The 42094-nt window shown below is 62.0% G+C and carries 33 protein-coding genes, 3 tRNA genes and 1 riboswitch (1 of these 37 cut by a window edge); of the genes, 8 read left to right on the top strand and 28 right to left on the bottom strand.

What is annotated here, in order from left to right:
• From GCM43_RS20870 to GCM43_RS20835, 8 genes are all read right to left on the bottom strand, one after another.
• Positions 1-271, bottom strand: a 271-nt coding sequence (locus tag GCM43_RS20870; protein WP_264372665.1) for a GTP-binding protein, incomplete at its 3' end; no start/stop codon positions are given.
• Between the two features lie 85 nt (positions 272-356).
• Positions 357-431 (bottom strand) — tRNA-Thr (locus GCM43_RS20865).
• A gap of 42 nt (positions 432-473) precedes the next feature.
• A tRNA-Gly gene (locus GCM43_RS20860) sits at positions 474-547 on the bottom strand.
• Positions 548-603: 56 nt separating this feature from the next.
• Positions 604-687 (bottom strand) — tRNA-Tyr (locus GCM43_RS20855).
• Positions 688-920: 233 nt separating this feature from the next.
• Complete coding sequence (locus GCM43_RS20850; RefSeq protein ID WP_152247819.1) at positions 921-2567, bottom strand: tetratricopeptide repeat-containing response regulator; 1647 nt, start codon at positions 2565-2567, stop codon at positions 921-923.
• Between the two features lie 27 nt (positions 2568-2594).
• Positions 2595-4187 carry a DUF3369 domain-containing protein gene (locus GCM43_RS20845; RefSeq protein ID WP_152247804.1) on the bottom strand — a complete coding sequence of 531 codons (1593 nt, stop codon included), beginning with the start codon at positions 4185-4187 and terminating at the stop codon, positions 2595-2597.
• A gap of 60 nt (positions 4188-4247) precedes the next feature.
• Positions 4248-5309: a J domain-containing protein gene (locus tag GCM43_RS20840; protein WP_152247803.1), complete on the bottom strand. Its 1062-nt coding sequence runs from the start codon at positions 5307-5309 to the stop codon at positions 4248-4250.
• A 135-nt stretch (positions 5310-5444) separates the two neighbouring features.
• A complete protein-coding gene (locus GCM43_RS20835) occupies positions 5445-6596 on the bottom strand; it encodes a class I SAM-dependent methyltransferase (protein ID WP_152247802.1) in 1152 nt (383 codons plus the stop codon).
• A 120-nt stretch (positions 6597-6716) separates the two neighbouring features.
• On the opposite strand from GCM43_RS20835, the gene GCM43_RS20830 reads away from it, so the two are divergent.
• Genes GCM43_RS20830 through ttcA form a run of 3 tightly spaced genes read left to right on the top strand, consistent with a single transcriptional unit; the run spans position 6717 to position 8919 of the window.
• On the top strand, positions 6717-7505 hold the full coding sequence (locus tag GCM43_RS20830) for an SDR family oxidoreductase (protein ID WP_152247801.1): 789 nt from the start codon (positions 6717-6719) through the stop codon (positions 7503-7505).
• Between the two features lie 56 nt (positions 7506-7561).
• Positions 7562-7960 (top strand): dihydroneopterin aldolase, encoded by a 399-nt coding sequence (locus GCM43_RS20825; protein ID WP_152247800.1) that lies wholly within the window; start codon positions 7562-7564, stop codon positions 7958-7960.
• Complete coding sequence (gene ttcA / locus GCM43_RS20820; RefSeq protein WP_152247799.1) at positions 7957-8919, top strand: tRNA 2-thiocytidine(32) synthetase TtcA; 963 nt, start codon at positions 7957-7959, stop codon at positions 8917-8919. The genes GCM43_RS20825 and ttcA overlap by 4 nt, the downstream gene beginning before the upstream one ends.
• A gap of 47 nt (positions 8920-8966) precedes the next feature.
• Here the strand turns inward: ttcA and GCM43_RS20815 are convergent, their stop codons facing one another.
• The gene (locus tag GCM43_RS20815) at positions 8967-10664 is read right to left on the bottom strand and encodes a methyl-accepting chemotaxis protein (protein ID WP_152247798.1); all 1698 of its coding nucleotides are present in this window, start codon (positions 10662-10664) and stop codon (positions 8967-8969) included.
• A gap of 179 nt (positions 10665-10843) precedes the next feature.
• Here GCM43_RS20815 and GCM43_RS20810 point away from each other — a divergent pair, with 179 nt between their 5' ends.
• Positions 10844-12184 carry an amidohydrolase gene (locus GCM43_RS20810; protein WP_152247797.1) on the top strand — a complete coding sequence of 447 codons (1341 nt, stop codon included), beginning with the start codon at positions 10844-10846 and terminating at the stop codon, positions 12182-12184.
• 137 nt (positions 12185-12321) lie between these two features.
• Positions 12322-14199, top strand: a complete 1878-nt coding sequence (gene pepF, locus GCM43_RS20805) for an oligoendopeptidase F (RefSeq protein ID WP_152247796.1) — start codon at positions 12322-12324, stop codon at positions 14197-14199.
• Between the two features lie 66 nt (positions 14200-14265).
• Here the strand turns inward: pepF and kefC are convergent, their stop codons facing one another.
• The 10 genes from kefC to hppD all read right to left on the bottom strand — a co-directional run bounded on the left by kefC (position 14266) and on the right by hppD (position 30487).
• Positions 14266-16080 (bottom strand): glutathione-regulated potassium-efflux system protein KefC, encoded by a 1815-nt coding sequence (gene kefC, locus GCM43_RS20800; protein WP_152247795.1) that lies wholly within the window; start codon positions 16078-16080, stop codon positions 14266-14268.
• A 97-nt stretch (positions 16081-16177) separates the two neighbouring features.
• A complete protein-coding gene (locus tag GCM43_RS20795) occupies positions 16178-16759 on the bottom strand; it encodes an SRPBCC family protein (protein ID WP_152247794.1) in 582 nt (193 codons plus the stop codon).
• The gene (locus GCM43_RS20790; RefSeq protein ID WP_152247793.1) at positions 16756-17337 is read right to left on the bottom strand and encodes a dual specificity protein phosphatase family protein; all 582 of its coding nucleotides are present in this window, start codon (positions 17335-17337) and stop codon (positions 16756-16758) included. The genes GCM43_RS20795 and GCM43_RS20790 overlap by 4 nt, the downstream gene beginning before the upstream one ends.
• Positions 17334-17816, bottom strand: a complete 483-nt coding sequence (locus GCM43_RS20785) for a hypothetical protein (protein WP_152247792.1) — start codon at positions 17814-17816, stop codon at positions 17334-17336. The genes GCM43_RS20790 and GCM43_RS20785 overlap by 4 nt, the downstream gene beginning before the upstream one ends.
• Positions 17813-18973, bottom strand: a complete 1161-nt coding sequence (locus GCM43_RS20780; protein WP_226929588.1) for an MGDG synthase family glycosyltransferase — start codon at positions 18971-18973, stop codon at positions 17813-17815. The genes GCM43_RS20785 and GCM43_RS20780 overlap by 4 nt, the downstream gene beginning before the upstream one ends.
• Positions 18974-19065: 92 nt before the next feature.
• Positions 19066-20841 (bottom strand): M14 family metallopeptidase, encoded by a 1776-nt coding sequence (locus GCM43_RS20775; protein ID WP_152247791.1) that lies wholly within the window; start codon positions 20839-20841, stop codon positions 19066-19068.
• A gap of 120 nt (positions 20842-20961) precedes the next feature.
• Positions 20962-23682, bottom strand: coding sequence for a TonB-dependent receptor plug domain-containing protein (locus tag GCM43_RS20770; RefSeq protein ID WP_152247790.1), 2721 nt, complete (start codon positions 23680-23682; stop codon positions 20962-20964).
• Between the two features lie 106 nt (positions 23683-23788).
• A complete protein-coding gene (locus GCM43_RS20765) occupies positions 23789-25297 on the bottom strand; it encodes a S41 family peptidase (protein WP_152247789.1) in 1509 nt (502 codons plus the stop codon).
• A gap of 135 nt (positions 25298-25432) precedes the next feature.
• On the bottom strand, positions 25433-29023 hold the full coding sequence (locus tag GCM43_RS20760) for an indolepyruvate ferredoxin oxidoreductase family protein (protein WP_152247788.1): 3591 nt from the start codon (positions 29021-29023) through the stop codon (positions 25433-25435).
• A gap of 345 nt (positions 29024-29368) precedes the next feature.
• Positions 29369-30487 (bottom strand): 4-hydroxyphenylpyruvate dioxygenase, encoded by a 1119-nt coding sequence (hppD, locus tag GCM43_RS20755; RefSeq protein WP_152247787.1) that lies wholly within the window; start codon positions 30485-30487, stop codon positions 29369-29371.
• 125 nt (positions 30488-30612) lie between these two features.
• Between hppD and GCM43_RS20750 the strand changes: the two genes are divergently transcribed.
• The gene (locus GCM43_RS20750) at positions 30613-31143 is read left to right on the top strand and encodes an Lrp/AsnC family transcriptional regulator (RefSeq protein WP_152247786.1); all 531 of its coding nucleotides are present in this window, start codon (positions 30613-30615) and stop codon (positions 31141-31143) included.
• On the opposite strand, the gene GCM43_RS20745 is transcribed toward GCM43_RS20750, so the two are convergent.
• From GCM43_RS20745 to GCM43_RS20730, 4 genes are all read right to left on the bottom strand, one after another.
• Positions 31129-31845, bottom strand: coding sequence for a GNAT family N-acetyltransferase (locus GCM43_RS20745; protein ID WP_413770973.1), 717 nt, complete (start codon positions 31843-31845; stop codon positions 31129-31131). The two genes, GCM43_RS20750 and GCM43_RS20745, sit on opposite strands and share 15 nt — an antisense overlap.
• Before the next feature lie 70 nt (positions 31846-31915).
• Positions 31916-33007: a multifunctional CCA tRNA nucleotidyl transferase/2'3'-cyclic phosphodiesterase/2'nucleotidase/phosphatase gene (locus GCM43_RS20740; RefSeq protein WP_152247785.1), complete on the bottom strand. Its 1092-nt coding sequence runs from the start codon at positions 33005-33007 to the stop codon at positions 31916-31918.
• A 12-nt stretch (positions 33008-33019) separates the two neighbouring features.
• Entirely contained in the window at positions 33020-33736 is a 717-nt protein-coding gene (locus GCM43_RS20735) for a glutathione S-transferase family protein (protein ID WP_152247784.1), read from the bottom strand.
• 18 nt (positions 33737-33754) lie between these two features.
• On the bottom strand, positions 33755-35734 hold the full coding sequence (locus GCM43_RS20730; protein ID WP_152247783.1) for a lytic transglycosylase domain-containing protein: 1980 nt from the start codon (positions 35732-35734) through the stop codon (positions 33755-33757).
• A gap of 70 nt (positions 35735-35804) precedes the next feature.
• Here GCM43_RS20730 and GCM43_RS20725 point away from each other — a divergent pair, with 70 nt between their 5' ends.
• Positions 35805-36365 (top strand): 5-formyltetrahydrofolate cyclo-ligase, encoded by a 561-nt coding sequence (locus GCM43_RS20725; protein ID WP_319636967.1) that lies wholly within the window; start codon positions 35805-35807, stop codon positions 36363-36365.
• A gap of 13 nt (positions 36366-36378) precedes the next feature.
• Here GCM43_RS20725 and metF read toward each other — a convergent pair whose 3' ends face one another.
• The 5 genes from metF to metK all read right to left on the bottom strand — a co-directional run bounded on the left by metF (position 36379) and on the right by metK (position 41698).
• Complete coding sequence (gene metF / locus GCM43_RS20720; protein ID WP_152247782.1) at positions 36379-37209, bottom strand: methylenetetrahydrofolate reductase [NAD(P)H]; 831 nt, start codon at positions 37207-37209, stop codon at positions 36379-36381.
• Positions 37196-37552: a phage holin family protein gene (locus tag GCM43_RS20715; RefSeq protein WP_152247781.1), complete on the bottom strand. Its 357-nt coding sequence runs from the start codon at positions 37550-37552 to the stop codon at positions 37196-37198. The genes metF and GCM43_RS20715 overlap by 14 nt, the downstream gene beginning before the upstream one ends.
• A gap of 190 nt (positions 37553-37742) precedes the next feature.
• A complete protein-coding gene (gene ahcY, locus GCM43_RS20710; protein ID WP_152247780.1) occupies positions 37743-39167 on the bottom strand; it encodes an adenosylhomocysteinase in 1425 nt (474 codons plus the stop codon).
• 26 nt (positions 39168-39193) lie between these two features.
• Positions 39194-39262: riboswitch (S-adenosyl-L-homocysteine riboswitch) on the bottom strand.
• Positions 39263-39299: 37 nt separating this feature from the next.
• On the bottom strand, positions 39300-40400 hold the full coding sequence (locus GCM43_RS20705) for a PDDEXK nuclease domain-containing protein (protein ID WP_152247779.1): 1101 nt from the start codon (positions 40398-40400) through the stop codon (positions 39300-39302).
• A gap of 131 nt (positions 40401-40531) precedes the next feature.
• Positions 40532-41698 (bottom strand): methionine adenosyltransferase, encoded by a 1167-nt coding sequence (gene metK, locus GCM43_RS20700; protein ID WP_152247778.1) that lies wholly within the window; start codon positions 41696-41698, stop codon positions 40532-40534.
• Between the two features lie 187 nt (positions 41699-41885).
• Here metK and GCM43_RS20695 point away from each other — a divergent pair, with 187 nt between their 5' ends.
• Positions 41886-42094, top strand: partial view of a lysophospholipid acyltransferase family protein gene (locus tag GCM43_RS20695; RefSeq protein ID WP_152247777.1) — the 5' end (the start) only. The gene runs 667 nt beyond the window's last position; 209 of the gene's 876 nt are visible here — the first part of the coding sequence; its start codon is at positions 41886-41888; the stop codon falls past the right edge of the window.

The following is a 42094-nucleotide window of genomic DNA, read 5'->3' as shown; positions in this document are numbered from 1 at the left end:
TTTTGATGTAGTCGGCGTGGCCTGGGCAGTCAACGTGAGCGTAGTGGCGCGAAGCCGTTTCGTACTCAACGTGAGCGGTGTTAATGGTAATACCGCGTGCTTTTTCTTCTGGAGCAGCATCGATCTGGTCGTATGCTTTGGCTTCGCCGCCGAATTTCTTCGACAGTACCGTTGCGATTGCAGCGGTCAGCGTGGTTTTACCGTGGTCGACGTGGCCGATGGTGCCGACGTTGACGTGCGGCTTGGTCCGTTCGAATTTACCTTTTGCCATTTTGAACTCCTAATGATTTGATTAGATTGCTCAGGCACGCGCCCGACGGTCTGTTTGAATTACTGATGTTGCTTGCTACGAATTCTGGTGCCCTTGACGTGGATTGAACACGTGGCCTCTCCCTTACCAAGGGAGTGCTCTACCACTGAGCTACAAGGGCTTTAATTTGATGCATGCGATGCGACTGCATCTGAACGGAAACTGGAGCGGGTGAAGGGAATCGAACCCTCGTCGTAAGCTTGGAAGGCTTCTGCTCTACCATTGAGCTACACCCGCGAGGTATCGTTCACTTTTATCTTCACTTGCCGCGACCCAGTCTTCTTGCAAAAACTTGGTGGAGGGGGCTGGATTCGAACCAGCGTACTCGAAAGAACAGATTTACAGTCTGTCGCCTTTAACCACTCGGCCACCCCTCCGCGGGAAACGCAGATTATGAAGCATTTATTCACAACCGTCAACCTTATTTATACCTGCCTTACTGCTGCATTTACTTATAAAGAAGAAGTTGGCTGCTTCGGGGCGTGATTATAAGCCCCCGTTTTAAGAAAGTGCAAGCGATGGTGAACAATTTTCGTATTTTTTTGCATTCGCTGCTCAAGCACCCCTTGCAAGGCGCATGGCTGTGTCGCGCCAGGCTGCAAACCGGCTGCTAAACGGCTGCTGGTGGATTGAGCCAGGCCACGGCGTCAGGCTTGTATTTACGCAATAACTGCTGGTGCAGTCCGGACAGCACCGGCAATTTCGGGTTGCCCGGATCGAGCCTGCGCACGCCAGCGATATGCTGCAGCACCTGCTGGCTGAGGCGCTCGTCCCAGCCTTCGTGCTCCAGGCATTTCAAGACCGCCACGGCGGCATTGAATACCACCTGCGGATTGTCGGGCAGGCGCCCGACCGCTTCGCTCATCAGTTCTACCGCACCGCGATAGTCGCCATCGCGCGCACGCGTGGCGCCGGCAGCGACCATCTCGGCCACTTCCTGGCGGCTTTGCCGCGCCAGCGCCTTGGCCAGCTCGTCGCGCCCGGCCTGCTCGAACACGGCCATCGCGCGCGTCATGGCGGCGCTGTCGGGCGCATTGCGCATGACTTCGCGCATGACTTCGGCGGCGCCCTCCTCGCGCCCGTGCGCCAGGCACTGGCGCGCCAGCTCCGTCTTCAGGGCGTTCGAGCCGCCCACGCTGTGGCGGTTGGCCATCAGCGCCGCATCGAGCGACTCCTGCAGCCGTACCTGGTTGCCGGTATGGCCATGCAGCATCACGCCGCACAAGGCGCTGCACAGTTCGGTGTTTTTCTGGCCGCCCATGGTGCGGTCGAGCTCACGGATCACGGCGCCGGCCTGCAGCGGGTCACCCTTGCGCACCAGCGTCTGCACCAGCCGCACATGGTCTTCCGGATCACGGAACTCGGAATACCTGGCCTTGCCCACCACCAGCTTCATGGCTTTTTCCGCCATCTCGATATCGTCGGCGGCCAGCGCCGCTTCGCCCAGCCGGCGCAGGCGCCGTACCGCATGCGGCGACAGGGCCACCGCTTCGCTCAGCGCAGCCTGGGCCGCCTTGGTGCCGCCCTGCGCCTGATGCGTGCGCGCCAGCCAGTCATAGGCGTCGAGAAAGCGCTTGTTTTCTTCCAGCAGGCCTTCCAGCATCTGCTGGGCGGCAGGATAGTCGCCGCGCTGGAACAACGCCTTGGCCAGTCCCAGGCGGGCCCAGCCCAGCGCTTTGGACTCGTACAGCGAGGCATAGATCGGTTCGGCCTCGGCCGCCTCGCCCAGCAGCAGGTGCAGTTCGGCGCGCAGGCGCAGGAAATCGGTGGCGTAGCGCGGATACAGGCTGGCGCCTTCGCCGCAGGCGGCAATCGCGGCGTGCTCGTTGCCCATGTCGATCAGCTCATGCACCGGCATGAAGGCATTGCGCTTTTCCAGCGCACGGCCGAGACGCTCGAGCATGCGCTCGGCCGTAAAGGGCTTGAGGATATAGTCGGTCGGCAGCAGCTCGACGGCGCTGACCACCTTGCCAAAGCTGCCTTCGCTGGTGACCATGAAAAACATGGTCGAGGCATGGATCAGCTTGTGGTGCCGCAGGTCCTCCAGCAATTGCTGGCCGTCCTGGCCGCCTTCGAGGTCGTACTCGCACAGGATCAGGTCATAGGCCCGGTTGCCCAGCATGCGGATGGCATGGCCGGAACTGCTGGCGTTGTCGATCCTGGCCAGGCCACACAGATTGAGCATGGTCTGCAGGTTCGAACGCATGCCGGCATGCGGTTCGATAATCAGGGCCGACAGGCCCTTGAATTCTTTCATCGCGTACACGTCAGATGCAGCGCCGTCTCAGGCGCCAGGCTGGGGCTGCCACAGCAACGGCACATGGTCGATCAGATCCATCAGCGCCGCCACCACTTCCGGATCGAACTGGCTGCCGCTGCGCTGCGCGATATAGTCGCGCACCTGCGGGAACGGCCACGGCTCCTTGTATGGCCGCTCATGTAACAATGCATCGAACACGTCGACCACCGCCACGATGCGCGCGGCAATCGGTATCTCGCGCCCCTTGAGGCCGTTCGGATAGCCGGCGCCGTCGAAATGCTCGTGGTGGCCGCCCGCTATCTGCGCGCCATAGGTCAGGTAGCTGACGCCGTCGACCATATTGGCGGCACGCTCGAGGATGCTGCGCCCAACCCCGGCATGCAGCTGCATCTGCACCCGTTCTTCATCGGTATGGCGGCCCGGCTTGAGCAAAATGGCGTCCGGGGTGGCCACCTTGCCCACATCGTGCAGGATGCTGGCCAGGCCAATCATGTCGAGCAGCTGCTGCGTCAATTCATCGGTGTACACGCCGCGCTCGTGCAGGCGGCGCGCAATCGCGTCGGTCAGTTCGCGCACGCGCTGCACATGGCCGCCGGTGGCGCTGTCGCGGAACTCGGCCAGGTCGGCCAGCGCCACCACGGTGGCTTCCTGCGCCTTGCGCAGCTGGCCGAACATATACAGGTTGTCAAAGGCGGCGGCGATGCGTTCGCAAAACACTTCCAGCAGATCGCGCTGGATCGGCGCCAGCGGCCACGGCGGCGTAACGGAAATGGCCAGCTCGCGCTTGCTTTCGGTATGGATGAACAGCACATTGGCCGGATGCTCGAACTGGCTGCGCTTTTCGGCAAACGCCTTGTCGATGGCGGCCCTCAAAGCATGCCCGGGCGGCAAGGCTTCAGAGTCGGCCAGCGCCGCGTAGCTGCCGGTGGCGGCCACCACCTGCGGCTGGCCGGCGCCGCCCTGCATCAGGCACAGCACGCCATCGGCGCCCACGTCGAGAATCGCGCTGACCTGGTTCAGCACGCCGGAGGCAAATTCGCGCAGCGACTGGATCTGATACAGATTGGTGGCGCCGGCCAGGATCTTGCCCAGCCCGATGCGGCTGCGTTCGAGCATCATCAGGCTTTCATAGGCGCGCAAGGCGGAAATAACCGTGGTAAACAGCTTTTGCGTGGTCAGCTCGGTCTTGGCCTTGTAGTCGTTGATATCGTATTCGATGATCACGCGCTGCTCGGGCGCCTGGCCCGGTTGGCCGGTGCGCAGCACCACACGCACGATGGCGTTGCCCAGTTCTTCGCGGATACGGCGCGCCAGGATCAGCCCGGCGTCATCGGTTTCCATCACCACATCGAGCAGCACCAGCGCGATGTCGGGCGTGGTGCGCAAGATTTCATAGGCTTCGCGTCCGCTATAGGCGGAAAACAGTTCCAGCTCGCGCCCCTTGAAGCTGACATTGCGCAGCGCCAGGCGCGTGACTGCATGCACATCGACATCATCATCGACAATCAGCACGCGCCACAGGCGCTGGTCTGGCGCAGCCTGTCCGGTCGGGGCTGCCACGGGCTCATCCTCGTCGAGCAGCCAGTTATCGTCTGCGTCGGCTGTGAGGTCGGTCATGGATACTCCTCGGAATAGATTCTATTGGACACTGCTTGACCCGTATCAAGGATAATCAGATTAGATGTTGCTTACAACAGGATTCTGCGTACTGCCCTCACTGGCCGGCGCACCGCCCGGCGCGGCCTCGAGGCTGCCGGTATTCTTGCTGCCGCAGCTTTCGCTGCCAGGCTCGATGGATTGATAGCGCACTTCGTATTTACCCATGCCCAGTTGCTCCACCGTCAGCTTGTCATGCGCCAGCACATATACATAGCGCACGTTGGCGCGCCGTTCCAGGTCGTACAGCCGCACAAACACCGGCGTGGCGTTGGCGCTGTTGTCGAGCGTAATGGCCATGTCGCTGCCCTTGTTACTGACCGGGAAACCTTCCACATAACCGGACTGCACCGGCCACGCTTCGCCATTCGGCGCCAGCAGCGACTGGCTGCTGTTTTCACACGGCGCGCTGCTGGCCTTGAGCTGCAGCTGCGATACGGCCAGCACCTTGACGTCCAACTTGGCTGGCGATGGTTCGGCAGCATAGGGCTTGCCCACGGCCCAGCTATCGACAGCTACCGGTTCGCTCTTCGATGGCGCGGCGTTATGGCCGGCTGTGGCGCCGTCGCGCGCCAGGCCGCTCCAGGCCGACTCCAGCGCAGCCGGCACGGACGAGCTGCTGCCTTGCAGCAGCCAGGCGCCCAGCCAGCCCAGCAACAGGCAAAAGAGCAGGCTCAGCCACCATATCCAGCTGCGCCACAGCGGCACGCTGCGGCGGCGCGCGGCCGGTTTGGGCACATCCTGCGCCCACGCATGCTCGTGTGCGCCGCCCTGCTGGCGGCCATCTTTCGGCTTGCCATCCTTGTGCCGGGAATCCTTGTCTTCGTGCTGGGTGCTTTCCAGCCATTCGATTTCCCACTCTTCTGCGGCGATCCATTCGTCATGTTCGCGCCGGCGCTGCGGGTCCGACAGCGTGCCGTAGGCACTGTTGAGGATGGCCATGATGCGGGCCGCCTTTTCGTCGCCGGGATTCTTGTCGGGATGATACTTCTGGCTCAGGGCCTTGTAGGCGGCACGTATGACTTCCTGCGGCGCCAGGCGCGCCACCTTCAGGTTGTCATAGTGTGTATGTATCTTTCCCATCGTTTTATCTTGAAATCCGTGCGCCGCGACGGGTTCTTGCATGCTGGAACCATGCTCTATCGGTCATCATATACGATATGACAAGATAATAACCATGGCTTGCAGTGAAAATGCCGACCGCGTTCACGCACGCGATCACAGGCGATGGCTGCGGTCAGCAGCCAGCAGCGCTTCGGGCAGTTCGACCTGGTGGCCGACCACCAGCACCTTGAACAATTCGCCCATCTCGGCCGGCGAGACCAGCTTCTGCACGGCGCTGGCCTGCGGCAGGTAGGTGCGTACCTGCTCCGGGTCGATGCGCAGCAGCAGCTCGCCGATACCGGCTCCCAGCAGGAAAGAAGCCTGGCTCATGTAGGCCAGCACATCGAGTCCCGCTTCCTGCGCGGCCAGCGCCATCGCCGTGAAGTCAACATGGGCGGTAATGTCCTGCAGGCCCGGCAGGTAAAACGGATCGGCGTGCGCATGGTGGCGGTAGTGGCACATCAGGGTGCCGGTAGCGCGCTGGCCCAGGTAGTACTCATGGCCGGGAAAACCATAGTCGAGCAATACGGCAGCGCCGCCCTTGCCTTGCGTGAGCATGCGCGCCAGCGAACGCATGAAGCCACTGGCCACACCGTGGATCTCGCTGACATAGCCGACCGGCAAGTCGTCCGCGTCGGGTACCTGGGCGGCGATCTGTGCCAGCGTCCCGGCACTGGCCGGGCGCTCGACATACACGAAGCGGCCGTCGGCTATGCTGACGTCGAGCTCGCACCAGCCGTCCGGCGTCTTGCTGATCAGGCACACCGGCATGGCGTCGAGCACTTCATTGCCCAGCACGGCGCCTTCAAAGGCGTCGGGAAAGCCGTCGAGCCACACCACCTGCGGAAAAGCGGCCAGCGCCAGCTCCTGGCGCGCGCGCAGTTCGCCCGACAATTCAACGATTGCATACTGCTCGACAGGGATGCCGGCGCTGGCCGCCTCGCTCAATATATCGAAGGCCAGCTTGCCGGTACCGGCGCCAAATTCGAGGATACGCGGCGCCGTTTGCGCCATAATAGCGGCTGCCACATGGGCCAGCGTGGCGCCGAACAACGGTGAAATTTCCGGTGCGGTGGTGAAATCGCCATCCTTGCCCAGCTTGGCGGCGCCGCCGCTGTAATAGCCGAGGTCAGGCGCATACAGCGCCAGCTCCATAAAGCGGGCAAAGGGAATGGCGCCGTCATTGCGCGCGATTTCAGCGGCAATCTGGTGCTGCAAGGCATGGGACGCGGCCAGCGCGTCAGGATCGGGTGCGGGTAGTGACATGCCTGCATTGTAGCGAATCGGCGTCGCCTGCCGCCAATAATCAGCTTTTGACCCGGCTTTTAACCCGGCTTTTGACCACCCCGCCGCTGGCGCGACTCTTTACCGAATGAAAAACAAATCATGAATCAAAGCAGCAACGTTTCTCACGAACAGCCTGCCCGCGTGGCCCTCGTTACCGGCGCCGCGCGCCGCCTCGGCCGTGCCATTGCGCTGGGCCTGGCGCGCGACGGCTGGGACATCGCCGTCCATTATCGCGATTCGGCGCAAGAGGCGCATAGCCTGGTCGAAGAAATCCGTGCGCTGGGCCGGCGCGCCTGCGCGCTGCATTGCGACCTGGCGCAGGAGGGCGCGGTGCGCGAATTGCTGCCGCAGGCGGTGACGCAGCTGGGCCGCGTCAGTTGCGTGGTCAACAACGCTTCGTTGTTTGAATACGACAACGCCGGCAGTTTTTCCTTTACCGCACTCGACGCCCACATGCACGCCAACCTGGCTGCGCCCGTGCTGCTGGCGCAGGCGCTGTATCACGCTACGCCGGCCGGCGAACAGGCGGTGGTAGTCAACTTGCTCGACCAAAAACTGTACAATCTCAATCCTGATTTTTTGTCGTACACGCTGTCCAAGGCGGCGCTGCTGTCGGCCACCACCATGCTGGCCCAGGCGCTGGCGCCGAAAGTACGCGTCGTCGGCGTAGCACCGGGCATTACCATGGTCTCGGGCGACCAGACAGAAGCGAACTTTGCCAAGGCGCACGAAAATACGCCGCTCGGTCGCTCCAGCACGCCGGACGATGTGGCCGACTGCGTCTGCTACGTGGCCCGCGCGCGCGCCCTGACCGGCACCACCTTGCTGGTCGACGGCGGCCAGCATCTGATCGGCTTGCCGCGCGATGTCATGTTCCTCACCAAATAATCAGTCCTGCAGCACCTCATTGAAGTATCACTACCGCATCACGAAAAGGTCAAACTATGTCGTCCGCCCTGTTCCACCCACGCCTGCTCGACTGCCGCCGGCTGTTCCTGCGCAATTACGAAGTGCTGATCAATATCGGCGTCTACGATTTCGAGAAAAAAGGCGAGCAGCGCGTGCTGCTCAATGTCGACCTGTATATCCCGCTGGCGCTGTCGACGCCGCAGGACGACCAGCTCGATGAAGTGGTGGATTACGACTTCATGCGCGACACCATCGCCAAGCGCATGGCGCAAGGCCATGTGCAGCTGCAGGAAACACTGGTCGACGATGTGCTGGCAGCGATGCTGGCCCATCCGCGCGTGCGCGCCGCGCGTGTGTCGTCGATGAAACCCGATGTCTATCCCGACTGCGAAGGCGTCGGCGTGGAAGTATTCAAGATCAAGGAAGAAGCATGAACGCAGTTATCGACCACAGCGCCGAAGGCGCGGTAGCCATTCCGGCCAATGCCGAGGCGCAGCAACTGTCGCGCAAGAAAGCTGAAAAGATCGCACTGGAAAACAACAAGCTGCACAAGCGCCTGTGCCGCCTGGTGGGCCAGGCCATCGGCGACTTCAATATGATCGAGGAAGGCGACAAGGTAATGGTCTGCCTGTCCGGCGGCAAGGACAGCTACGCGCTGCTCGATATCCTGCTGACGCTGCGCGAGCGCGCGCCGATCCACTTCGATATCGTGGCCGTCAACCTCGACCAGAAGCAACCGAACTTCCCGCCGGAAATCCTGCCGGCCTATTTGACCGAACTGGGCGTGGCTTTCCATATTGAAAACCAGGATACCTACAGCATCGTCAAGCGCCTGATCCCGGAAGGCAAGACCACCTGCTCGCTGTGCTCGCGCCTGCGCCGCGGCATCCTGTACCGCGTGGCCGACGAACTGGGCGCGACCAAGATCGCGCTGGGCCACCACCGCGACGATATCCTGGAAACGTTCTTCCTTAATATGTTCTTTGGCGGCAAACTCAAAGGCATGCCGGCCAAGCTGGTGTCGGACGATGGCAAGCATATGGTGATCCGCCCGCTGGCCTATGTGAAGGAAGAAGATACCGAGCGCTATGCCGAGGTCAAGAACTTCCCGATCATTCCATGCGACCTGTGCGGTTCGCAGGAAAACCTGCAGCGCAAGCAGATCAAGGCCATGATGCGCGACTGGGACAAGAAATTCCCGGGCCGCGTGGAAAGCATTTTTTCGTCGCTGGCCAATGTGGCGCCGTCGCACCTGATGGACCCCAAGCTGTTCGGCTTTACCGACCTGAAAACCGACGGCGTGCCCAACCCGATGGGCGATATTGCGTTTGACGAAGAGCCGTGCGCCACGCCAACGCCCTTCGGCGCAACCATCACGCTGCAGTCTTTGTAGTATTGTCTGCAGCGCCGGCCCGGGGTCGGCGCTGCACATTTCCCCGCTTAAAACTCTTCCCAGTCGTCACTGACCGGTGCCTTGGCTGACGCCAGCTTCTTTGCCGGCGCCTTGACACGCCCCGGTGCCGCTACTGCGCGCGCAGCAGCCTTGGGCGCCGCCGGTGCTGCCTGAGCACGGCGTACCGCCACCGCCTCATCGCGCAGCTTGAATACGCTCACCACCTGCGCCAGGCCGTTGGCCTGCTCCTGCAGCGAACCTGCGGCCGCCGCCGCTTCTTCCACCAGCGCCGCATTTTGCTGGGTCACCTGATCCATCTGCGTAATGGCCTGGTTGACCTGCTCGATACCGTGCGTCTGCTCGGTGCTGGCGCTGGAAATCTCGCCGATGATGTCGGTGACGCGGCGCACGCTGGCCACCACTTCGTCCATCGTGGTACCGGCCTGGTCGACCAGTTTTGCGCCGATATCGACCTTGCCGACCGAGTCGTCGATCAGTCCCTTGATCTCCTTGGCCGCCGCTGCCGAGCGCTGCGCCAGGCTGCGCACTTCACCGGCCACCACCGCAAAGCCACGGCCCTGCTCGCCAGCACGCGCCGCTTCGACCGCCGCATTCAGGGCCAGGATATTGGTCTGGAAGGCAATCCCGTCGATCACGCTGATAATGTCGACAATCTTGCGCGACGAGGCGTTGATCGAGCCCATGGTTTCCACCACTTGCGCCACCACGGCGCCGCCACGGCTGGCGATATCGGCTGCCGTAATGGCCAGCTGGTTGGCCTGGCGCGCATTGTCGGCATTCTGCTTGACGGTACTGGTCAGCTCTTCCATCGACGAGGCGGTTTCTTCCAGCGAGCCGGCCTGCTGCTCGGTGCGCGAAGACAGGTCGAGGTTGCCCGCAGCAATTTCCGACGACGCCGTGGCAATGCTGTCGGTGCCGCTGCGCACCTGGCTGACGATGCCCACCAGGCTGTTGTTCATATTGCCCAGCGCCGTCAGCAACGCGCCGGTTTCATCAGTGCTGCGCGATACCATGGTTTGCGTCAGGTCGCCTGCGGCCACCGTCTCAGCCAGCGCCAGCGCCTGGCGCAACGGACGCGTGATGCCGCTGGTCAGCCACCACGAGCACAGCAGCCCAAAGGCCACCGCAAACAGCGTCAGCAGCGCAATCACGGTGGTGTCTTTCTGCGCCGATGCATCGATCTGGCGCGCGGTCGCGTCGATGCTTTCGCGCTGCATGGTCACCAGTTCCTGCAACAAGTCCTGGTAGAGCTTGGCGGCCGGCGTAAAACCGGTATCGAGAATTTTCGCCGCCCCTTCCACATCGCCATCGGCCTTGGCCTTGACGGCGCCGTCGCGCGTGGCGCTGTAGGTCTTGCGCTGCTCGAGGATTTTGGCAAACAGGGCTTTTTCCCTGTCGCCGTCAATCAAAGGCTCGATCTGCTTGAGCAGTTCGGCAGCCCTCTTCACGGAAGCGGCCGAGTCTTCCTTGAAGTAGGGGCCGAGCGCCGGGTCGCTGCTCTTGACGATGGCGGCGGTGCGGCGGATCGAGGCAAAGTTCAGCCCGTACCAGTCGGTAATCAGGCGTTCCTTGGTCAGCGGCGCGTCCATCATGGCGCGCGTGGACGCGGCCACGTCATTGAGGCGCCAGATGCCGACCGTGGCGATCACGGCAGTCATGGCCAGTATCAGCACGAAGCCGATCGTCAGGCGCTTGCCGATCTTGATGTTTGCAATAAAATCCATGGTGTCTTTTCTTTAAATTAGTGCATTTAAGATATTTTTAATTCCTAGCGGCATCTATTTTATTGCATATCCTACATTATTGAAATATTTTTAGCTGATTTATTGATTTTGAGAAATGTTTCTGTTAAGTTAAAAAATTACTTACCAGCAAGCAACCCGCCTGCTTCTCAAAGATCTCTATGACATTGCCTCTGCAGTCCCCTCGTTTTTCCCCGAAAAAAATCCTCGTTGCCGCCCTGCTGGCCAGCGCCGGCACTGCCCACGGCGCAGCACTGCCCCCCGCGATTGCTGCCCAGCTGCAGGCAAACTATCCGGCCGTCGAGCAGCTGTATCTCGATTTGCACCGCCATCCTGAAATCGCCTTCCAGGAAGTGGAAACGGCCAGGAAACTGGCCGAGAAAACCCGTGCGCTCGGTTTCGATGTGACGACCGGCGTTGGCGGCACCGGCCTGGTGGCCATCCTGCGCAACGGCCCTGGCCCGGTGGTCATGCTGCGCACCGAGATCGATGCGCTGCCGGTGCTGGAAAAGACCGGCCTGCCCTTTGCCAGCACCGCCACCACCAAAAACGCGGCTGGCGAAACCGTGCCGGTCATGCACGCTTGCGGCCATGACATCCATATGTCGGCCTGGTACGGCACGGCCAGGCTGATGGCCGAAAACCGCCAGCAATGGAGCGGTACCCTGATGCTGGTTGGCCAGCCAGCCGAGGAACCACTGCAGGGTGCAGCGGCAATGCTCAAGGATGGCCTGTTCGAACGCTTCCCGAAGCCTGACTACGCCCTGTCGTTCCACGACGAGGCCACGCTGCCGGCCGGCACCGTCGGCTACCACGCCGGCTATTTCCGTGCGGCCGCCGACACCATCACCATTACCGTGTACGGCCAGGGCGGCCACGGCGCTGCCCCGCATGACACGCGCGATCCGGTCGTGATGGCTTCGCGCATCGTGCTGGCGCTGCAGACGCTGGTCTCGCGTGAAAACAACCCGATGGACCCGGTGGTCATCACGGTGGGCAGCATCCATGGCGGCACCCAGGCCAATATCGTGCCTGACCAGGTCACCATGCAGCTGACCGTGCGCACCTTCCGTGACGCCGTGCGCAAGCGCGTGCTGGCCAGCATCGCACGTGAAGTAAAAGGCGAAGCATTTGCCGCCGGCGCGCCAAAAGAGCCGCTGATCGAAGTGCGCCCGGGCACCGACGCCGTCTACAACGACCCCGAACTGACCATGCGCATGGTCGGCACGCTGCAGGCGGCGATGGGCAAGGAGCAGGTCACCGAAATGCCGGCCAAGATGACCTCGGAAGACTTTGCCAACTACGGCCAGGCCGGCGCCAGGGCCGTCTTGCTGCATATCGGCGCGGTGGAACCGGAACGCCTGGCGGCGGCCAAGGCCAGCGGCAAGCCGCTGGCCGGTCCGCACTCGCCGCAATGGGCGCCGCAATACCAGCCGACCATCAAGGCTGCCATTACAGCCGAAACGGCGATCCTGCTCGATTTGCTGGGCAAGAAAAAGTAAGTTGATTCTGCCTGCCGGCGCCTGGCCAGGCGCCGGCACACCCGGTTCTTTCCTTGTGCGCCATGCTGCAGTAAGCTCTGTGCATGCGCCGCGCATCGTCCTGGCGTACCTTTACTTTCAACGTGAATGGAACAACCATGCAGAAACGTCCTGTCCTGACCGCGCTCGCGCTCAGCCTCGCCTTCAGTTTTTCCGCCTTTGCCGCCACGCCGCCAGCGCAGCAGGACAACCCGGCCGACCGCTGGGATCTGACCGCGCTGTACGCCAGCGACAGCGCCTTCGAGCAGGATGCCGGCAAGCTGACGGCGCAGTTGAAGGAACTGGCGGCCTGCAAGGGCAAGCTCGGTGCTTCGCCAGCAAGCCTGAAAAGCTGCCTGGACCTGTACGCCGATGCGCGCAAGCGCCTGAGCCGGCTCTACACTTACGCCTCGCAGACCTATGACCAGGATACCGGCGACAGCCATGGCAATGAACTGAGCCAGCGCGCCGCGCTGCTGGGCAACGCCTTCAGCCAGGCCACCACGTTCATCCAGCCCGAGATACTGGCGCTGGGCAGCAAGCGCATCGACGCCATGCTCGCGCGCGACAAGGGCCTGCAGTTGTATCGCTACCACCTGAACAATATCCTGCGCAATGGGCCGCACACGCTCGACGCCACCGGCGAACAGATCGTGGCGCAGTTCGGACTGGCCACCGGCTCGGCTGCCGCCGTGTACCGCACGCTGGCCAATTCGGAAGTGCCATGGCCGACCGTCACCTTGTCCAACGGCCAGCAGGTGCGGCTCGACCAGGCGGCCTATACCAAATACCGCGGCGACGACAACCGCGCCGACCGCAAGCTGGTGTTCGACGCCTTTTTCGGCAAATGGAAAGACTACGAGCGCACCTTCGGCCAGACTCTGTACGGCCAGCTGAAAACCGATGCCGCCTACGCCAAAGTACGTCACTACCCCGACTCGCAAAGCGCGGCGCTCGACGCCGACCATCTGCCGCCCAAGGTCTACCAGACCCTGATCGCGCAGACCAATGCCAGCCTGCCCACCCTGCACCGCTACTTCAAGCTGCGCGCGCGCATGCTCGGCGTGACCGACCTGGCGTACTACGACATCTATGCGCCGCTGCTGAAAAGTGAGCGCACCTTCCCGCTGGCCGAGGGCCGGCAGATGATGCTGGACTCAGTCACGCCGCTGGGCCCCGACTACGTCAAGGCCTTGACCAGTGCCGCCAGCGCGCGCTGGATGGATGTCTATCCGCGTCCGCGCAAGGCGGCTGGCGCCTACATGAACGGCGACGCCTATGACGTGCACCCGTTCGTGCTGCTCAACTACACCGACAACTACGAAGCGGTCAGCACGCTGGCGCACGAATGGGGCCATGCGATGCACTCGGTGCTGGCCAACAAGGCGCAGCCGTCGATCTACGCACCGTACAGCATTTTTGTGGCCGAAATTGCCTCAACCACCAATGAAGCGCTGCTGCTCGAACACCGCCTGAGCGTGGCAAAAGATGACGACGAGCGCCTGCTGTACCTGGGCGCCGCACTCGAAGGCCTGCGCGGCACCTTCTTCCGCCAGGCCATGTTTGCCGAGTTCGAGGCGGCCATCCACGCCAGGGTCGACCAGGGCGGCTCGCTGACGGGCGCGCAGATGACGGCCATCTATACCGACATCCTCAAGCGCTACCATGGCGAAGCGCAGGGCGTGATGAAGATCGATCCGGTGTATGGCCTGGAATGGGCGTATGTGCCGCACTTCTACAACAGCTTCTACGTGTTCCAGTACGCCACCTCGATTGCAGCGGCGCAGGACTTTGCGCAGCGCATCCTGGCCAAACAGCCGGGCGCCCTGGACGCCTACCTGAAAATGCTCAGCGCCGGCGGTTCCAGCGATCCGTATGAACTGGTCAAAACAGCCGGTGTCGACCTGGCCACGCCCCATCCCTACCAGGCGCTGGTGGCGCGCATGAACAGCATCATGGACCAGATCGAGGCGATCGAAAGCAAGCGCGGGAAATAACAACACCGCTAACGCCAACAATGTTGTCGGATTACGGCCCCTTTTGGGGGGCCTCGGCGGCCCCGCCTAATCCGACCTACCGTTTTCCTTTTCCGCCGCGGCATACGCCGCAGCATCCCCCTCGAACATGTCTTCCAGTTCCTCGCGTGCCTGGCGCGTGAGCGACATGACTTTTTGCTGATCCTGGAAGTGCGGCGCCACTTCCAGCAGCGTCTTGAGGTTATGGGTGCGGAAGATATCGGCCGCGCGTGCGGCGCGCTCTTCGCTGTAGCCGGCCTGGCGCAAGGTCTGCTCGCCCAGTAGCAGGGCGGCGGCAAAGGTCTCGCGCTCGATCAGCGTTACGCCGCGCTTGAGCAATTCATAATAATGCGTGACGTTGCGCGCACGCGCCAGGATGGTCAGCTCGGGCAGGCGCAGGCGCACCGCATCGACCAGCGCCAGGCTGTCATCGACATTGTCGATAGCAATCACCAGCGCCCTGGCCTTTTCAATCCCGGCCGCCACCAGCAGGTCGACGCGGGTGGCGTCGCCATAAAACACCTTGAAGCCGAACTTGCGCAGCAGGTCGATCTGGTCGGGATCGTGGTCAAGCACCGTCACGCCGATCTTGTTGGCCGCCAGCAGGCGGCCGATGATCTGGCCAAAGCGGCCGAAGCCGGCAATCACGATCGGGTTGTCCTGCGATTCGATCTTGTCATCGGGGCGGCGTTTTTTCTCGCTTTGCAGGCGCGGCGCCACCAGCTTGTCGTGCAACAGCAGCAGCAAGGGTGTGGCCACCATCGACACCGTGACCACCACCACCAGCAGGGCCGCCGTATCGGGTGAAAATACATGGGCAGACAACGCCGTGGCAAACACCACGAAGGCAAATTCGCCGCCCTGCGACAGCAGCAGCGCAAAGAACAGCTGCTGGCCGCGTGGAATATCGAACAGTTTCGACAAGCCATACAGCAGCGCGATCTTGATCACCAGCAGACCGGCCACCAGCGCCAGGATCAGCAGCGGCTGGGCGCGCAGCACGCCAAAGTCGACCGACATGCCGACCGCCATAAAGAACAGGCCCAGCAACAGGCCCTTGAACGGCTCCAGGTCGCTGATCAGCTCATGACGGTACTCGGAATCGGCCAGCAGCACGCCGGCCACAAAGGTGCCCAGCGCCATCGACAGGCCGACCGATTCCATCAGCACACAAATGGCAATCACCAGCAGCAGCGCAAAGCCGGTAAAGATTTCACGCAGCTCGGTCCTGGCGATAAAGCGCAGGATCGGGTTGACCAGGAAGCGGCCGGCAATCACCAGCGCGGCCAGCACGGCAACGAGCTTGACCACCCGCAACCAGCCCGGCTCGCCGCTATGGGTAGCCAGGCCGCCCAGCAGCGGCACCAGCGCGATCATCGGGATGGCGGCGATATCCTGGAACAGCAGAATGGAAAAACCGGCCGAGCCGGCTGGTGTGCTCATCAACTTGCGCTCGCCCAGCGTGGCCAGCACGATGGCCGTTGACGACAGCGACAGACCCAGCGCACCCACCAGCGCCGTCTTCCAGTCGACGCCAAAGGCTATTGCCACCGCGCACAGGCCGGCGCTGACCACCGCCACCTGCGCCCCGCCCCAGCCAAAAATCGGCCGGCGCAGCAGCCACAGACGCTTCGGTTCGAGCTCCAGGCCGATCAGGAACATCAGCAGCACCACGCCGAACTCGGAAAAACTCAGAATCACTTCGACGTTCTTGATCAGGCCCAGCCCCCACGGGCCGATCACCACCCCGGCCACCAGATAGCCCAGCACGGCCCCCATGCCGAGCCGCTTGGCCAGCGGCACCATGACAATCGCGGCGACCAGATAAAAAAGAATATTGAGTAAAAAGCTGTGGTGTTCCATGCGAAATTCCGGAAAAACGTGACTGGAATCGCAATCATGCCTGAAGTGGCGCACCACTGCCCGGATACTGTCCGGCCACCGCTCCTCTGCTCCAGCGCTAGTGCACTGCGGCCACCCGCTTGCGCAGCGCCTCGAACATTTTGGGAATGCTGTCGCGGCTCATGCTGTCGACTATCCAGCCAAACCCCATCGGCACCGGTCCCGGATCGGTATAGACCTGGTACTTTATCGATGTCTGGCTGGCGTCCGACGCCTCTGGCGCCAGTTGCCACAGGCCGCTGGTGTCGGCGATGGTTTCGTCAGGACTCAAGCCTTCGGTCGGCACCAGCTTCCAGCGCAGCTGGCAACTGCCGGCGCTGGCGGCCGGCGTCATTTTCAAGCGGTATTGCTTGGTTTTACCCATCGGCAGCTTGAGCGTGATGTCGACCAGCGAAGCGCCCGCACCGGCCGGCGCCACCTTGACCTTGTCGACATTGGGCATGAACTGCGGATAGCTGGCGTAGTCCTGGATGGCGGCGCACAAGGTAGCCACGCTGGCCGGCATGCTGGTGCTGGCGGCAAAGGTCTTGCCGGGCACGCCGGGTTTGCTGAGATCGGTGAGCTGCACCTCGGCAGCGGTGGCAGTGGCGGCGGCGCTGAGCGCCAAACTGGCGGCCAGGGCAAGCAATCGGGTTTTCATGGCGTTTCCTTGTCGATGCGTGCGCGCAACGCTTCCACGTCCACGCGCTGCAGATAGCGTTCGATATTTTTCCAGATGGCGTGATAGCCGTAGCCGCCGTTCTTCAGTTCATCGAGGGCTTTTTCGCGCGGCCAGTCCTGGTACAGCATGCGGTACATGGCCGTCATCATGCCGGTGCGGTCGGCGCCATGCAGGCAATGGAGCAGCACCGGACCTTGCTGTTCGGCGGCGCGGATGGTACGCATCGCCTCGATCACGTGGCTGTCGCGGATGGCCCAGGTATTGATGGGAATGCGTACGGCGCGGATGCCGCTGCCTTCAAGCACCTTGGTATCGGCATGAAACGAGCGCAGGCTGATCACCGTTTTCACGCCCAGCTTTTGCAACTGCGCCACGTCGTCGGCATCGAGCATGGCGCTGCGGTACAGGCTGGGCGTGACCTGGTGCAGGTTCGACACGTGCGGCAGCGGCGTGGCCCATTCGGCATTGCGCCCGGACGGCGCGTCCGCTTGCGCGCGCACCGGCTCGATCACCAGCATCATCGACAGGGCCAGCAGGGGAAACAGGGTGGAATTCATGCTTTTCTCCGGTAGGAAAGCCATAGCAGCACGCCGGCCAGCAGCAGCGAGACCCAGTAGTCGGTCGGTGCAAACCACAGCCAGTGCTTGTGCCAGGCGACATCGGCAGGATTGAACCGGGCCACGCCGTAGGCGGAGTTAAAGACAAACCACAGATAGTCTTCGATAATCCAGAACAGCATGATGCAGCCGACGGCGCGGCATTCGAGGCGCGCCGACCACTGCGCCATGAACAGCATCGGAAAGTGAAAAAACAGCGCAATGAACGGAAACACCCAGGCATGGTAGCCGGTCATCGGACGCCCGCCCCAGAAAATGTCGAGCAGCCAGTGATGCTCGATGCGCCAGGTGGGCAGATTGGCAGCCCAGCCGGCCGGCCCTTCGATCTGGATTTCCACCTGTGCGAAAAACAGTCCGAGCAGCGCCACCCAGGCCAGCGTCAGCGCGATCTGCCACGGCTTGACCGCCGCGTCACTCATGCGCCGGCTCCTTCGGCCAGCACCTGTTCGACCACCACTGCGCCGGCAAGCGGCCGGCCCAGTGCCAGCGCCCTGGCGCGCATGTCGGCCAGCTGCGAGGGATGGGCCAGCAGATGCTGTACGCGGTATTCCAGCGTCACCGCATCAAACGCCTTCAGGGCCACGCCCTGCTCGAGCAGATAGTCGGCGTTGCGCTCTTCCTGGCCCGGTATCGGCGAATTGACGATCATCGGCAGACCCAGCGCCAGGCACTCCGAGGTCGTGAGGCCACCAGGCTTGGTAATGACCAGGTCGGCGCAGGCCATCAGCCGTTCGACCTGGTTGGTAAAGCCCTGCGCCAGCAGGCGTCCCGGATGCTGGCCGGCCAGTTTCTCCAATGCCGCCAGCGCCGCCGCATTCTTGCCGGCCAGGACGATCAGCTGGAAGTCTGCCTCCAGCGCCAGCAGGCGCGCCGCTATCGTGTCAAGGCTGCCCAGGCCCGCGCCGCCGCCCATCAGCAAAATGGTCTTGCGCTGTGGATCGATGCCAAACTGGGCGGCGCACTGCGCGCGCTCGGGCGCCTGCGCAAACACCGGCATGACGGGAATGCCGGTCACATGGATCTGCGCGGGCGCAATGCCTTCGTGGCGCATGCGAAACGCCACTTCGTCGGTGGCGGCAAAGTAGCCGCGCATATGCTCGTGCACCCACATGCGGTGCAGGTCGAAATCGGTCACCTGCACCCAGACCGGGCAGTCCAGCTGCTGCTGGCGCAAGGCGCGCGACAGCAGTTCGGCCGGCAGGAAATGGGTGCAGACAATGGCGTCGGGGCGAAAGGCGGCGATCTGCTGCATCAGCGCGCGCGTGTTGAGCCGCTCGACGGCGCGCCGCAGCCGCTGCATCGAGCTGTTTTGCGGTGCCGCGTGGGTTGCCTGGTACAGATAGCCCCACAGCGCAGGCGCCTTGTTGACCAGCTTGATGTAGAAATCGGTGTACAGCTTGCGAAAGGCCGGCGTGACGAAATCCATCACGTCCAGGTGGCTGGCCACGACGGCCCCGCCGCCGCCAGCCTGCGCCGCATAGGCCTCGATGGCCTGCGCGGCGCGCATATGGCCGGCGCCGGCCGATACGCTCAATACAAGAATTTTCTTCGGTGCTGCGGCAACTTGCAGTGTCATATGCTGGCATCCATGGCATCCCGGTCACGGGGAGGACGCCAGCATAGCATTTTCACCATACTGCACGATTGGGCGCTTTTGTTCGCGCGTGCTTATTTCTGCAGCGGCGCCACATCGGCGCGCATGACCGGATACAGGTTCAATCGCTCATCCCACGAGCTGTGGCGGCGCGCAAAAAATTCCAGCCGTGCCTTGGGGTTTTTGGCAAATTCGGGATCGCTGGCCAGTTTCGCCTGGAACGCCTGCGCCAGCGCCGGGTCGGCGGCCATCTGGGCGCGCGCCACGTCTTCGGCCACATAGTCTTCCATGTATTCCTTGCGCTCAAACGCCGTATTGAAACTGCCCCAGGCCAGCAGCGAATCGGGCGCCAGCGGCTCGAACAGCGCCACCACCAGGCGCGACTTGGCCTGCGCTACCGGCACGTACAGGGCGCCGGCGCCAACGGCGCGCGTTTCCGGCTGCCACGAGCCCTGCACGCTGGCCGTCTGGCGTCCTTCGAACGACTGCGCACCGAATTTCACCTGGGTGGCGCGGAAAGTTTCCACCGGCTGCGCGGCAATCGCAGCGGGCAGCACCTGGTAGGCCACGCCATGCTGGCGCAACTTGGCTGCCACCATCTGTGCGCGCGCAGCCGGCACGATATAGCCGGCTTTCGGTGCATCGATCTCGATATCGGGCACGATCTCGTCGCGCAGCGGCACCGTCCAAAGTTGCGGCGTTTTTTCATCGTAGCGCGTCATCAGGGCGCCCGACACCTCGGACGGCGTGCGCGTATAGGCGTAACCACGAAACTCGATCATGCGACTGTGCGCGGTGGTTTTATACGTCAGCGGCAGCACGCTGCCGGCCAGGGCGCTGGCGCGTGCATCGGCCTCGTGCGCCGTTTGCTGCCACGCCTGGCCATGCTGCGCCATCTGTTCGAGCAGCGAGACGATGGTGTTGCGGGTAATGCGCACGCGGGTCGGATAGTCTTTCCACGAGTGGGTTTCGACCAGCATGCCGAAGCGGTTACGCAGCAGGAAGTAGCCATGCGAAAAACGCGGATTGGGGGCCGAATCGACAAAGCCCGATTGCGGGTCGTCTTCTTTCGCAAACGAGTTATAGAACGGTTTCGGGTCCGAACCCTGGCGGGCCAGGTCGGCCAGCACATTGTCGCGCAGCGCCGTGCCGGCCACGCGCAGGGCGGCATCGCCCGCATGCACGGGTTCGACCTGCACCGAAATATCGGGCTCGAACTGCGCGCCGTCGGTCACGTGCAGGTCGACATAGGCCAGCGGATCCCAGGCATTGACCAGCGCCAGCATATGCTGCATTTCAGGCGCGTCGGCCTTCATGTAGTCGCGGTTCAGATTGTAGTTCTGCGCCGTGCTGCGCCAGCCCATTTCCACCGGGCCGCGCTGGTTGGGGCGATTCCACTGGCCGAAGCGCTCATGGCCGTCGATATTAAACACCGGCACGAACAGCAGCACCTGCTTGTCGAGCGCGCCCTTGGCCGCCTGGCCGTCGAGCACCTGGCGCAACGCCAGAAAACCGGCGTCCTTGCCGTCGATCTCGCCGGCGTGGATGCCGCCCTGCACCAGTAGCACCGGCAGCTTGCGCTGCTTTACCGCCTCAGGCGTCAAAGCGCCCGTATTCGACACGGCCAGCACCAGCATCGGGCGGTTCTCCGGCGTGCGGCCAAATTCAAAACAGCGCACCTGCTTCGGATAGCGCGCCTGGAACTGGCGGCACAGCGTTTCCACTTCGGCGTAGCGGCCCGTCTGTACAAAGCCGGAGCGCTCCGACACGGTGGTCAAGGGCGCCGCAGCTTGCGCCTGGGTAGCGAACAGGGACAACAACACGAGGGACAACAGGGTATGGCGTGGCATCGGGCAGGCTCCGGCAGTGGGAAGGAAAGCGGACGATTATAGGGTCAAACAGACGCAAAAAAAGCCGGGACAGCGATACTGTCCCGGCTTTTTGCTACCTCACTCACCTGCTCGGTTCAATCAACTGCCAAAGTGGTAGTTGAATTCGATCCAGCCCTGGCGGCCGACCGGGCTGTAATTGCCGATCGGGTAGTACGGCCAGCCGCCGCTGCTGTCGCGCTTGATCTTGTCAAACACGTTGTTGACGATCACCGACAGGCTGGCGCGATCGCTGATGCGGTACACGGTGCTGATGTTGGCCAGCGCGGTGGGCGTCAGGTAGGCGGTGCCGGCGCTGTTGGGCACCTTGCCGTAGCGGCTCACCAGCAGCGTGTTGGACCAGTCGCCGGCACTCCAGTTGACGCTCAGGTTGAGCTTGTCGGGCCAGTCCATATTGGTCATCGATTTGGTTTCGTCGATTTCCTCGTCACCGGCGAACTGCTGCGATTTCTTGCTCAGCACTTTGGCATAGTTGGCCTTGAAGGCAAAGCGGCCGTAGTCGCTGGTGCGCAGCAGGTACTTGGCGCTGATGTCGATGCCGCTGCTGCTTTGCTTGGCCGCGTTGATCGGGTTGACCGTAATGGTCTTGATCTCGCCGGCCTTGTTCAGGGCCGTGGCCGAATAGCGCTCGATGCGGCCGAGCGTATCGACGCAGGTCGGCGAATTGATGTCGGTCTTGCCCAGGCGGCAATCGGCTTCATCGCGCAGCAGCTTGTCGTCGCTGAGGTTGGTCACCAGGTCATCGATCTTGATGTTCCAGTAGTCGACCGAGACGTCGAAGTTGGCGCTTGGCGACCAGACGGCGCCCACGCCAAACGACTTGCCTTTTTCCGACTGCAGGTCGCGGCTGCCGTTCTGCACATAGTCGGCGCCAGGCGACTTGTTGGCGAACTCGCAGGTCTCGATCGGCTGGCCGGTCGCGCCGCAGCGGTAGTAGTCGGTGGTGCTCGAATAGTAGCCGGTGCCGCGCGCCTGGTAGATATAGTTCATGTCCGGTGCGCGGAAGCTGGTAGCGTAGTTGGCGCGGAACAGCAGGTCGGGTGCCGGACGCAGTTCAAGCCCACCGTTATACGTGAATTTGCCTTCCTTGCGGCCGGCAAAGCTGTAGCGGTCATAACGGCCGGCCAGCGTGCCGGTCAGTTTTTCATGCAGCGGCAGGTTCAGCTCTGCACCGAGCGCCGCGCGCGAGCGGGTGCCGGTGGTCAGGCTGGAGCCCTGCGCCAGATTGAAATAGCCCTGGTTGATGCGCGCATCGGGTTCATTGCGGAAGCCCTGCTTGCCCAGTTCGGCAATCGTGGCAATCTTGGCGGTGCCGGCCGGCATCTGGAACAGGTCGCCATTGGTGGCCAGGCTCAGGGTATTGGTCCAGGCCTTGTCGTGGCTGGTGGCGTAATCGGTAATGGTGTCGAATTCGGCTGGCGTCAGCGCGCGCGACAAGCGTGCCGGGTCAGGTGCGTAGACGGCCACGCCATTGGCGTCGGTGCCCAGTTTCGGCCCCAGGAAAAAGCTGTCGATATTGGCCCGCATGCGCGGCACATGGCCTTCGCTCTTGTAGATCGAGGCGTTGTAGTTCGCTTCATACTGCCAGGCGGTGCCGGGAATGGTGCCCTTGGCGCCCAGCGAGATGGCGGTGGCCAGGTCGTCCCAGCTGCGGTTGTAGCGCTGCACGCCGCCGATTTCTTCAGGCGAGATATAGCGTGTCCACTCTTCGTAGGCGCCGGTGTTCTGGTTCAAGAACGAGCCGCCATTGAGCGAAGCCGAGGTCCATGACGGGCCGCGCGTGTTGTTGATGGTCTTGTTCTTGCCCAGCAGAAAGTCGGCAAACAGGGTGGTGTCGGCATTGAGCTCATAGTTGGCGCTGCCGAACACGTTCTGGCTTTCGTTCTTGGTCTGCGTGGTCCAGTAGGTCGGGCGCGTTTTCGGGCTGGCGCAATAGCTGCCGTTTTTGGCCGTGTACTTGATCACGCTGCCACCGTACATGTCGCCGAAGTCATTGCAGGTGTTGCCCAGGTCGACATAGCTGCCGGACGTACCGGACTGCAAGGTGCGGCGCGAAGCAACGATGGTCGGCGTGCCCGAACGGCTCGACATAAAGTCGCGGTCCATGCTCGACAAAGGGTCGCGCTGGCTCAGCTCGACGCTGAACAGGGTGTGGAGCTTGTCGAAATTGCCGCCGCCGGTCAGCTGCACGCGCTGGCTGCCGGCGCCGCCGCGCGAGGTGCCGCCGGCCTTGACGTTGATATCGAAGCCTTCGGCCTGTTTTTTCAGGATCACGTTGACCACGCCGGCAATCGCGTCCGAACCGTAGATGGCCGAGGCGCCGCCGTTGAGGATCTCGATACGGTCGACAATGCTTGACGGGATGTTGGCCAGGTTGGTGAAATTGACCGCGCCGTCATAGGCGATCGGGAAGTCGGCCAGGCGGCGGCCGTTCAGCAGGATCAGCGTGTGGTTCGGGCCCAGGCCGCGCAGGCTGATGGTGTTGGCCGACGGCGTGAAGGTGTTGCCGTAGTCCTCGCCCTGCGTAAAGCCGCTGTTCTGCACTTGGTTGTTCAGTGCATCGAAGACGTTCTTGTAGCCTTGCTTGGTGATTTCATCACCGGTCAGGATGGTCACCGACGACGGGCCTTCCAGGCTGGCGCGCGGAATGCGCGAGCCGGTGACGACGACTGCCTGCGGGGTAGCTGCGGCAGTGCTGTCCGCTGCAGGCGCCGGCGTTTGTGCCTGCGCCTGCGTTGCGGCGCCGCCCAGCATGGCCAGTACGGCGAAAGTGAGCGGGTGTAACTTGAACTGTTTGTGCATTGCTAAAATTCTTAGAGGTAAGAAACCCCGCACAATATCAAGTTACACTCCGTTACAGAACGAATGCTTTCTTCTTTCCTTATACGAATATTGTTATAAGCAAAGATCAGCGTACGGCAATCTCCTTGTATTGCGGCCGCAACAGGCGCATCGCCACGCTTTCCGAACTTTCCATGGTCGCCAGCAGACGGCTCATGCCGGTCGCCGGTGCACAGCTGCCGGTGGTGCGGTAGCGCAGCGCCGCGGCCAGCATCGCTTCATTGCTGTCGCCCAGTGCGTGCGCGTAGTCGTCCGCGACGCTGCAGGTAGGCGACATGCCGTCGGCAAAATCTCCGAACCCCTTGGCATTGACGCCCTTGAACTGCACGGCAAAGTAGGTAGTGCCGCAATTGGGCTGCGGATAAAAGCCATACGGCTTGCCACAGGTGGTGCCACCGATCAGGTTGACCTCGACATCGACGCCGCGCAGGCTGTTGATAATCGACTCGCTGGCCGAGCAGGTGCTGCCAGTGGTCAGCAAGGTCACGCGTTTGAGGCCCAAGTACGGCAAGGCCTGGTTGGCCGTGACCGGCTGTGGTGCGGCAAAGCCCACGCTGCGGCTACGGAACAGCATCGGCGCTTCGGCCCGGGTCTTGTCATTGAAGACGAGCTGCTCGAACGTCTTGCCGCTGGTGGCCTGCGGCCCGGCAATCATGTAGGCCAGTTCGTTGGCGATATCGAGCAGACCGCCGCCGTTATAGCGCACGTCGAGCACCAGGTCGGTGATGCCGGCCGCCTGGAACTGCTGTATGGCGGTGATCAACTGGCGCTCGGCCACGTTGTTGTGGGTATTGAAGGTCAGGTAGCCGACCTTGCCGGTAGGCGTATCGATAATACGCTGGTTTTGCACGGCAGTAGTATCAACGTTGGCTGCCGTCAGGCTGGTGCTGACGGTGCTGCCGTTGCGGCTGAAAACCAGGTTGTGGGTACCAATCGTACTGGGCGACAGGCCGGCGTTCAGGGTATCGACATTGGCCTGGCCGCTGGCGCTGACAAAGTCCACGCCATCGACGCTTTGCAGCACGTCGCCGCGTTGCAGCCCCGCACGCGCGGCCGGCGAGCCCGGTTCAATCATGGCGATCACGGCGCGCCGTGGCGGCGTATTGCGCTCGATGCCCAACAGGAAGCCGTAACCGAATTCAACGCCCTTGAGCGACGCTTCCCACTCGGCGGTGGCGTAGGTAAAGTGAAACTGGTCCTTGGGCTTGCCCGAGGCGGTGGTGGCGCTGGTTTTCAATACATTGAAATAAGCGACCGGCGTGCTGTAGTTTTGCGGCAGCAAATTGGTCGGTACTTCCTGGTACCACAGGTAGGTTTCATCGATCCAGCTGCGCACCCAGGTCTGCTCGTTGAGCAAGGTGCCCTGCTGATCAGTGGCGTTGCCGCTGCGCGGCTTTTCGCACCGGTTCTGCACCGTGGCGGACGCCACGATGGTAGGCGTGGTGGGCGTGGTGGTGGTCGGTGGCGTGCTGCCACCATTGCTGACAGCAGGAGTGCTGTCGCCCCCTCCGCCGCCACAGGCACTCAACACGACAAGAACTGGCGCTGCCAGGGCAAACAAACGCATCGATTTCATGAAATATTTTCCTTAAAGAAACTATTTTAATTATAGTGCTTTTTAAGAAAACAATTGCTTATTTCTATAGTAAAAATGATACCGGTAAAAAATGGCGCCCGCAGGCGCCATTCGTACCAGCACGGCCGGCGACGATCAAGCCATCGTGACCATCTCGACCGCTGGCCGCGCTGCCGCCGCCGGTGGCGCATTGAAGGCGCGCAGCAGGCTCGCTTCCTTCTCTTTTGCCGCCTGCAGGTGACGCTCTTTCACATGGCCATAGCCGCGGATATCTTCCGGGATGCTGGCAATGGCCACCGCCTGCGCCAGTTTGGCCGCCGTCAAGCGTGGCAGCAAGCCGCCCACCGTGTCGCGGTATTCGGCGATCAGGGCGCGCTCCATCTTGCGCTCGGCGGTGCGGCCAAACACGTCAAACGGACCACCGCGCAGGCCTTTGAATTTGGCCAGCAGGCCGAAGGCCTTCATCATCCACGGACCATATTCCTTCTTGATCAGATGGCCCTGCGCATCGGTCTTGGCAAAGATCGGCGGCGCCAGGTGGAATTTAAGCGTGGTTTCGCCCTCGAACATGGCGGCGATCTTGGCCTGGAAAGCGCCGTCGGTGTACAGCCGCGCCACTTCGTACTCGTCCTTGTAGGCCATCAGCTTGTAGAAGTAGCGCGCCACTGCTTCGGTCAGGCGCAGATGCGGCGTGCCCAGTGCGCTTTCGGCCGAGCGGACCTGGCCGACAAAGTCCAGGTACTGCTGCGCATAGGCGCGATCCTGGTAGGCCGTCAGCAGCGCCACGCGTTTCTCGATCAGGTCGTCCAGCGTCTCTATGCGCTTGAATTCGACCACCTTTGCTGGCGTGGTCATGCGCACCAGGCTGGCCGTATCATGCGCGCCGGCGCGGCCCCAGTTGAAGGCGGCCTTGTTGAAGCCGACCGAGACGTTGTTGAGTTCGATCGCCTTCATGATGGCCGCCTCCGACAGCGGCACCTTGCCCTTTTGCCAGGCGTAACCGAGCATAAACATATTGGTGGCAATCGAATCGCCCATCAGCGCGGTGGCGATCTGGCCGGCATCGATAAAGTCCACATGGTCGGCACCGCAGGCTTTTTCAATTTCCAGGCGCGCACCAACACCGGGGAACTGCCAGTCCGGGTTTTTCACAAAGGCGGCGGTGGACGAGCTGGTCGAATTGATCATGGCCCAGCTGCGACCCTCGCCCATGCGCGACAGCGCATCGCGGCTGGCAGTGACGATCAGGTCACAGCCGATCACCAGATCGGCCGCGCCGGTGCCGACACGGGTCGAGTGGATATCGTCCTGGCTATCGGCCAGGCGCACGTGCGACATCACCGGACCGCCCTTTTGCGCCAGGCCGCTCATGTCGAGCACCGAACATCCCTTGCCTTCGACGTGGGCGGCCATGGCCAGGATCTGCCCCACCGTCACCACGCCGGTGCCGCCGATACCGGTCACCAGAATGCCGAACGGCTCGGCCGTCGATGGCAGTTGTGGTGTCGGCAGTGCCGGCGCCTCGGCACTTTGCTCGGTACTGGCGGCTTTCTTCGGCTTTTTCAGCCCGCCGCCTTCCACCGTCACAAAGCTCGGGCAAAACCCGGTGGTGCACGAAAAATCCTTGTTGCACGAGGACTGGTTGATCTGGCGCTTGCGCCCCAGCTCCGTTTCCAGCGGCTCGACCGACAGGCAGTTCGACTGCACCGAACAGTCGCCGCAGCCTTCGCAGACCGCCTCGTTGATGACAGCGCGCTTGGCCGGGTCCGGGTATTCATTGCGTTTGCGGCGGCGGCGTTTTTCCGAAGCACAGGTCTGGTCGTAGATCATGGCCGACACGCCTGGCATATCGCGCAGTTCGCGCTGCACGTCCATCAGCTCGGAGCGGTGGCGCACGGTCACGCCGTCGGCCCAGGCGTAGTCGGACGGGTATTTTTCCGGCTCGTCCGTCACCACGATAATCGGGCTCACGCCTTCGGCGGCGATCTGGCGCGAAATCAGTGCCGGCGACAGCGGGCCGTCGAATTCCTGGCCACCGGTCATGGCCACCGCATCGTTGAACAGAATCTTGTAGGTAATATTCACCTTGGCCGAGACCGCCGCGCGGATCGCCAGGATGCCCGAATGGAAATAGGTACCGTCGCCAAGATTGGTAAACACGTGCTTTTCATTGGTGAACGGCGCCTGGCCAACCCAGGTCACGCCTTCGGCGCCCATATGGGTGAAGGTCGACGTTTCGCGGTCCATCCACAGCACCATATAGTGGCAGCCGATACCGGCCAGCGCGCGCGAGCCTTCCGGCACCTTGGTCGAGCTGTTGTGCGGGCAGCCCGAGCAGAAAAACGGCGTGCGGTCCTTTTGCGGATCAGGTTTCACGCTGATCGCTTTCAACACGTTTTCTTTTGCTTCCAGGTAGGCGATGCGCTGCTTGACGCGCTGCTCGACCGGATGGCCGGCATAGTAGCGCGAAATGCGGCTGGCAATCGCGCGCGCGATCATGGCCGGATTGAGCTCGTAGGTGGCCGGCAGCAGCCAGTCGCCGTGACCGGTGCCCTTCTGATTGCTCCACTCGCCCGTGTCGTCGAACTTGCCGACCACGCGTGGCCGCTCGCCATCTTTCAGGTTGTACAGCTCTTCTTTCAGCGCATATTCGAGGATCTGGCGCTTTTCCTCGACCACCAGGATTTCATCGAGGCCTTTGGCAAATTCGTGCACGCCATCGGCTTCCAGCGGCCAGGTCATGCCGATCTTGTAGAGACGGATGCCGATATCGGCCGCCACCTGCTCGTCGATGCCCAGGTCAGCCAGTGCCTGGCGCGTGTCGAGATAGGACTTGCCGGCGGTGATGATGCCGATGCGCGCTTTCGGGCTGTCCCAGATAATCTTGTTGAGCTTGTTGGCACGCGCATAGGCCAGCGCGGCGTACCACTTGTAGCTGTTCATCCGCACTTCCTGCTCCAGCACGGTGTCGGGCCAGCGGATATTGAGGCCACCGGCCGGCATTTCGAAGTCAAGCGGCAGCGCGATCTGCACGCGGTCCGGGTCGAAATCAACCACGGCGCCCGACTCGATAATATCGGTCACGCATTTCATCGACACCCATAGCCCCGTATAGCGGCTCATGGCCCACGCGTGCAGGCCGTAGTCGATATATTCCTGCACCGACGATGGATAGAGTACCGGTATGCCGCAGGCGTTGAGGATATGGTCGGACTGGTGCGCGGTGGACGAGGACTTGGCGGCATGGTCGTCACCGGCCAGCACCAGCACGCCGCCGTGTTTGGCCGAGCCGGCGTTGTTGGCATGCTTGAACACATCGCCGCAGCGGTCCACGCCGGGGCCTTTGCCGTACCACATGCCGAATACGCCGTCGTATTTGGCGTCCTCGAACAGATTGGTCTGCTGCGTGCCCCAGACGGCCGTGGCGGCCAGGTCCTCGTTCAGGCCCGGGTGGAACTTGACGTGATGGGCGTCCAGGTATTTTTTGGCTTTCACCGCCGTCATGTCGACGCTGGTGACGGGCGAACCGCGGTAGCCGGTGATATAGCCGGCCGTGTTCAAGCCCGCTTTCAGGTCGCGCTCGCGCTGCATCATCGGCAGGCGGATTAAAGCCTGGGTGCCGGTCATGAAGGCGCGGCCGCGCTCAAGCGTGTATTTGTCGTCGAGGGAAATTTCGCCCGCGTGCGGGCCCGGCTCAAGACTCGAGCCCTTGATTGGTGCGTTCATTACTTGTCTCCATTATTCTCGGTGCTACGCGTGCAAAGTCGGTTTAACCCACACGGACCGGTCGCGCCTTGTAAGCGGGCCGGTGCGGAATATATGTTTTTTTTATCTTAGACTACCACAGGCGTGCGCGCAGTTCTTTGCTGCACTGCACTTCCGGGTTGCTCATTTTTTGTGCTGCAGTGTCAGATCAGGCAATGTCGGATTACGCTGCGCTAATCCGACCTACGTCCATGGCGCGTGACACGTAGGTCGGCTTAGCCCGCAGGGCGTAAGCCGACAAATCCCACATCATCAGCGCGGGCCAGGTCACCCGGAACAGCGTAACCCGACAAACCCCACCACAGTCTACACCCCCTGCAACACCCCGCGCTTGATCTGATCGAGCTCGATCGACTCGAACAGCGCGCGGAAGTTGCCTTCGCCGAAACCCTGGTCGCCCTTGCGCTGGATAATCTCGAAAAAGATCGGGCCGATCACGGTCTGCGTGAATATCTGCAGCAACAGTTCGCGCTCGGTCTCGGTGCTGTGGCCGTCGATCAGGATGCGCAGTCGGCGCAGCTCGTCGAGCTGCTCGCCGTGATTGGGCAGGCGGCGGTTGACCAGTTCGTAATAGGTCTCGATGGTGTCCTGGAAGTCGATGCCGGTATCGCGCATGCCCTGCACGGAGCCATAGATATTGTCGGTGCCCAGCGCAATATGCTGGATGCCTTCGCCGTGGTACTGGTCGAGGTATTCGGCGATCTGCGACTTGTCGTCCGAGGATTCATTGATCGGGATGCGTATCTTGCCGCACGGCGAGGTCATGGCTTTCGACTTGAGACCCGTGTGCTTGCCTTCGATATCGAAATAGCGCACTTCGCGGAAGTTGAACAGGTTCTCGTAGAAGCCGGCCCATTCCTTCATGCGGCCACGGTGCACATTGTGCGTCAGGTGGTCGATATAGGTCAGGCCGTGGCCGACCGGATTGGCCACTGCGCCCGGAATGGCCACGAAGTCGACGTCGTAGATGCTGATATCGCCGATGCCACCCGGCGCCGGTGCGCCTGCCTTGTCGGCGGCCTTGCCGCGCCAGCGGTCTACAAAGTACAGCAGCGAGTCGCCCACGCCCTTGATGGCAGGGATATTGAGCTCCATCGGGCCGGTCTTGTTGTCGAAGCCCCAGGCGCCCAGCTCGAGCGCGCGGCGATACACGAAGGCGGCGTCGTCAACCCGGATCGCAATGGCGCAGACCGACGGGCCGTGGTGGCGCGCAAAGCGCTGCGCGAACGAATCCTGTTCGGCGTTGATAATGAAATTGATATCGCCCTGGCGGTACAGGGTGACGTCCTTGTGGCGGTGGCGCGCGATGGCGGTAAAGCCCATGTTCTCGAACAGCTTGCCCAATGCTTTCGGGTCTGGTGCTGCATACTCGACGAACTCGAAACCATCGGTACCCATCGGGTTATCCCAAGGTTGAAATTGCATGTTGTCTCCTCCTAGAAGTAGGCACAGTATAGGCGGGGCCGTCCGGCATTAAATGCCAAAGATCGGACGAACATTCGGGATTTGCGCAATAATATTGCGTGAAACAAGGACTACTGGAGCCAAGCATGAGCAAAATTACGCTGGATAAAACAGACCGCAAGATTCTGTCGGTATTGCAAGCCGACGGCCGCCTGTCGAACCAGGACGTGGCCGAGCAGGTCAGCCTGTCGCCGTCACCGTGCCTGCGCCGTGTCAAGCGGCTGGAAGAAGCCGGCGTGATCCGCCAGTATGTGGCCTTGCTGGACCCGGAAAAGATCGGCCTGGGACTGTTGGCGTATGTCAATGTGCGGCTGGAAAAGCACAGCGACGCGTCGGCCAACGCGCACAGCACGGCGCGCGTGCTGGCGCCCAACCTGGTCACCACCACCTCGCCACGCGCCGACTTTGCGGTGGCCGTGTCACAGTGGCCCGAAGTGGTGGCCTGCTATGCGATGACCGGGGAAATGGATTATCTGCTGCGCGTGCATGTGGAAGACATGGAGCATTTTTCACGCTTCATGATGGCTACCCTGCTGCGTCACCCGGCCGTGCTGGACGTCAAATCGAGTTTTGCGCTGCAGCGCATCAAGGATACCACCGCGCTACCCCTGCTCTGACGGCGCGGCTTTCTTGCGCCCAGGCAAGCGCTGCAGCAGCTTGCTGGCGGCGCGCGCGTTGGCTTTCAGCGTGTAGTCGAACATGGCAAACTGTTCCTGCACCGCTTCTTGCAGCATGCTGCCCGGGTTCGGCGGCAGCAGCTTGAGATAGGCGTCGGCCTCGCCATATTCGCGCTGGATTTCCATGCCGGCTTTTTTGGCGATATGCATCATGGTCTTGTTGGACGACAGGCAATGCATATACAGGGTATCGACATCGTTGTTGCGGCAGTGCATCGCTGCGCGCTCGAACAGTTTCGAGCCCACCCCCATGCCGCGCGCCGACCTGGCCACCGACACACCAAACTCGGCCACCTGTTCCTTGTCGGTCACCGCGCTTTTGACCGGCGTCTTTTCCTTTGGCGCAAAGGCCAAGTGGCCCACGCCGACCAGCTTGAAGCCGCTGCTGTAGACGCCCAGGATCATGTCGCGCGAAAAATCCATCTTCTGCACGTATTGCGTGACCAGTTCGTCAGGCAAAGCACTGCCAAAGCGCAGCAGGCGGTCACTTTTTTCCAGCGCCAGGAAATGCCTGAGCATGCGGCGCCGGTCACGTTCGTGCAGCTGTTTGACCAGTACGGTCGGGCGCGCATCGGCGCCAGCGCGACCGCTGCGGCCCAGCCAGCGGCGGAAAGCATCTTGAAATAATTTGGGGATGGCCACGTCAACTCCAGTCTACAGTGTTGCCGCAAAAACCATGATTGTGCAGTGCAGCATCGGCTATTGTAGCGTATTACTGCCCGCCCAGCCCGGCCTCGACCGCCACCACCCGCGCCGCATGGATCACGCCCGGGATACTTTTCGGATTGCCGGCACAGCCCTGCGCCAGCGCGCCGGCGTCCACGCTGCGCACGGCTGCCAGCGCGGCGCGCAGGCGGTTTGCCGCGGCAGCATCCTGGCGCGCGCAGGCCAATACGGCCAGCATCTGTCCGAAACGCTCGGGCTTGCGCAGGCCATCGCAACGCTCGCACAGGCTGACCAGCTGTTCGGCCGACAGGCTCAAAGCGGCAGCAAACTGGCCCTGCTCGCGCGCCGCCATCACGGCCAGTTCGCGGCACTCGTTGGGCACGCGCAGGCGCAAGCTCAGTTGTTCGATCTGGGCCAGCCCAACCTGCAGCATCAAGACGGCAAACCGCTCGGGCAGCGCCAGCTGCTGCGTTGCAGCGCGGTCGAGCAACGACAGCAGCGCAGGGTCGAACGGCAATTCCGGCAGCAACCGGGCCAGCGCACCACACTGCTGCAACACCACCAGCATGCGCGACGGCTGCGCTTCCATCAGGCCCTTGGCCAACTCCTGCCAGACGCGTTCGGCCACCAGCGCATCGACTTCGCCAGCCGCTGTCATGGTGCGCATCAGCGCCAGCGTTTCCGGGGCAATCACAAACGCGCCAAAGCGCGCCGCAAAGCGCGCCAGGCGCAAGATGCGCACCGGGTCTTCGCCAAACGCTTCGGACACATGGCGAAACACTTTGTTTTCAATATCGGCCACGCCGCCGAACGGGTCGGTCAGCGTGCCGTCTTCGGCGCGGGCGATGGCGTTGATGGTCAGGTCGCGCCGCACCAGGTCTTCTTCCAGCGTGACATCAGGCGCCGTATGGAACACAAAACCGCGATAACCGGGCGCGGTCTTGCGCTCGGTGCGCGCCAGCGCATATTCTTCCTGGGTTTTCGGATGCAGGAACACCGGGAAATCCTTGCCGACCGGCCGGAAGCCTTGTTTCAGCATATCCTCGGGGGTGGCGCCCACCACCACATGATCGTGGTCCTTGACGGGCAGCCCCAGCAGTTGGTCGCGCACGGCGCCACCGACTGTGTATATCTTCATGGCAGTACTTTCTTAATCGGGCATCTCGGCGTCGTGTTTCGGCGCCGTTTCCGTCTCGGCCAGCGCTTCGGCGATCCACTGCGCCACCGCAGGATGGGCGCAGACGCGTTCGCAATAAGCGTTCAGGGCCGGCGCCAGCGCCACGCCATAGGTTTTGAAGCGCATCACCACCGGCGCAAAATACGCGTCTGCAATCGAAAAATCGCCAAACAAAAACTGGTGGTGGCCGAAGCGCGACAAACACTCTTCCCAGATTTCGCTGATACGCCCGATATCGGCCTGCGCGGCCGGCGTGCGGCCACGGCCGGGCAGGCGCGCCTTGATATGCATTGACATATCGTTGCGCAGGCCCGCAAAGCCCGAGTGCATCTCGGCGCAGATGCAGCGCGCCATGGCGCGCGCGGCCACGTCCTGCGGCCACAGATGCAAGTCGGGGAACTGCTCGGCCAGGTATTCGCAGATGGCCAGGCTGTCCCAGATGGTGATCTCGCCGGCCAGCAGCACCGGCACGCGGCCGCAGGCCGAATATTCGGCGATATTGGCCGCTGTGTCGCGCTGGTCGAGCAACACGCGCACTTCCTGGAACGGGATGCCGAAGGCGCGCAGCGCCACCCACGGGCGCATCGACCAGGACGAATAGTTTTTATTGCCGATAATCAGCGTCAGCCCCGGCTCGCGCGCGGCAGCCAGCGCCTGCGTCAGGTTGGGATCAAGAATAGTGGTTTGCATGGTCGGCTTTCCAGGAGTCTATGGCAGATCGGCGGCGATGGCGGAATTTTTCGGTCCCACCGTACCCAGCCGGGCTTTCAGCGACTGCGGGCTTTTTTCCGCCAGCGCAGCATAGTAGGTGGCGTTGGCCATCACGTTTTTCACATAGTTGCGCGTTTCCGTATAGGGGACGGTTTCGGCAAATACCGCCCCTTCCAGCGGCCGCGTCATGGTGGCGCGCCAGATGCGCAGGCGGCCCGGGCCGGCGTTGTAGGCGGCGGTGGCCAGCACCTGCGAGCCGTCCAGGCCGCCAATCACCATGTTCAGGTAATTGGTGCCCAACATCACGTTGGTGCGCACATCGCTCAGCGTTTCCACCACGAAGTCGGTCAGGCCGATTTTCTTGGCCACATAACGGGCTGTGGACGGCATCACCTGCATCAGGCCCGAGGCGCCCACATGCGACTGCGCGTCCATGATAAAGCGCGACTCCTGGCGGATCAGGCCATAGACCCAGGCCTTGTCCAGGCCCAGCGTCTGCGTGGCCGGATGCATCACATCGTCATGCGGGGTCGGGTAGCGCTGCGTGTAGTCCACTTCCAGGCGCGTGCGGTCCGAGGTATTGACCATGCGGTCGAGCACATTGTTCTGGCGTGCAAATTCAGCGGCAGCCAGATGCTGGCGCTCGGTCATCGAGCGCAGCTCCCAGTTCCATTCGCGCGTGCCTTCAAAACGCAAACGCATATTGAAGAATTTCAGCGCGCGCGCAAGGCCAGGGTTGGCGGCCATGGCGGCGATTTCCGCCGGCGTGATCGGTGCGCCCGGTGGCGGCAGCACCAGGTGGTTGCCCAGTTCCTCGTTGGCCAGCAGACCATAAAAGTTCGATTGATCGCTGATGCTGCGGTACAAGGCGGTGGCCTTGGCATTGGGCTGGCCCGGCGCTTGCGCCTGCAGCGAACGCGCCAGCCAGTAGACCCAGGTCGGATCCTGGCGCAGGGCGGCGGGCATGGACTCGATGGTGGACCTGACCAGCGCCCAGTCGCCCTCGCGCAGTGCGATGCGCGCCTTCCACTGCAGTTGCTCCTGCGTCAGCGGGGCGCCAGCCGATTTCTGCCAGTATTCATACGCTTCCGGCGCCAGGTTGTAGGACGCCTGCAGCGCCACGTTGCCCCAGCCGATCGCCATTTCCGGCGCCGTCAGCTTGCCACTGGCTTTTTGCAGCGCCACCACGCCCAGTTTCAGCGTGCTGCGCGCCATGCGGCCCACGGCCACCAGGTACATTTCATGGTCGGGACGCCCGATGCCAGGGCCTTTGGCCAGCACCAGCGCCGGCAGGTCGATGGCCTGCGCCATTTTGGCGTCGGAAGCGCCCAGCAAGGTGGCGATGCGGCGCGCCGGACCGGTGGCGTTGCTCTGGCCGGCCAGGCGGATCTGCGCCCACAGGTCGTTGCTGTCGAACTGGCCGCTTTGCGCCAGCGCCGCAATCAGGCTGCCGCACGCTTCGCCATAGCCCGGCGGCGAGAGCAGCAGCTTGCGCGCATCGTCGGCCACGTTCTGGCCCTTGGCGAGCTTCGACATCAGCGCATAGCATTTGAGCTGGGTGTCGTCGTCGAGCGCAAACTGCGGATATTGTTCATCGAACACGACCCAGTCGCGCTTGCGGCCCAGCTCCAGCAGCCAGTCATTGCGGAAGCGGTCGGCAATCGCACTGCCCTGGTAGCGCGCCAGGTAATCGCGGAACTGGGCCTCGGTCAGCTGCCTTATGCGTGGCTTGAGCCGATAATAGTCGACGTAGGACGGAATCTGGTAATTGACGAGGCGGCTCGCATAGAAATCGACTTTTTCGATATCATCCTTGCGTACGGCGTCGCGCAGCAGCAGAAAGGCATCGTCTTCGCTACGACTGTCCGGCAAGACTGGCGCTGCAGAAACAGCGCTCTGGGCCAGGACAACGAGGGGGTTCAGGGCCGATGCAACACACAGCACCGTGCCGGCAATCCATTTCAGTGGGGAAATCAATGTACGACTCTCAATTTAACGTGCTGGTGATATGAATAGCGACCCTAGAATAACATGCGTTACGGCTACATTGCCACCCATTGCCCTGGAGGAAAAGACCAGCCTGCGCAAAGCACTGCTGGCGCGCCGGCGCACCTTGCCCGAGTCCGTACGCGCGCAATGGGACGGCGCAATTGCCGAACGCCTGCTGGCCTGGTGCGAGCAGCATCAGGTGACAACTTTGGGTGTCTACTGGCCGCTGCATGGCGAACCGGATCTGCACGACGCCTATGCACAGCTGGCGGGGCGCGGCGTGGCCTTGCTGCTGCCGGTGGTGCTGGAGAAACAGGCGCCGCTGGGCTTTACCGCCTGGACGCCAGGCGAAGCCATGATCAAGGACAAGATGGGCGTAGCGGTACCGGAACAATTGCGCCTGCAGCCAGCCCCTGGCCACCTGCTGCTACCCTGCCTGGGCTTCAACCGGCAGCGCTACCGCCTCGGCTATGGCGGCGGCTATTACGACCGCACGCTGGCGCAGTTGCCGCGCCCGCGCACCGTCGGCGTGGCCTACGACTGCCTGGCCGTCGACTTTGCCTGCGGCCCATACGACATCGCCCTCGATCACATGGTAACCGAGGGCGATCTGGCCTGACAAAGTCAGGAACTTACCTGACCAGGCGCTGCCACAAGGCAGTCGTTGGTGCGGCCTGGTTCATGCTGTAGAAATGCAGGCCGGGCGCGCCGCCTTCGAGCAGGCGTTCGCACAGCGACGTCACCACATCGAGGCCGAAAGCCTTGATCGAAGCGGTGTCGTCGCCAAAGCTGGCCAGCTTCAGACGCACCCAGCGTGGAATTTCCGCTCCGCACATATCGGAAAAGCGCATCAGCTGCGTGTAGTTGGTGATCGGCATGATGCCGGCCACGATCGGCACGTTGATGCCCAGCTTCTGGGTCTGCTCGACAAACTGGAAATACGCGTCGGCATTGTAGAAGTACTGGGTAATGGCCGCGTCGGCGCCAGCCTGGACCTTGCGGGCAAATGCCTGCAAATCGTCCTGCGGTGAACGCGCCTGCGGATGCACTTCCGGATAGGCCGCCACTTCGATATGGAAATGGTCGCCTGTTTCTGCGCGGATAAACTCCACCAGCTCATTGGCATAACGGAACTCACCCGAGGCGCCATAGCCGCTAGGCAAGTCGCCGCGCAGGGCCACGATGCGATTGACGCCAGCGGCCTTGAATTCACCGAGCACCGCGCGGATCGACTCGCGCGAACCACCAACGCAAGACAAATGGGGCGCGGCCTCTTCGCCGGCCGCCAGGATCTCGCGCACGGTGTCGAGCGTGCCTTGCTGGGTGGTGCCGCCGGCGCCAAAGGTGACCGAAAAATACTTCGGCTGCAACTCGGACAGCTTGGCGCGCGTCACTCGCAGCTTTTCTGCCCCTTCCGGGGTTTTTGGCGGGAAAAATTCGATACTGAAGTTATGGGTTGCCATCGTTTTTACTCAACAGTAAAGTCGACAAGGCCCAGGAAATGATGCTGTACAGAATGGCGCCACCCACGGCCGACCAGAAGCTGGCCACATGGAAGCCTGGAATGATCTGCGCAACCAGCCAGAACAGAAAGCCGTTGATCACCAGAATAAACAAACCGAGCGACAAAAACGTCACTGGCAATGTCAGCAATACCAGCAAGGGACGGATCAAGGCATTGACCAGCCCCAGCAAGGCCGCCGCCAGCAGCGCCGTCCAGCCGCTGCTCATGGTGACCGAATGCATCAAATAAGGCACGGCAAACAAGGCTGCCGCATTGATAAACCAAATCAGTAGCAAGCGCATTTCTCTAGCCTGTCAAAAAAGGACAAGCCGGCCGCAGCCGGCTTCAAGGGGTCTGCGAAGTATCGTTGCTTCGCGAGCCGTAGCGAGCAGGCGCGCGGCGTGGCCGAGAAGCGCAGCTGTACTTTATGTACAGCGAGCATCGCCGGCCTCGCCCCGCGTCGCGCAGTAGGCTCCCGAGGCAACCAGCTAATTAATAACGGTAATGCTCTGGCTTGTACGGGCCTTCAGTACGCACGCCAATGTAGTCAGCCTGCTCCTGGGTCAGTTCGGTCAGCTGCGCATTCAACTTTTTGAGTTGCAAACGAGCGACTTTTTCATCGAGGTGTTTCGGCAACGTGTACACGCCGACCGGGTAGTTGGCGGTGTTCGCGTACAGTTCGATCTGGGCGATGGTCTGGTTGGCAAACGACGAGCTCATCACGTACGACGGGTGGCCGGTACCGCAGCCGAGGTTGACCAGGCGGCCTTCAGCCAGCAGGATAATGCGGCGGCCCGACGGGAAAATGATATGGTCGACTTGCGGCTTGATGTTTTCCCAGGTGTATTGCTTGAGCGAAGCAACATCGATTTCATTGTCGAAGTGACCAATGTTGCAGACAATGGCCTGGTCTTTCATGCGCGTCAGGTGATCGTGCGTCAGGATATGGTAGTTGCCGGTGCAGGTCACAAAGATGTCGCCATGTTCGCAGGCGTAATCCATGGTCACCACGCGGTAGCCTTCCATCGCCGCCTGCAGCGCGCAGATCGGATCGACTTCGGTCACCCATACCTGCGCCGACAGCGCACGCATGGCCTGGGCCGAACCCTTGCCGACGTCGCCATAACCGGCGATCACGGCCACTTTGCCGGCGATCATCACATCGGTCGCGCGCTTGATGCCGTCCACCAGCGACTCACGGCAGCCGTACAGATTGTCGAACTTCGATTTGGTCACCGAATCGTTGACGTTGATGGCAGGGAACGCCAGCTTGCCTTCTTTATGCATCTGGTACAGGCGGTGCACGCCGGTGGTGGTTTCTTCGGTCACGCCGAGGATTTCCGGCAGGCGCTTCGAATACCACGTTGGGTCCACGGCCAGGTGCTGCTTGATCGAGTTGAACAGGCAGATTTCTTCTTCCGAGCCCGGATTGGCCAGTACCGAAATGTCGCTCTCGGCGCGCACGCCCAGATGCAGCAGCAAGGTCGCATCGCCGCCGTCGTCGAGGATCATGTTCGAGTACACAGCCTTGCCGTCCACCGATGGCCATTCAAAGATGCGGTGGGTATATTCCCAGTAGTCGTCGAGCGACTCGCCCTTGACGGCAAATACCGGCGTGCCGGCCGCAGCGATGGCCGCAGCAGCGTGATCTTGCGTCGAGTAGATATTGCACGATGCCCAGCGCACTTGCGCGCCCAGTGCTTCCAGGGTCTGGATCAGCACGGCGGTCTGGATGGTCATGTGGATCGAACCGGTGATGCGCGCGCCTTTCAGTGGCTGCGTTGCCGCGAATTCTTCGCGGATAGCCATCAGGCCAGGCATTTCCGTTTCAGCAATCTTGATTTCTTTGTCGCCCCATGCAGCCAGGGTGATATCGGCGATGGTGTAGTCGTGTTGCGATTTGAGTACGGCGTTCATCACGCCCTCCTTTCAGTTGTGAAAAAGGTACGTGAGCGCAGTTGCAGGATATTCCGAGCCTGGCGAATTTCTTCGTCGCAACGCTCCTCGGACCCCGTATCTTACCATCGGCACTTGCGCTTGGACAGCGAATTATGCGCCTGGCGGGCCGTGGCGCTGCGCCAGGGCAAGACGCGACTGATGCAATTGCTGCACCAGTATCTGCTCGTCAGGCAGCAAGATGCGGTACTCGGCCGCGAGGATGGCCCCGCCCAGATTGTCCAGCGCATAATGCGCTTCGGCACCGGCTGGCGAGGAGCACAATATCAGCCCTATGGGCGGATTCTCGCCCGGTTTCATCCAGTGCGCGCGTGCATAGTTGACGTACATATGCATTTGGCCGGCATCGGCATAGCTGAATTTGCCGGTTTTCAGCTCGACAATGATCAGGCTACGCAAACGTCGGTGAAACAGCAGCAGATCGATGCGAAACCAGCTATCGTCCAGGCGCAGGCGACGCTGCCTGCCGACAAAGGTAAAATCGTCGCCCAGTTCAAGCAAAAAATCGGCCAGATGTTCGATCAGTGCATCTTCCAAGTCTGATTCGGAGTATTCGTCTTTCAGATTGAGAAACTCCAGCACGAACGGATCCTTGAAGGCATCCTGCGCAGACAGCGCAGCTTCTTCGGGCAAGCTACCGGCCTTGGCCAGCATGGCCAGCTTGTTACGCGACAGCGCCGTGCGTTCGTAATACTGGCTGCCTACCTGCCGCTCCAGTTGCCGCACCGACCAGCCACAACGCAGCGCTTCTGTTTCATAAAACTCGCGTGCGGCTAAATTCTTGACCGACAGCAAACGCACATAGGCAGACCAGGGCAAGGGGAAACGTTTTCCGATCATTCCCAAATCAATGATCGACATGTCACTTTCTTGTAGCACAGGCAATTCTCCAGACACTGTCTGGAGAATTGCCTCAGGCGGCCACGCCAGGTAGAAAGCCCGCATTTGCCACAGATTCTGCTGGCTGAAGCCGCGACCGAAGCGGTGGCTCAGGTCGCCAGACAACTGCCGTATCAGCTCCTGGCCATAGGCAGCTCTTTCGATACCGGCCTGCTCTTGCGTCACCAGGCGCCGGCCGATTTCCCAGTAGGTGGCTGTCATCAGCGCATTGACGCTGCGTGCGGCCTGGCAACGCGCCTGATCCACCAGGGTAACAATGCCGGTATGCATGTGTTGATAAAGATCAAGCGCCATCGCAGCTCCCCTGATAAATTGAGCCATGCTGCACCGATCTGCCTGCCCCGCCTTGCGCTACCTCGCACGCACCATAAAAAAAGCGCCCACGGCCTTGCGGCCGGGGCGCTCTGTTCAAGCAGGCGTGAAGCTTATTTCAGTCCGGCAGCATCACGCAGCAAGGCAACCTTGTCGGTGCGCTCCCACGTGAATTCCGGCTCTTCACGGCCGAAGTGGCCGTAGGCGGCGCTCTTCTGGTAAATCGGGCGCAGCAGGTCCAGCATCTGTACGATGCCTTTCGGACGCAGGTCGAAGTGGGCCAGCACCAGCTTGGCGATTTCCGCATCGGGAATCACGCCCGTGCCTTCCGTGTAAACGGTAATATTGATCGGCTTGGCCACGCCAATGGCGTAGCTGACCTGCACCTGGCACTGGCGCGCCAGGCCGGCCGCGACAATGTTCTTGGCCACGTAGCGGGCAGCGTAAGCGGCCGAACGGTCCACTTTCGATGGGTCCTTGCCCGAGAAAGCGCCGCCGCCGTGGGGCGCTGCGCCACCATAGGTGTCAACGATGATCTTGCGGCCGGTCAGGCCGCAATCGCCTTGCGGGCCACCGATCACGAAACGGCCGGTCGGGTTGACCAGGAACTTGGTGTCGGTCAGCCATTCGCGCGGCAGGATCGGCTTGATGATCTCTTCGATCACCGCTTCTTCGATCTGCTTGTGCTCGATATCGGGCGCATGCTGGGTCGACAGCACCACGGTATGCACGCCGACCGGACGGCCGTCGACATAGCGCAGCGTGACCTGCGACTTGGCATCCGGACGCAGCCAAGGCAGGCGGCCGTCCTTGCGCAGCTGCGACTGACGCTCGACCAGGCGGTGGGCGTAGTGGATGGCGGCTGGCATCAGCTCGGCCGTTTCATCGCAGGCGTAGCCGAACATCAGGCCCTGGTCGCCAGCGCCTTGATCGAGATCAATGCCGGCGCCTTCGTCAACGCCCTGCGCGATGTCCGGCGACTGCTTGTCATAGGCGACCAGCACGGCGCAGCCCTTGTAGTCGATGCCGTACTCGGTATTGTCGTAGCCGATGCGCTTGATGGTTTCACGCGCAACCTGAATATAATCAACGTTGGCGTGGGTGGTGATTTCACCGGCCAGCACTACCAGACCGGTGTTGCACAGCGTTTCTGCAGCCACGCGGGCAGTCGGGTCCTGGGTCAGGATGGCGTCGAGGATGGCGTCGGAAATCTGATCGGCTACCTTGTCCGGATGGCCTTCGGAAACAGATTCGGACGTGAAAAGATAGTCATTTGACATTGCAAGCTCCTGTTTACTGTGTGAATGTTCTGTCGCAGTAAAGAGAATTTTGCCTGCGACGCTTTAGCGATATTTATATTCCGCTTCGCAAGTTGTCTATTAACTCAGCGGTACTGCATACGTGGTATTTTACGCTTCTTAAAAAATTTTGGCAGTGCAACACGCCATTCTTAGAAACAGATCAGTCATGTTAGTCCCCATTTTCCGCTTTTTATCAATTTTCCCCCTGCCTGTCCTGCACGCTGTCGGCACTGTGCTGGGCTGGGTGATTTACGCCATCTCGCCATCGTATCGCCGGCGCATGCGTGACAACATGCAGCGTGCAGGGTTTTCGCAACACCTGCACGCGGCCGTCTCGGAAGCGGGCAAGAGCGTGATGGAGCTGCCCTTTATCTG

The organism is Janthinobacterium aquaticum (assembly GCF_009208565.1).
Taxonomy (GTDB): Bacteria; Pseudomonadota; Gammaproteobacteria; order Burkholderiales; family Burkholderiaceae_D; genus Janthinobacterium.
The sequence above is the reverse complement of the archived record's forward strand: the minus strand, read 5'-3'. Positions and strand labels throughout refer to the sequence as shown.

Excerpts from the sequence above, each read along its gene's own strand:
- GCM43_RS20705 (WP_152247779.1), bottom strand. The coding sequence starts at position 40,400 with ATGGCGCTTGATCTTTATCAACACATGCATACCGGCATTGTTACCCTG.
- GCM43_RS20750 (WP_152247786.1), top strand. The coding sequence starts at position 30,613 with ATGAGCAAAATTACGCTGGATAAAACAGACCGCAAGATTCTGTCGGTA.
- hppD (WP_152247787.1), bottom strand. The coding sequence starts at position 30,487 with ATGCAATTTCAACCTTGGGATAACCCGATGGGTACCGATGGTTTCGAG.
- GCM43_RS20765 (WP_152247789.1), bottom strand. The coding sequence starts at position 25,297 with ATGAAATCGATGCGTTTGTTTGCCCTGGCAGCGCCAGTTCTTGTCGTG.
- GCM43_RS20715 (WP_152247781.1), bottom strand. The coding sequence starts at position 37,552 with ATGCGCTTGCTACTGATTTGGTTTATCAATGCGGCAGCCTTGTTTGCC.
- GCM43_RS20850 (WP_152247819.1), bottom strand. The coding sequence starts at position 2,567 with ATGAAAGAATTCAAGGGCCTGTCGGCCCTGATTATCGAACCGCATGCC.
- GCM43_RS20760 (WP_152247788.1), bottom strand. The coding sequence starts at position 29,023 with ATGAACGCACCAATCAAGGGCTCGAGTCTTGAGCCGGGCCCGCACGCG.
- metF (WP_152247782.1), bottom strand. The coding sequence starts at position 37,209 with ATGGCAACCCATAACTTCAGTATCGAATTTTTCCCGCCAAAAACCCCG.
- GCM43_RS20795 (WP_152247794.1), bottom strand. The coding sequence starts at position 16,759 with ATGAAAACCCGATTGCTTGCCCTGGCCGCCAGTTTGGCGCTCAGCGCC.
- GCM43_RS20775 (WP_152247791.1), bottom strand. The coding sequence starts at position 20,841 with ATGCCACGCCATACCCTGTTGTCCCTCGTGTTGTTGTCCCTGTTCGCT.
- GCM43_RS20740 (WP_152247785.1), bottom strand. The coding sequence starts at position 33,007 with ATGAAGATATACACAGTCGGTGGCGCCGTGCGCGACCAACTGCTGGGG.
- ahcY (WP_152247780.1), bottom strand. The coding sequence starts at position 39,167 with ATGAACGCCGTACTCAAATCGCAACACGACTACACCATCGCCGATATC.
- GCM43_RS20845 (WP_152247804.1), bottom strand. The coding sequence starts at position 4,187 with ATGACCGACCTCACAGCCGACGCAGACGATAACTGGCTGCTCGACGAG.
- GCM43_RS20835 (WP_152247802.1), bottom strand. The coding sequence starts at position 6,596 with ATGTCACTACCCGCACCCGATCCTGACGCGCTGGCCGCGTCCCATGCC.
- GCM43_RS20790 (WP_152247793.1), bottom strand. The coding sequence starts at position 17,337 with ATGAATTCCACCCTGTTTCCCCTGCTGGCCCTGTCGATGATGCTGGTG.
- GCM43_RS20815 (WP_152247798.1), bottom strand. The coding sequence starts at position 10,664 with ATGGATTTTATTGCAAACATCAAGATCGGCAAGCGCCTGACGATCGGC.
- GCM43_RS20735 (WP_152247784.1), bottom strand. The coding sequence starts at position 33,736 with ATGCAAACCACTATTCTTGATCCCAACCTGACGCAGGCGCTGGCTGCC.
- GCM43_RS20810 (WP_152247797.1), top strand. The coding sequence starts at position 10,844 with ATGACATTGCCTCTGCAGTCCCCTCGTTTTTCCCCGAAAAAAATCCTC.
- GCM43_RS20780 (WP_226929588.1), bottom strand. The coding sequence starts at position 18,973 with ATGACACTGCAAGTTGCCGCAGCACCGAAGAAAATTCTTGTATTGAGC.
- kefC (WP_152247795.1), bottom strand. The coding sequence starts at position 16,080 with ATGGAACACCACAGCTTTTTACTCAATATTCTTTTTTATCTGGTCGCC.
- GCM43_RS20770 (WP_152247790.1), bottom strand. The coding sequence starts at position 23,682 with ATGCACAAACAGTTCAAGTTACACCCGCTCACTTTCGCCGTACTGGCC.
- GCM43_RS20830 (WP_152247801.1), top strand. The coding sequence starts at position 6,717 with ATGAATCAAAGCAGCAACGTTTCTCACGAACAGCCTGCCCGCGTGGCC.
- GCM43_RS20785 (WP_152247792.1), bottom strand. The coding sequence starts at position 17,816 with ATGAGTGACGCGGCGGTCAAGCCGTGGCAGATCGCGCTGACGCTGGCC.
- metK (WP_152247778.1), bottom strand. The coding sequence starts at position 41,698 with ATGTCAAATGACTATCTTTTCACGTCCGAATCTGTTTCCGAAGGCCAT.
- GCM43_RS20825 (WP_152247800.1), top strand. The coding sequence starts at position 7,562 with ATGTCGTCCGCCCTGTTCCACCCACGCCTGCTCGACTGCCGCCGGCTG.
- ttcA (WP_152247799.1), top strand. The coding sequence starts at position 7,957 with ATGAACGCAGTTATCGACCACAGCGCCGAAGGCGCGGTAGCCATTCCG.
- pepF (WP_152247796.1), top strand. The coding sequence starts at position 12,322 with ATGCAGAAACGTCCTGTCCTGACCGCGCTCGCGCTCAGCCTCGCCTTC.
- GCM43_RS20840 (WP_152247803.1), bottom strand. The coding sequence starts at position 5,309 with ATGGGAAAGATACATACACACTATGACAACCTGAAGGTGGCGCGCCTG.